Origin of the sequence: Bacillus sp. 16GRE42 (assembly GCF_019837435.1) — a bacterium.
Taxonomy (GTDB): domain Bacteria; phylum Bacillota; class Bacilli; order Bacillales; family Bacillaceae_G; genus Bacillus_A; species Bacillus_A wiedmannii.
The window spans coordinates 57,672-115,342 of record NZ_JADAXF010000007.1 but is presented as its reverse complement, the minus strand read 5'-3'; the positions used below and the strand labels follow the sequence as shown (position 1 = coordinate 115,342).

Sequence of the window (57,671 nt, the reverse complement as noted above, 5' to 3'; positions counted from 1 at the left end):
GTGGGGAAGCTACGGAATTAATTTTAAAAGAAATGTCATCAAGTGTTATGGAAGTAGCCGATGCAACGAAGCAAATTAGTGGCTATATGAACGAACAAGTGAGGCACATTCATCAAACAGGAGCACAAACAAAGGCTGTAGCAGCAATTGCTGAAGAAACATCAGCTGGTTCACAAGAAGTAGCACGTGTGACGTTGCAACAATCTAAAAATATGGTAGTAATCGATCAATTGTTAAAGGATTTAGAGAAGCAAGCAGCAGACTTGAAACAAACAATTGAACGATTTTCAATGTAAAAAGGAAGAACAGTATTCTGTTCTTCCTTTTTTACGTATGAAAAGGAGGGATACTTTGTTGAAAACGAAAAACATTGCAAGGATCATATATGGTTTTCACTTTACGCAATCTTTGAAAGTTAGAACCATAATAACTAGTTTGCCAATTTATAATATCGATATCGGGCCAATTGACATAGTCACCTAGTGTATAAGGATCTAAGCTTTCTCGTAAATCTTTAACCCAGCGTATAATGCGATTTTCTTCATCATCGCATTTCCAAGAGGTAATGTATTCTTGTGCAATAATTGCTTTACGATGGAAATAAGCTGTTTCAGTAGGGGTAATATTTTCAACAGCACCTACGAGCGATTGGTGCCAAATACTTGCATCTTTATTTGGTGCATGAGAAAGAAAATATTTCATGATTTGAAGGCCTTTAAGAGGGATAGGTTCATATACGTAGGAACCGGAGCGCTTAAAGTTTTCAGGGATATTCCCACTGTTAAAAAATTCAACAGCTTTTATATAAGGAACTTCATCTATAAAGAGAGAGGGGGTACCAGTTTCAAGAAGAGGAGATAATAAGGAATGGAGTTCAGAGGGAGAGCCAACAAATTCACCTTTTACTTCAATTTTATTTCGTTGCTTTGCGAATAATTCAATTGATGAAGTGAGACGTTTGTCTATATAAGGCGCCCAGTTTTGCCACGCTTGAAATGCAGCGATAAACTCTTCCCATTCCCATGTAATTGAGAAGATTGATACATTTTTTATAGGATGCATTCGAAAAGTTAAAGAAGTAACAATTCCGAAGTTTCCACCACCACCACCGCGGCACGCCCAAAACAAGTTATGGTTTTCATGTTCGTTTGCGCGAATGATTTTTGCTCCGAATTTACCGCATGCTTGTACCATTTCGACTTCTACTAATTGATCACATGTTAATCCAAATAAGCGTGAAAGCATACCGATGCCACCGCCAAGTGTTAATCCAACAATTCCAACGCTTGCGCTTGTACCAGCCGGTATTGTCACACCATAATTCCAAAGCTCTTTATAAACAGTGCCAAGGTTTGCACCAGCTTCAATTGTTGCTGTTAATTTATCTGTATTAACAGTAATGCGATGCATTTCACTCACATCAATAATAAGTCCTCTATTTAGAAGAGAAAAATTTTCATAGCTATGACGTCCGCTTCTTAAGCGAAATGGTATATGACGTTCACGTGCCCATTTTAAGGCGTTACACACATCATTTTTATTTTGGCAAAAAACAATAATACAAGGGAGTTTTGGAATACTTAAATTTAAATTCATTCGGGCTACGTCATAGTCAGGATCTGAAGGAACAACGATACGACCTGTTAATTTTGTTTGTTTCAATTGATCACTCCTTTCTAAAATAAGCAGTTCTTTTTATTAATATATGAAAATCGTATGTAACCTGTGTGGACAAGAATAGGTGAGGAATGAGATTTGCCTTTGTGAGAAATAAATAAAGCATAAGAATGAGGAATCTACATAGAGTTCAATGAAAACAGTTGCAAACTATTCATATTTTGTTATGATAGTGTTACGAAAACGTTTGCATAAAATTTCCGATGGGATGCAAAAGGAGAGAAGGACTATGAATAAGACATGGTGGAAAGAAGCAGTTGCTTATCAAATTTATCCACGTAGCTTTATGGATTCAAATGGTGATGGTATTGGAGATTTACAAGGTATTATTGCGAAACTGGATTATTTAAAAGATTTAGGTATAGATGTAATTTGGATTTGTCCAATGTATAAGTCACCTAATGATGATAATGGTTATGATATTAGTGATTATCAAGATATCATGGATGAGTTTGGTACGATGGAAGACTTTGATGCGTTACTAGATGAAGTTCATAAGCGTGATATGAAGCTTATTATTGATTTAGTTATTAATCATACAAGTGATGAACATCCATGGTTTATTGAGTCTCGTTCATCTAAAGACAATCCGAAGCGTGATTGGTATATTTGGCACGATGGTAAAGATGGTGCGGAACCAAACAACTGGGAAAGTATTTTTAATGGGTCGGCATGGGAATATGATGAAGTAACAGGACAATATTATTTACACTTATTCTCACGTAAACAACCAGATTTAAACTGGGAGAATAAAGAAGTTCGCGAAGTTTTATACGATACAGTTAATTGGTGGCTTGATAAAGGAATTGATGGTTTCCGAGTGGATGCGATTAGCCATATTAAAAAAGAAGATGGCTTCAAAGATATGCCAAATCCAAAAGAATTAAAGTATGTACCATCTTTTGATAAACATATGAATGTGGATGGTATTCAGCCTTTATTAGAAGAGTTAAAAGAGAATACGTTTTCTAAGTACGATATTATGACTGTTGGTGAAGCGAATGGCGTTAAGATTGAAGATGCTGAGCTTTGGGTTGGAGAAGAGCAAGGCAAGTTCAATATGGTATTCCAATTTGAACATTTAAGTTTATGGGATGCAGAAAAGAAGAAAGATCTTGATGTTGTAGGGCTGAAAAAGGTATTAACGAAATGGCAAAAAGGGTTAGAAAATAAAGGATGGAATGCTTTATATATTGAGAATCACGATAAGCCACGTATCGTTTCAACTTGGGGAGATGATAAACAATATTGGCGTGAAAGTGCAACAGCTCTTGGAGCAATGTACTTCTTTATGCACGGTACACCGTTTATTTATCAAGGACAAGAAATTGGGATGACGAACGTTCAATTATTAAATATTGAAGATTATGATGATGTAGCAATTAAAAATTTATATCGAGAGAAAATTGCAGAGGGCGTACCACATCAAGATATGATGGAAATTATATGGGCTTCTTGCCGCGATAATTCTCGTACACCTATGCAGTGGAACGATGAGATGAATGCTGGCTTTACAGCAGGTGCGCCTTGGTTTAGTATGAATCCAAACTACAAAGAAATTAATGTTGAAAAGCAAAAGAATGAAGAAAACTCTATTTTCAATTTCTATAAGAAAATGATTGCCTTGAAAAAAGAGCACGATGTACTGAATTACGGTACGTACGATTTACTTCTAGAAGACGATCCGCAAATTTATGCATATACACGTACATTAAACGATGAAAAAGTCGTTGTAATTAGCAATATCTCAAAAGAGGAAGCTGTGTATAATGAGGGTTCATTCGCACTAGAACGCAAACGTTTGCTTTTAAATAACTATAAAGTTGCGGAAAATGAACAAGTAACTTCAATCACGTTAAAGCCTTATGAAACAAGGGTTTATCGTATTTCATAATAAAAAAGGATGCTCTTAGAGCATCTTTTTTTATGAAAAAAAATAAATTTCTATTGCAAAGTGAAAACGCTTTTATTAAAATAGATTTATGAAAACGGTTGCGTAAAGATAAAAATAAAGTAACATAAGGAATCGTTTTCATAAGAGAAACAGAAATTATAATTTAAATCATTATGTTGTTATAAATAAAGGGGAGGAAGAACAGATGAAAATTACGTCTTTTGATTTTTGGCAAAAGTTCGGAAAAGCATTATTAGTTGTTGTAGCTGTAATGCCAGCAGCTGGTTTAATGATTTCTATCGGTAAGTTAATTGGGATGTCTGCTGGGGATATTAACGCAGTTCATACAATCGCTCGCGTAATGGAAGACATAGGTTGGGCAATTATTACAAATCTACACATCTTATTTGCAGTAGCAATTGGGGGATCTTGGGCGAAGGATCGCGCAGGTGGTGCATTTGCAGCGCTATTAGCATTCGTCTTAACAAACAGAATTACAGGAGCTATATTTGGCGTAAACGCTGAAATGTTAGCGGATTCAAAAGCGAAAGTTTCTTCAGTATTAGCAGGAGATTTAGTTGTAAAAGATTACTTTACTTCTGTACTTGGTGCACCAGCATTAAACATGGGAGTTTTCGTAGGGATTATCACAGGTTTCTTAGGAGCTACTTTATATAACAAATATTATAACTATAATAAACTGCCACAGGCATTAGCATTCTTTAACGGAAAACGATTTGTACCATTCGTTGTAATTGTTTGGTCTACAGTCACTGCAATTGTATTATCACTTTTATGGCCGTTCATCCAAAGTGGATTAAATGAATTCGGTCGCTGGATTGCAGCATCTAAAGATAGTGCACCAGTTGTTGCACCGTTTGTATATGGAACGTTAGAGCGTTTACTATTACCATTCGGTTTACATCATATGTTAACGATTCCGATGAACTACACAGAGCTAGGCGGAACATATACGATGTTAACTGGCTCAAAAGTTGGACAAATTGTAGCAGGACAAGATCCATTATGGCTTGCATGGATTACAGACTTAAATAATTTACTAGCAAATGGAGATACGAAAGCATATAACGATTTATTAAATAACGTTGTACCAGCTCGTTTCAAAGCTGGACAAGTTATTGGTTCAACAGCAGCGTTAATGGGTATTGCTTTCGCGATGTTCCGTAATGTTGATAAAGAAAAACGTGCAAAGTATAAACCAATGTTCTTATCGGCTGCATTAGCAGTATTCTTAACAGGTGTAACAGAACCAATTGAATTCATGTTCATGTTTATTGCTCCAGTATTATATGTTGTATATGCAATTACAACAGGACTTGCATTCGCATTAGCAGATTTAATTAACTTACGTGTTCACGCATTTGGATTTATTGAATTAATTACTCGTACACCGATGATGGTTAATGCAGGACTAACTAGAGATTTAATCAATTTCGTTATCGTTTCATTAGTATTCTTTGGTCTGAACTTTACATTATTCAATTTCTTAATTAAAAAATTCAATTTACCAACACCAGGACGTGCAGGTAACTATATTGATAATGAAGATGAGTCATCAGAAGGAACAGGAAATGTACAGGATGGTTCATTAGCAACAAAAGTTATTGATTTATTAGGTGGTAAAGAAAATATTGCTGACGTAGATGCTTGTATGACGCGTTTACGTGTAACAGTAAAAGATTTAGATGTTGTTGCACCAGAAGCACAGTGGAAACAAAATGGTGCTTTAGGACTTATCGTAAAAGATAAAGGTGTACAAGCAGTATATGGTCCGAAAGCTGACGTATTAAAGTCAGACATTCAAGATATGTTAGGTGCGTAATAAGATGAAATTGCTAACTTTAAACTGTCACTCTTGGCAAGAAGAGAATCAAATGGAAAAGATAAAATATCTTGCTAAAGTCATTCAAGAAGAAGAGTACGATGTCATCGCATTGCAAGAAGTAAGTCAGTCGATACAAGCTGAAAATGTATGCGGTAACAAGAAAGAAGATAATTTTGGACTTTTACTATTAGAAGAGTTAAAAGCGTTACATGTAAAAGATTACAATATTACTTGGGATTTCTCTCATATTGGTTATGATGTGTATGAAGAAGGATTAGCGATTATAACGAAGCATAATGTTGTAAAAGAAGATACGTTCTTTATTTCAGAAAATAAGGATACAACGTATTGGAAAACACGCAAAATTGTAAGTGCGACAATTGCTTATAATGATAAGAACATCACGTTTTACTCTTGCCACCTCGGTTGGTGGAATGATGAAGAAGAATCATTCAAAGATCAAGTTAATCGTTTGATGGGGCGTGTAGACAGTAATGAACTTTCCTTCTTAATGGGTGATTTTAATAATAACGCTCGTTTACAAGGTGAAGGCTATGAATATATGATGCAAAAAGGTTTGTATGACACATATGAGCTAGCAATAGAGAAGGATGAAGGAACAACTGTCCAAGGTGAGATTGCTGGTTGGGATGAAAATAAACATAACTTACGAATCGATCTAATATTGTGTAACCAAAGTGAAAAAGTTCGTTTTTCAAAAGTCATTTTTAATGGTACGAACAGAAATGTAATTTCAGATCATTTCGGTGTAGAAGTACAAGTAGATATATAATAGAAGAAATCCTCACAGATGATGAAAAGCTGTGAGGATTTTTTTGAGGAATACAAGTATTTCCAAGAGAAAATACTTGTATTTTTTATGACATTTCCTATATATTTGTTATTATTGAATGTAAAACTAATTTGGTCATTTTGTATGCATACTTTTTTTACTTCGTTATATAATGAAGTAAGTGAAATATTTAATGGGAAAAATAGTGTATTTTCGTTTAATCCACGATGTAGAAAGTGATATAATTGCAAAATGTATGTATCATTTTCTAAAGAAGGAAAAATATATAATTAGGTGATAACTTCTATGAAACAAATTTGGCGTATTTATAAGACAGATTTACGGAATGTAGCTAAACATTGGGCTGCAATTGTTATTGTTTTAGGATTAATGATTTTACCATCTTTATATGCATGGTTTAACATTAAAGCTTCCTGGGATCCGTATGGAAATACAAAAGAGGTTCCCATTGCAGTTTCTAACCAAGATGCAGGATCTAATTTAAGAGGGAAAGATATTAATATCGGTGAAGAGATTGTAGATTCTCTTAAGAAAAACAAAAATCTTGGTTGGAAATTTGTAGATGAAAAACAAGCAATTCACGGAGTTGAGCGCGGAGATTACTATGCAAGTATTACAATTCCAAAAGATTTCTCTGAAAAGATTGCAACTGTTCTGGATGAAAATCCGCAGAAACCAGAACTTGATTACTATGTAAATGAAAAGGTAAATGCGATTGCACCGAAAATTACAGCAAAAGGTGCATCAGGTATTACAGAAGAAATTAGTAAAAACTTTGTTAAAACAGCAAACGGTGAGATTTTTAAAGTTTTTAATGATCTTGGAATCGATTTAGAAACAAACTTACCAAGTATCGAGAAAGTAAAAGATCTTGTATTTAAGTTAGAAGCGCAGTTCCCAGAAATGAATACACTGATGGATAAGGCGTTAGATGATGCGACTCGAGCAGAGGATATTGTGAAAGTAGCACAAAAAGAGTTACCGGTTGTAGAAAGTGTTATTAATGATGGGCAAGAAGCGTTAGGGAATTTAGATAAATTCTTTGCAAACAATGATCAAACATTGCAAAATGCACCTGGGACGATACGAAATCATTTGACAGCAGCTAAAAATGTAATGGATAAAGCTAATGCTTTTACAGATTTTTTAATGCACCCGGGAATAGACTTTTCTGGTATGAAAGGGTTGCCTGAGTTTCCAGCACGTCCGGATCTTTCAAAGTTGAACGATGAAGGGTATAAAAATATTGCAAGAAATATTAATCAAACAGTGAATAACGTTTTAAACTCGGCACGTGCAGGAACAACATACGGGAAAAGTGTTGTAAACGGATTGCAAAATGGTCAATTTGATCCAGAAAAGGCAAAAAAAGATCTTAATGCGGTTTCTGAAAATCTTCAAGGTCGTACAGATAGTATTGCATATCTTATTAATGTATTTACTGAGCTTCAAAAATCGGCGACGACTGATTTTGGTCAAAGCTTTTTCCAAGGGCGAGTGGATCGCTTAACTAAGCTTAAAGGTAGTATGGAAAATGCAAATAACGGCATTAAAGATATTGTAAATGTTATCGGTACAGGACAAGAAGTAAAGAAAGATGTAACAGATGTAGCAAATCAAAAATTAGATGCAGCAAATGGATTAATTGATCAAGCAGAAAAAGATTATAATGAAACGTTTGTAGCAGATTATAAAAAAGCAGTTAGCACAGTTGATCAAGCTAAAGTTGATGCAAATGAAGCATATGATAGTGTGAAAAATGAATATGATAAGTTTAAAAATGGTGTTGAAGATGCTAAGGCAAACATATCAAATAAAGGTGTTACTGATTTAGAGTGGGCAAAAGTATCTTTAAACGATTTAAATGGTCAATTACAAGCTACTAATAATCTAATTGGTGATGCGATTCCGGTTCTAGAAAGCACAAATAAGGTATTAGCAGATGTAAATAGCGGAAAAAACCTTAATGGTGGAATTGCAAAATTGAACAAAATACAAAATTCTGTTCAAAAAGGTATAGATGCAACGAATAAAGCAACTACACTAATTAACAATGGACAGAAGCCTACAAAAGAGGTTGTAGAAAGTATTAATGAAGCTACTAAAAATGCTTCAGCTCAATTAGGCGATTTCTTAGCAACGTATGATTCGGAAATCGTTCCAAACTTTAACACAGCAATTGAACGTACGAAACGTATGTCTAAAAACACATCTCAAATTTTAAAAGAAGCAGATAAAAAGCTTCCAGATGTTAAAAAGTTACTAGAAGATTCATCAAAAGGCTTAGTAGACGGTAAAAAGAAATTAACAGACATTAAAGCTGACATGCCGGAAACTGAGAAAAAGATTAAAGACTTAGCAAATAAAATTCGTGATTTTGAATCTGAAGAGGATATAAAAGACATCATACGCTTATTGAAAAATGATGTTGAAAAGCAAAGTGATTACTTCGCGAATCCAGTAAATTTAAAAGAGAATAAATTATTTGCGATGCCAAACTACGGGTCAGCGATGTCACCATTCTATACAGTGCTTGCATTATGGGTAGGCGCATTATTAATGGTTTCATTATTAACAGTAGAAGTACATGAAGAGGGCGCGAATTATAAGAGCCATGAAATTTACTTCGGACGTTTATTAACATTCTTAACGATAGGTCTTTCACAAGCGTTTATCGTATCAATGGGAGATATATTCTTACTCGGTACGTACGTAGTCGATAAGTTCTGGTTTGTGTTATTTAGTTTATTTATTGGTGGAGTCTTCGTTTGTATCGTATACTCACTCGTTTCTATTTTCGGAAACGTTGGGAAATCGATGGCGATCATTTTACTTGTACTGCAAGTAGCAGGATCGGGCGGAACATTCCCAATTCAAATGACACCAGCGTTCTTCCAAGCAATTTATCCGTTCTTACCGTTCACATACGCAATTAGTGCAATTCGTGAAACAGTAGGCGGAATGCTTTGGGATATCGTAACGCGAGATTTACTTGTGTTAAGTGCTTTCGTAGTAGTTATGATTGTCGCTGCGTTATTACTGAAAACACCAATTAACAAATCGAGTGAAAAGTTTGTTGAGAATGCAAAAGGAAGTAAAATCATTCACTAAAATAAAAGGTTCCTACCGAGAGAGGTAGGAACCTTTTTGTTTAATCAAATTTTAATTTTTTTAATGCCTCTGCGAACGGGTTGTTTAATGGTTCTTCTTCTTTGTTCTGTTGTTTCATATATTTTTGAACGTCGCGCTTATCAGCTTTGTTTCCAGATTCTTTTTTACGTCTCTCTTGGAACGTGGAAAGTTTTTCGCGATAGCCACATTTACATGCGAAGATTTGGCCTGCACCTTCACCACGTAATTCTAATTTCTTCTTACATTGCGGACAGCGAGCGTTTGTTGTACGAGATACGTTTTTACGATGACCACATTCACGATCTTGGCAAACGAGCATCTTTCCTTTTTTACCGTTTACCTCTAGCATTGGTTTCCCGCAGTCTGGACAAGACTTCGTTGAAATGTTGTCATGTTTATATTTTTTATCACTCGATTTAATTTCAGAAACAATTTCTTTCGTATAGTTCTTCATTTCTGAAATGAATACTTCTTTTTTTAGTTTACCCTTTGCAATTGCTTCGAGTTTTTGCTCCCATTCACCAGTTAGTGTAGGAGATTTCAGTTCTTCTGGCACTAAATCAAGTAACTGACGGCCTTTTGAAGTAATGTGAATATCTTTACCACGTTTTTCAAGTAAGAACGAATTGAATAACTTGTCGATAATATCAGCTCGTGTCGCTACAGTACCTAATCCACCAGTTGATTTTAACGTATCAGCAAGTTGTTTATTTTGCGTATCCATATATTTCGTAGGATTTTCCATTGCTGAAAGTAAAGTCGCTTCGTTAAATCGTGCAGGTGCTTTTGTTTGACCTGATGTTTGCATAATTAACTTTACAGTTAATGTATCGCCTTTTTCAATGTGAGGTAGAAGTTGTTCTTTTACGTCATCAGTTACATCATCATCTTCAAAGCGATTTTCATATACTTCTTTCCAACCGGCATGCAGAATAGTTTTTCCGCGTGCAATGAATGTTTCATTACCAACTTTTGTGCGTAACGTTAGTTGCTCGTATTCGAATGCTGGGAATAAAACAGCTAAGAAGCGTTTCACAACTAAATCATAAATTTTACGCTCTTTATCTGTAAAGGATGAGAAGTTAACGTATCCTTCTGTTGGAATAATTGCGTGATGATCGCTTACTTTACTATCATCAACAAATGACTTATTAGGCTTAATTGGTTTTTGTAGTACTTTATGTGCTAAAGGACGATATTCCCCGACACCGCACGCTTTTAGACGTTCTGGAAGTGTACCAACGATATCAGATGAAATGTAGCGTGAATCTGTACGAGGATACGTTAACACTTTATGTTGTTCATATAATTTCTGCATAATGTTTAATGTTTCTTTCGCAGAGTAACCGAACTTTTTATTTGCATCACGTTGTAATTCAGTTAAATCGTAAAGACCAGGAGAGAATGACTTCTTCTGTTTTTTATCAATTTCCACAACAGTAGCATTGTGTTTATCTAAACCTCTTACGATGCTATCAATTTTTTCTTTATTAAAACTGCGGCTATTACCATTTGCATCTTGCCAAGTTAGTTTTAACTGATTCGTTGTTTGTGCTTCGATGCCATAGTAAGTTTGAGATTTGAAGTTCTTTATTTCATCTTCACGATTAGCGATCATAGCGACAGTAGGTGTTTGTACACGGCCGCAATTCAGCTGGGCGTTAAAGCGAGTCGTTAATGCTCGAGTCGCGTTAAGGCCGATATACCAGTCAGCTTCTGAACGTGCAACTGCTGAAGCGTATAAATTGTCATATGCTTTACCTGGTTTTAAATTTGCAAAACCATCTTTAATTGCCTTATCAGTAACAGATGAAATCCATAAACGCTTAATAGGTTTCTGTATTTTAACTTTATCGATAATCCAACGAGCGACTAATTCTCCTTCACGCCCAGCATCTGTCGCTACAATAATTTCATTTACATCTTTTCTAAGTAGCTGACTTTTTACAGCATTAAATTGTTTACCGGTTTGTTTAATAACCGTTAATTTCAAGCGCTCTGGTAGCATCGGTAAATCTTCTAAATTCCACTGCTTATATTTCACATCATAGCTTTCTGGATCAGCTAATGTAACGAGATGGCCTAAAGCCCAAGTTACAATATATTTACTACCTTCAAGGTAGCCATTTCCTTTTTTATCGCACTTAAGTACACGCGCAATATCACGTGCAACGGAAGGCTTTTCAGCGATTATAACGCTTTTTGACATATTTAAAACATCCTTTCAAATTTCCATACGTTAACTATAGCATACATCTTCTTGAGATTCAGTTTCGCTCCAAATTTGAATGTTTCTTAGTGGAGTGAACGAAATCTGTTTGAAATCAAATGATGGCGATAGAACATAATATGCACAATGATGAGACTATGAAAAATAGATACTTATTTATTATGCGTATTGTTTTATCAGTTGCTTCTATATGAAATAGAAAAGTAAAGAACTTGTTATTTTAGTAGAATAAGAGTAGACTTTGAAGTAGATGAATACTAAACACATGGGAGTTTGTGGAGACAAACTGAGAGTATGACTAATCCGTCATTGACCATTTGAACCTGTTGGATAATGCCAGCGTAGGGAGAGTGTAAAAGCACATGTTCAGGCACTTTGCATACGCGCAAAGTGTCTTTTGGTGTATCTCCCATCACTATAGTTAGGGGATGAGAAGGATGAATATGAAAGAAATTAGTAAAGTAGTGGATTTGGTGAGAGAATCTAATCCGCTCGTTCATAATATTACAAATGTTGTTGTAACAAACTTTACAGCTAACGGTTTGTTAGCGTTAGGGGCATCGCCTGTAATGGCGTATGCAAAAGAAGAAGTAGCAGAAATGGCTAGCATTGCTGGAGCGCTAGTATTAAATATGGGGACACTTCGTCCTGAAGAAGTAGAAGCGATGTTACTTGCGGGTAAATCAGCAAATGTGAACGATGTACCAGTACTGTTTGATCCAGTTGGTGCAGGAGCAACATCGTATCGAACAGAAGTTGCGAGGCATATTCCGGCTGAAATTGATTTAGCGATTATCCGCGGAAATGCAGCTGAAATAGCGAACGTTATTAATGAGAGCTGGGAAATTAAAGGGGTAGACGCCGGTGCTGGAAATGGCAATGTCGTAAGTATTGCAAGGCAGGCAGCGGATGAATTAAATACAGTAGCGGTGATTACTGGAAAAGAAGATGTTGTTACAGATGGAGAGCGAACGATTCTTATTCGAAATGGTCACTCTATTTTAACGAAGGTTACGGGAACCGGTTGTTTACTAACTTCTGTAATAGGAGCATTTGTAGCAGTAGAAAAGGATTATGTAAAGGCAGCGGTAGCGGCATTAACGTTTTATGGTGTAGCTGCGGAACTGGCAGCTGCTAAGACAGTGGAAAAGGGACCTGGTAGTTTCCAAATTGAATTTTTAAACCAGTTAGCAAATACAAATTCAGATGATATTGAGAAGTATGGGAAGATTGAGCTTATATAGTAAGGAGGGGAACTAGATGTCACGTATTACAAAGGCTGAAATGTCTAGATTACTATCAGTATATTTTATTATGGGAAGTAACAATTGTGCGAAGGAGCCACTACAAGTATTGAGAGATGCACTTGAAGGCGGTATAACAATTTTTCAATTCCGTGAAAAGGGGGAAGACGCTTTAACGGGCGAGAAACGTATTTGTTTTGCAAAAGAACTACAAGCAATTTGTAAGGAGTACGGTGTACCATTCATCGTAAATGATGATGTGGAACTAGCTCTCGAGTTAGATGCAGATGGCGTGCATGTTGGCCAAGATGATGAAGGAATTACTTCTGTTCGTGAAAAAATGGGAGATAAAATTGTTGGTGTATCTACCCATACAATTGAAGAAGCACGCTGGGCAATTAAAAACGGAGCTGATTATTTAGGTGTTGGGCCTATTTTCCCAACGAGTACGAAAAAAGATACGAAAGCTGTGCAAGGAACGAAAGGTTTAGCTCATTTTAGAGAACAAGAAATTACAATACCAATCGTTGGGATTGGTGGCATTACAATTGAAAATACCGCTGGGGTTATAGAAGCCGGTGCGGACGGTGTTTCTGTTATTTCCGCGATTAGTTTAGCTGAATCTCCGTATGAAAGTACGAAGAAGCTAGTAGATGAAGTAAATAGGAGTTTGTAGGAAAAGGGAACTTCACAAAAATAGTAAAGAACATAATGGATGGTTAAAAATATTTAAACAAACGTTTGATTAAAAAAGCACAAACCCTTTAAAATTGTAGGTTTGTGCTTTTTCTTTAAAACATAATTGATATTAAAAGCATTCCAATTCCGATAGAAGTGAATGTTGCGATTAGGCCTGGAATCATAAAGCTATGATTTAAAACATATTTACCAATACCTGTTGTACCAGTGCGATCAAAGTTAATGGCAGCAACGATTGTTCCATAGTTTGGAATAAAGAAGTATCCATTTACTGCAGGGAACATCGCGATTAGTAGTGCTGGTGGAATACCGAGTGATAATCCTAGAGGCATTAAAGCACGTACTGTTGCTGCTTGGCTATATAGTAAAATAGATAGAATGAATAATGCGATGGCAAATAGCCATGGTGCACTTGTTACTAGGTGTTGAATTGATCCTTGAATCATATTTAAGTTTCCGTTAAAGAAAGTATCTCCCATCCAAGCGATACCGAAAATAGCAACAACTGCTGTTGCCCCCGCTTTAAAGACGTTACCAGACACGATGCTTTCTACATTTGGTTTGCAGAAAATAATAATAAGAGCTGCGATAGTTAACATAACCATTTCAATTGTGTTTGGCATGGAAAGACGAACTAACTTCCCGTCAACCATCCATCCTGGCCGAAGTGCTTCAAATGAACCGAGAAGGACGACAAGGAAAGTTCCTACTAAGAAAAGGATAACGGATAGTTTAGCGCCCTTTAAACCAACAAATTCTTTCTTCTCTTCAATTTTAGGAATCATTCCTTCTTTTAAACGTTTCAAGTATTCAGGGTCTTCATTTAATTCTTTCCCCATTTTGCTAGCAACAAATGCAGCTACCATACAAGCGATGAAGGTAGAAGGAATACTTACTTTTAAAATATCTAATAAGGTGATTTTATAGTCAGCTAGCATTGCTAAAAGTGCAACTGTTGCAGCTGATATAGGACTAGCTGTAATTGCTTGTTGGGAAGCGATTACGGCAATTGACATTGGTCGTTCCGGTCTAATCCCAGATTCGCGAGAGACTTCTGCGATAACAGGAAGTACAGAATAAGCAACGTGACCAGTTCCTGCGCACAGTGTAAATAAATAAGTAACAATTGGAGCAAAGAATGTAATGCGCTTTGGATTTTTTCGTAATGCTTTCTCAGCCAGATGAACAAGGTAGTCCATTCCTCCAGCGGCTTGCAGTGCACCGGCAGCTGTAATTACTGCTAAAATCATAAGCATTACATCAATAGGAGGAGCTGTAGGTTGTAAGTGAAAGACGAAAACAAGTATTGCCATACCAACGCCACCCATTACTCCTAGACCAACTCCGCCTAAGCGTGCGCCAATAAAAATGCAGAGTAGTAACGTAAGAAATTGTAGCCAAAACATGATAAACTACCTCCGAAATTCATTAGTTAAGATATATTAGAATAATTTAATTTGAATGAAAATTAAAATAAATACTCAAAATAATCCTTGTGTTAAATACATTTTTTATTATATAACACAAGAAATATAACATTCACGTACTTTGTTAAATTATTTCGAAAAAATAATCCATTGAAACTTTACATTTGCATCTCTAAATAGGTAGACATTTTAATTCTTATGTTGTAATCTTTGATAGAGAATAATTTAATTCTCATAGAACTCCCATATCGTTCAACTCGTTCAGCGAGAAAGGCAAACTGATGGAAACATTAGGACGCAAAACTAAAGGAGCTAAGGCCGAAAGGCTATGCTAGCCAGTTACCGGACGGATAGGGTTGGTCTTGACCAATGCTCTTTTCATTGGTCTTTTTTTTATTTATAAACAAATGAGAACTTTTATCGATTGTTAATGAGGTTTATATTTTAATAGTTTTACTTTATATTAAGTTAATTAAGAAAGGTGATGTTAATGAAAAAATATTGGCACAGGTTATCATTTCTTCAAAAAAATGTATTGTTAACTGTGTTAGTTATTTTAACGCTTGTTGGTACTATGGGAGCATTAAGTTTTAACATGTTTCAAAATAGCATGATGTCTATATTTGAAAGGCACTCTTTTGAAACAGGAGATACGGTATTACATAAATTAGATGAAGAAATATTAAGAGATGTTGCAAAAGACCCAACGGCAGAAAGAGAAAAGAGAGAGAAGTTAACAGAGAAATTAGATGAATCAACGGAAGAATTGAACAGTGTTGGACAAACGTATATTGTTGGAGCGAAAAAAAATGAAAAAGGTGAGCTGCAAATCATTGATTTGTCTACAGGTTTAGCAAATGTTGTTGAAGTAAGGCCGGGAGAATATTATAAACAACCAGATCTTTGGATGAAAGCATATGATAAAGTAATGAGCACGAAAAAAGCAAACATGACAGAAATATATGAAGACGCATTAGGAACATGGGTAACGATATTAGAGCCAATTAAAGATGGAGAAGGTAACATTGTGGCACTAGTTGCAGCAGATGTAGATGCCTCTATTGTTCCTAGTACAAAGGAAAAGTTCATTATACAAGGTTTAATGTTTATTTGTATTTCTGTTTTAATTGCAACTGTTGTTCAATTCTTAATTGTACGTAACGCGCTTGCTCCATTGCGGGATTTACGTGAAGGATTGCGCAGAGTTGGTAAAGGTGATTTAAGTATTAAATTAGAGGAAAGACCAGATGATATTGGTATTATTAATGCGTATTTTAATAATACCATCGAGAAGTTTAAAGGAATTATAGATAAAGTGAAACAGACAGCAGAACAGGTTTCCTCATCTTCACAAGAATTGTCAGTGAGTACGAAAGAGAATAGCATGGCAGTCCAAGGAATCGTAAGTTCTATAGTTGAGTTAAGGGCTGGCGTTCAATCACAAGAAACTTCAGTACCAAAATATTTAAGTATTGTATATGAAATGGAAGATAGGATGGAAGAGATAACTAATATTGCAAAACAAATGGCGAAAGAGTCTGAAGGTACGAAGCATCATTCAGTAAAAGGAAATGGTGTTATTGAACAGGCGATTAATCAGATGAACATAATACAAAATGCAGTACAAGATTTATCTTCTATCATTCATTCTTTGGAAACAAGATCAAAAGAAATTAGTGATATTGTAAACGTAATTACAGGTATTTCAAATCAAACGAATTCGCTAGCTTTCAATGCTTCTATTGAAGCTTCACGTGCTGAGGCAACCGGAAAGGGATTTGCCGTTGTTGCTGATGAAGTGCGTAAATTAGCAGAGCAGACGGAAGCATCAGCAAAAGATATAGCGAAATTAATAGGGGAAACACAAGTTGAAACGGAAGAAGCTGTTGTTTCAATACAAAAAGCTTCAAAAGAAGTAGAATCCGGAATTAAACTTTTTCAAAGTAGTGGTGCTTTCTTTGAAAAAATTTCAAAATCAGCACAATCTGTTACAAATCAAGTTAGAGTTGTTTCTAGCAATTCAAGTGATATATTGCAAAATAGCCAAAATATTGTTCGTGTTGTAAATGAACTATCACTTATTGCAAATACGTATGCAAATAGTAGTAATAATATTGAAGAAAGTATGAAAGAGCAGGAAATGTCTGTACAAGATATTGCTGAATTAGCTAGTTCTTTAAGCTGGCTTTCACAGGAGTTACAAGAGTTAATAGGGGAATTCAAAAGTTAAATGAAATGATTATACGTGCTTTTGTTTGTTCAATAAAATAAATCATGCTACAATGAAAACGAATTAAGGACCGGGGAGCCAATTGGCTGAGAGGATGTAAACAAACATCGACCCTCAACCTGATCTGGATAATGCCAGCGTAGGGAGTTACTTAAAGTGATGTAGCATATGTTATTCTATAATAACTTGCATACAAGGCTTTCCTACGCAGTAGGAAAGCCTTTTCTTGTTTTAACATTTCATTTTATAAGGGGGATTTTACTATGTCACAACAAGTTACGATTTCATTTTCAGTAGTACCACAAGCGAAGAACAAAGATGTGTATTCTGTTGTCGATAAAGCAATTGAAGTTGTACAACAATCGGGAGTTCGTTATGAAGTAGGGGCAATGGAAACAACGCTGGAAGGAGAATTAGATGTACTTCTTGATATCATTAAACGTGCGCAACAAGCTTGTGTGGATGCTGGAGCAGAAGAAGTGATTACTTCTATTAAAATCCATTATCGTCCAAGCACTGGTGTAACGATAGATGAAAAGGTTTGGAAGTACCGTGATGAATATGCAAAACCAGAAGCAATCTAAAATAATTACAACAATTTGGCTTATCCTTCTCATAGCGATATGGGAAGGATCTGTTTCATTATTTAAAATTGAACCGTGGATTTTACCGAAGCCTTCTGCCATTGTTCAAGAATTAATTGGAATGAAAGATTTACTATTACCGAATACGATGCAAACGTTACAAGAGGTTCTAATCGGACTGTTTTTTGCGATTTTAATTGGGACAAGTATTGCAATTATTATGGATGTTATCCCCTTATTTCGTATTTTAATAAATCCGTTGCTTGTTATTTCACAAACGATTCCAATCGTTGTACTTGCACCGTTATTTATTATTTGGTTTGGATATGGAATGCTACCGAAAGTAATGGTAGTAATACTTGTTTGTTTCTTCCCAATTGCGCTTAGCATTTTAGAAGGTTTTCAAACGGTAGATAAAAATATGTTGAAGTTGTTGCAAACGATGAAGGCAACGAAATGGCAAGTTTACCAGAAAGTAAAGTTTCCAGCAGTGCTGCCATACTTTTTCTCAGGTTTAAAAATTGCAGTTACATATAGCGTAATGGGAGCAATTATTGGGGAATGGCTCGGTGCAAGCGAAGGATTAGGAGTTATGCTTACAAGGGCTACAAAATCCTTTTTAACAGCCCGAGTATTTGGTGTGGCAGCAATTATTGTTATGGTGACATTATGTCTGTATTTTATCGTGGAGTTTATGGCAAGAATAACAGCACCATGGATATATAGAAAGGACGGCAGAAAATGAAAAAAGGTTTAAAAGTTATGTTGGCTGCCTTATTAGCAGTAGGTGTGGCTGGATGTAATCCGGCGAAGAAAGAAGAAAGTGCAAGTAAAGATCAAAAAGTAAAAGTAGTATTAGATTGGTTTCCGAATACGAATCATACTGGCCTATATGTAGCGCAAGCGAAAGATTATTATAAAAAGCAAGGCCTCGATGTAGAAATTATTCAGCCTGGTGATAATGTGACAGCGGAGCAAATGATAGCTTCTGGAAAAGCCGACTTCGCAATAAGCGCACAAGAAAATGTAACGTTGGCTCGTGTGGAAGGTATTCCTGTTGTATCTGTAGGAGCAATCATCCAACATAACACTTCAGCTTTTGCATCACTTAAAAAAGATAATATGACGTCACCAAAAGATTTTGAAGGTAAACGTTACGGTGGCTGGGGAGGACCAGCAGAAGAAGCAACGCTGAAGACAATCATGGAGAAGCATCAAGCTGATTTTAATAAAGTTGAAAAAATCATCTTAGGACAAACAGATTTCTTTAAATCAATCGGTCGTGATGCAGACTTTGAATGGATATATTACGGATGGGATGGAATTGAAGCGAAGCGCCAAGGAAAAGAGTTAAATACGATTATGGTGAAAGACTTAGACCCAGCGCTTGATTTCTATAGCCCTGTTATTATTACGAGTGAAAAACATACGAAGCAAGATAAAGACTTTGTGAAAAAGTTTATGAGTGCAACGACAGAAGGTTATAATTTTGCAATTAAAGAACCGAAAGAAGCTGCTGATATTTTAATTAAAGCAGTTCCAGATGTGAATAAAGAATTAGTACAAGAAAGTCAAAAATGGTTAAGTACGAAGTATCAAGATGATGCAAAAGCGTGGGGAGTACAGAAGGAAGAAGTTTGGACGAATTACATGAATTTCTTATATGATAACAAAGTTATTAAGAAGAAAATTGATGTGAAAGATGCCTTTACAAATGAGTTCCTTCCAAGTGAAAAATGAGTGGATTACAAATAAAAGAGATTGTAAAAGCTTTTGATGGAAAGAATGTATTGGCAAATATTAGTGCTTCTATACGAGAGGGAGAGTTCGTTTCCTTTGTAGGACCGAGTGGTTGCGGGAAAAGCACATTATTAAATATGATTGCAAATGTTGAAAGCCCAACAAGTGGGAATGTAACGTATAAGGATAGGCACGTACAAGAGCAAGATGTTGTAAGTTATATGCCGCAACAAGATTTATTATTACCTTGGCGATCAGCTTTGCAAAATATAGTTCTTCCATTGGAAATCGAAGGGAAACCGAAAAAACAAAGGCTGACAGAGGGAATGGAAGCATTAAAGCAATTTGAACTAGATGAATATGCAGACCATTATCCAGATGAATTGTCTGGTGGTATGCGTCAAAGAATTAGTTTTTTGCGCACATATTTATGTGAAAAGCCAATTATGCTACTTGATGAGCCTTTTGGAAAATTAGATGCCTTTACAAAAATGGAAGTACATAGCTGGCTTTTAAACTCTTGGCACCAAGAGAAGCAAACAATCGTTATGGTTACACACGACCTAGATGAGGCAATCTTGCTTTCAGATCGCGTATTTATTTTATCTCAAAGACCAGCCTCAATAGTTGGTGAGGTACAAGTGAAATTACCTAGACCGAGAACGATGGATATGTTAACATCACTTGAGTTAAAGAAGGATAAGGAAGAAATTCTGAGAGTATTAGCTCCTTATATGAAAAAATAGAAAAAGTATTTTAACAGTTTTTGGTATAATTACTGTTAAGAGGCTTTTTTATATAGGGGGAGAAAGATGAAATCTATAGAGAAAATAGTTGATTCATTAACGCCGGACAATCTTGAAGAAGGAAAGTCCTTATTAAAAAATCATATTTTATTAATGAAGTATGGTATGGAACATCATGAATTAAAAGAAGAAGAGATGTCAGAAGTTTTAAAGTGGGTTCAAGGCCGGAATCAATTGAGAGAAGATGTTCCAGAATTACGCGATTTACATTTAATTAAAAAGTTTCAAGTGGTATTAGATGAATTTATTCATTCTATAATTTCAAATGGTTATGTGGAAGATGCGGTAGAAGTTTTAGAGAGTGTATTAAAAAGTATGGGAGCAGTCGCTCATATTGTAAAAATTATGTTTGTTGGCAAAAGAAAAGTTAATAGAAATTCTTTAGAAATGGTAGAAGAGTTAAAACGAGAGTGCTACAACTTAATGGAACAGCGTGCTGCTGTCGGGTTGCATGCTCAAATCTTTCATGTTTTAGGTTTTGTTCATTCCATTCAGTTTGATTTAGAAGAAAGGTCGCAGGAACATGGACGAACTGTAATAGGCCTTTTAACGGATTTTAAGACGAAGGAATTGAAATCTGTACAACAATTTCAAAACGAAGAACATATTCCAGAAGTGAAAAATATGGTTAGTAAAGAGTATGGGGTAGAACTACAAAGAAGAATTTATATTTGGAAATCGTTAACGCTCATCTTTACAAGTCCATATGCATTAGAAAAGATGTATAAAGAAATTTACGCAGAAAATGAAAAAGCGGAGAAGGAACAAAAGAAAAAATAGAGAATAAAATATAACAGAGTAGTTTATACTCTTAATATAACAAATGTTAAAGGAGTGAAAGGATAAAATGACTTTATCAACTGTTCTTCAAATGGTTTTAGCTTGATGCGGGAGAAGTCTGCCCTTTTTTAACGATTAAGCTAAATTGAAGACAGCAGGTAAAGAACCTTAATCCTTTTTTACTATAATATGTAATGGGTAAGGTGTATTCACCTTACCCATTTTTTATATATACAATTAAATAAGGCTTTATACTGTTGCTCTCTCTATTTAGCTTATGAACTATAAGTAGAGGAGAGAAAAAAATGAGTATATTAACAGTAGAAAATGTAAGTCATTCGTATGGTGAGAAAACCATTTTATATAATGCGTGTTTTCGACTATTAAAGGGCGAGCATGTTGGGTTAGTTGGGAAAAATGGAATTGGAAAATCAACATTGTTAAGGATTTTAACAGGAGAACTTATACATGATGACGGAAACATTGAATGGTTTCCACATGTGAAGGTAGGTTTTTTACAGCAGCATATGGATTTACAAGAAGGAATAACAATTGAGGGATACTTACAAAGTGCATTTTCTAATTTGTATGCGGTTGAATGTGAAATGTTAAAAATTGCTGAAGAAATGAATGGAGCAGGAGAAATAGAAAAGTTGTTAGTAAAGTATGGAGAATTACAAACTATATTGGAAAGTTCTAATTTCTATCAAATTCATACAGAAATTGAGGAAGTAGCAATCGGTTTAGGTTTATTTGAAATGGGGCTTAAAAAGGATGTTTCAAAGTTAAGTGGAGGACAGCGAACAAAGTTATTACTTGGGAAGCTCCTTTTAGAAAAAGCTGATGTTTTATTGCTAGATGAGCCAACAAACTATTTAGATACAGCCCATATAGAATGGTTGCAATCGTATTTGAGACTGTATGAAAAAGCTTATGTAATCATTTCACATGACGAAGCATTTTTGAACAATATTACGAATGTTATTTATCATCTAGAAGAACGGAAAGTGAAGCGGTACGTAGGAAATTATGAAAAATTTGTGCAAAGTTATCAATTGCAAAGGAAACAATTACAATCGGCGCATGCGAAACAACAAAAAGAAATCTCTCAGTTAGAAACATTTATTCAAAAAAATAAAATTCGAAAAGCGAAACAGGCTAAAAGTCGAGAGAAAGTATTGGAGAAAATGCAAAGGATTGAAAAGGTTAATCATGTACCTCGATCCCGTTTTGATTTCAATGTTTATGAGGAGCCAGTTAGTCGCATATTACAGGCTGAAAAACTAAGGATAGGATATAGTTCTCCGTTATGTCCAGAATTGAATTTGCAAGTAAAAAAAGGAGAAAAGATAGCGATTGTTGGTCATAATGGGATTGGAAAAACGACAATGTTAAAAACGTTATTAGGTCAAATAAAGCCGCTAAGCGGTTCAATTTCTGTTGGAGAACGAGTAAATCCTGCTTATTTTGCGCAGGAGGAGTTTGCTTCAGAAACAACACCATTAGAAAAAGTTTGGGCAGAACGACCAGATATGACAAAGAAAGAAGTACGCCAAGTATTAGCAAAGTGTGGATTGAAAGAAGAACATGTATTAAAACCTATTCGTTTATTAAGCGGCGGGGAACAAACGAAAGTACGTTTATGTGAACTTATCGTAACGAAAAGCAATGTTTTAATTTTAGATGAACCGACTAATCATTTGGATATAGAAACAAAGAAGTCTTTGCAGGAAGCGTTACAACAATATAAAGGAACAGTTTTACTTGTCTCACATGAGCCTTCTTTCTATGAAGCATGGATAACAAAAGTATGGAATATAGAAGAATGGGACGCTGAACGATATGAATAAAGAAAAGGCATTAGCTTGTATAAGCTAATGCCTTTTCTTTGTGATTAACATGATTTTCGAGAACTCTTACATGAGAATTGTATGAAGAAGCACTCTTATGGTGCGCTTATAAGCGTGCTTTTTCTTATGTTATGTTTATATTTAGATGCCTTTCCCTAACAGGCGACTATCTTTCTTTATATATATAGATAGTTTGAAATGGAATGAAAATAATTCCTATATGTAAAGAATAATGTGATTAGTATAGGAAGACAATAGAACTTAAAGGAAATTCATGTAAAATTCAGATAAACTTCACATGAACTTCATATTAGAAACTAAATATGATTATAATAGGTTATTATAATATCAATTTGTGATTTTTCATAAAATTAAAAGTTTGAATTTAGGATAGAGCACTCAAACCTAAATTCAAACTTTAGTGAAATAATTAATGGAGGTTACGTTTAGTTTTCGCTAATAGATGCATTTAAAAGTTCGGCAGGATTGCCTGTTCCTGCCCCTCCGATTGTAATCGATCCACCAGGAGGAATTTCACCATTCCATCCTGCATTCGTAATTACGTAATGATTATTTGTTTTACTACTAATTTTAGAATCCCAAACTTGTGTTAAATTGCCGTTATAATCAAATTCTAATTTCCAGTTTTTAATAGAGGTCGTTCCACTATTTTTAATTACAATCGAGAAGTTGTAACCACTTCCCCAATTTGAAGTGACTGAAAAGGTAGCATTCCCATTTCCACCAGGAGGTGTTGTGTTAGTATCGTCTGTTTTTACAATAATAGAAGTAGGCTGTGATTTATTCCCAGCAGCATCCTTTGCTATTACTGAAAATGTGTATTCTGTATTAGATTTTAAATTTTTAATTGTAATGCTATTTGTTGTTGTACTCCATTTCTCTTCTCCGGCAGTAATTTCATATTCCGTAACTCCTACGTTATCAGTAGATGTAGTCCAGTTTAATTGAACGGAGTTTGAATTTTTATTTGTAACAGCAATATTTTTTACGTTTGTTGGTGGTTCAGTATCTTTTTGAGTAATAGGTCCACCAAGTAATTCTTTTACTAGCGTATCAAGTAATTTTGGCCCACTACAACTATATTTTGGACTTGTACGGCAATCCCCGCTTAGTTCCCAAAACATTGCGCCACTTAAACCCTTTGTCTTTATATAGTCTGTTTTATATTTCATAGATTCGTTGTCATCATAGCTAATAAACGTGCCTGTAGTCGCATTATATAAATAAGGTACTTTCGCTACATCGTTCCAGTGGCGAACAAAACCATTTTTATTAACATAATTAGCTGCTAAATCACCGTAATCGTACACACCTGTGTCACCGGTAGAGTAATCATCCCAAGTACCTTTAGAAGCTAGCTTTCCATCACTACCTGGTTTACAAGGTTGGTATTGCCCGTTATTTTCTTTTCCGCAATTTTTCCATCCACGTCCGTAAAAAGGTACACCTAATACGAGTTTATCCGCTGGAACCCCTTCATTTGTATAAATGTCTATTGCACCATCTACGTAAAATTTCGTATCTGCTGCTGGGTCATTTGGATCTTTGTATAGAGCTGCATTATGGTTAGAAGTAGCTTCCCATCCACCGTGGAAATCATATGTCATAATATTAATCCAATCCAGTATTTGAGAGATTTTCTTTAGCTCTGTATGATCAGCATAACGTTGGCTTGCACCTGATGCGATTGTTAGTAAGTATTGTTTACCATCTTCTGCACCAGCTTTCGTTAATGCATTTCGAACATCTTGAAGGAGTAGGGTGAAGTTTTGCTTATCTTCAGGACGATAACTACCACCAGGAATCGTTTCTACACCCGGATATTCCCAGTCTAAATCAACGCCGTCAAATCCATATTCGCGAAGAAAAGCTACTGTAGATTCAGCGAATACTTTTCTTGTTTTTTCATCAGCGGCCATATCAGAAAAACGGTTAGACCAAGTCCAGCCACCAACGGAAATAATTGTTTTTAAGTGAGGAAACTTAGCTTTTAATCGTTTCAGTTCTCCGAAATTTCCACAGCGGGCGTATTTATCACAATCTTCCCAAGTTGTACCTGATCCCGGATAAGATTTTGTGACATCAGCCCATGGTTCACCGAGTACGAGAGTACCATTAGGGACCTCTTTATTTTGCAGTGGTACACCAGACTCTTTACAGTTCCACGTTTGTTTATTCGGATTATCAGGGTGAGTAGAAGGGTTTCCATGTTTTCCATTCCAGCAAATATCAGCGAAAGCATAGTTTAAATGAGTTAGCTTGGATGCATCAATGTCTGCAACTTGATAATTGCGTCCGTAAATACCCCATGAAGGAAAATACCCAACAATTTTTTGACCTTGCTTTGGTGAATTTGCTAATGCAACATTTGGAGTAATAAAGTTTGTGAGAAAAAGAGGTAAGAAGAGTAGTAGAGATAGTAATAGCAATGTGAATTTTTTGGAGCTCATAGTCATTTCTCCTTTCAAAATAAAAGATATATTTAAAGGCGTACGCCAGTAAACCAAAGTGAATCTAGACGTATGAAACGTCTAGATAAAAATGATCAGACATCACGAAGTCTATACAAGGGAGCTGGGGGTGATTAAATCGTAGCAAATGTAAGATTTAGTGTAAACGCTTTATTTGATTCGGAAAGATTTTCTCAATATGAAATGGCTCTAACACAGACTACACATGAAAATAAAATATTGATTAGGGAGGAAAAGGCTCCTTGTAATTAAATTTGAGAAAAAATTGTATACAGTCAATTTGTAATAGCGTAGCAAGATGAGAAAATATCATGTAAAATAATAGTAAAAATATGTAAAGGAGCGAATGGTGTGGATGTCTTTTTGAACATTGCTGAAGAAAAAATTCGACAAGCAATACGGAATGGAGACCTTGATCATATTCCGGGAAAAGGAAAACCACTACAATTAGAAGACCTTTCAATGGTACCTCCAGAACTTAGAATGAGTTATAAAATCTTAAAAAATGCGGGTATGATTCCACCAGAAATGGAACTACAAAAAGATATATTAAAAATAGAAGACTTAATTGCATGCTGTTATGATGAAGTAGAGAGAAAAGAACTACAAGAAGAGTTAACAGCAAAAACGCTGCGTTTTCAGCAGGTAATGGAAAAGAGAAAGATTAAAGATAGTTCAGCTTTTCGTATGTATCAGGGTAAAGTATTTCGTAAATTACGCTAAGAGGGATAAGATGAATACATTTGAAACGATAGAAGAATTAGCGACATATATTGAAGGACAACAATTAGTACTGCTGTTTATTAAAACGGAAAATTGTGGTGTTTGTGATGTTATGTTAAGAAAAGTAAATTGCGTATTAGAGAATTATGATTACGTAGAGAAAGTAGAAATATTACTACAAGACATGCAAGAGATCGCAGGGCGATATGCAGTATTTACAGGACCAACAGTTTTATTATTTTATAATGGAAAAGAAATTCTTCGTGAATCGCGCTTCATTTCACTTGAAAATCTAGAAAGAACCATTCAATTATTCAAAGATTAAGGGAGGCTTTTATATGGAATTTATTATTGTCATATTATTATTTGTTGTAGTTGGAACGATCGTAACAGCAGTTCGATCAAACAAAAAGAAGGTAAATCTTACAAAACAAAATAACATTCATAATTCATCCAACAGCTCATCACCATTATTTTTCTTTGCTGGATCGGATAATGATGGCTCGCACGATGGAGGTTCACATGATTGCGGAGGTTCTTTTGGTGGAGATAGTGGAGGTAGCTGCGGTGGTGGAGGCGGCGGTGATTGATGAGAATACGCCCTATAGGGGGGCGTATTTCTTTTTAAACAAACGTTTGATTAGTTGGCTTACATATGCATAACAACAGTTAAACAAACGTTTGATTAATATTTTTAATGTAATAAGGGGAAAGTAATGTTATTTTTATTAGCTGCGGGAGGCGTATTTCTTGTTAAATTAGGATTTAAAATTGGAATAATACATATGATTCGAACGTGGTTTGAAAGTACGTTTTCTTAAATAAGGAATATAGCCTCTTGCGATAGAGGTTTTTTATTTGTTATTATTAGACTGAACGGTCGGTTTAAAGAGGTGTAAATATGAGAAGAAGTACAGAAGAGATAAAGAAAGAAATTGCTTATAAAGCAGAAAGTCTGTTTTCACAGAAGGGTTATGCAGCTACATCTATGGAAGAGATTTGTGAAATTACAGAGCGAAGTAAAGGAAGCATTTATTATCACTTTAAAAGTAAAGAAGAATTATTTTTATTTGTAGTAAAACAGCATACGTATGATTGGCTTGAAAAATGGAATGAAAAAGAGAAGTTGTATAGTACGAGTACTGCAAAACTATATGGTCTCGCGGAATATTATGTAGAGGACATACAGCAACCCATTTCAAATGCAATAGAGGAATTCTCTATGAGCCAAGTTGTAAGTAAAGAAATTCTGGATGAACTGTTAGCTTTAACTAGAGAATCATATGTTACGGTTGAGAAATTAGTTGAAGCAGGTATACAGTCTGGAGAGTTTCGAGAAGATGATACGCGTGATCTTATGTATATTGTGAATGGATTATTATCGGGGCTTGGAGTACTTTACTACGAGTTAGATTATAAAGAGCTGAAACGTATTTATAAAAAGGCAATAGATGTATTGTTAAAAGGAATGGCAGCTGAATAATAGGTCAGTTGCTTTTCTTACAAAAAAATAGACCGAACGGTCGGTTTATGAAAGAGGAATGAAAATGAACGCTTTATTTAAAAACCGAGCATTTATGCTCGTTATGGCATCTGATATTTTACAACAATTTGCAATTTGGATTAGAAATATGGCTCTTTTATATTTCATAATGGAGCGAACGAATAATGATCCAGTTTCAGTTTCTTTGTTATCGGTTATGGAATATGCACCTATTTTTATTTTCTCGTTTATCGGTGGGGCGCTAGCTGATCGCTGGAATCCGAAAAGAACGATGGTTGCTGGAGATGTATTAAGTGTACTGTCTATTGTAGGAATTGTCTTGTTGTTAAAGCTGGATTATTGGCAGGCTATATTTTTTGCAACACTCATTTCCGCGATTGTAGGTCAGTTTTCTCAGCCATCATCTTCGCGTATATTTAAACGCTATGTAAAAGAAGAACAGGTAGCAAATGCGATTGCATTTAATCAAACATTACAGTCATTATTTATGATTTTTGGACCAGTGGTAGGATCGCTTGTGTATACACAACTTGGTTTATTTACGTCACTATATAGCTTAATCATTTTATTTTTGTTATCTGCTATAGCCCTTTCATTTTTACCAAAATGGGTGGAACAAGAGCAAGTGGCGAGAGGTTCATTAAAAAATGATATAAAAGAAGGATGGAAATACGTTCTTCATACGAAAAATTTACGTATGATTACGATTACTTTCACCGTTATGGGCTTAGCTGTTGGACTAACGAATCCATTAGAGGTATTTCTTGTAATAGAGCGCCTTGGAATGGAAAAGGAAGCAGTTCAATATTTAGCCGCAGCTGATGGAATCGGTATGTTAATCGGTGGTATTGTTGCTGCAGTTTTCGCTTCAAAAGTGAACCCGAAAAAGATGTTTGTATTCGGTATGAGCATATTAGCAATGTCATTTTTAGTAGAAGGGCTATCTACATCATTTTGGATTACTAGTTTCATGAGGTTTGGAACAGGTATTTGTTTAGCTTGTGTTAATATAGTCGTCGGTACGCTTATGATTCAACTTGTACCAGAAAATATGATTGGAAGAGTAAATGGAACAATTTTACCACTGTTTATGGGGGCAATGTTAATCGGAACTTCACTAGCTGGAGGATTGAAGGAGATGACCTCACTAGTTACTGTATTTTGTATAGCAATGTCACTTATTTTGTTAGCAATAGGTCCGGTTTTACGTATGCAAATAAAGAAAGAAGATATTGTGAATCGAGAGGAAATGACGAATTGATTAGTTTCGAAATAGCTATTGTAAGGGAGCAGAATTGCTCCCTTTTCTTGCGGCAATCTTTTGACAATGATATGCCCCAACTATATACTGATGATGTAAAAACGATTTTACAGGTTAGGAGAAATGGTGTGAAAAATCAAATCTATGAATTACGCACTGAAAACAATATTTCACAAGGTGCATTGGCTGATAAGTGTAAAGTTTCTAGACAGACGATAAATGCAATTGAGAATAATAAATATGATCCAAGCTTAGCGTTAGCATTCCGTTTAGCTGAAGTATTAGGAACAACTGTTGATAAACTATTTTTGTACAAGCTGTAGGGGGAGTAGTTGTTGGGGAAAGAGAAAATAAGTCTTGTAGTTACGGCATTAGTAGCTATAAGTACGTTAGTGTTTGCACTTTATTATTGGTTAACTGAACTTCAAGTAAACTGGTATGCACTATTTATTTGTAGCATCGCATTACATTATATGTTTAAAAGTTTGGCATCGGTAGGTTTTAATAAATGGATTGATTTTCATAACATACCTCTTTTATTTGCGTTATGCGCTGCGGTAGTTGTAAAGCCGGCTGTAGAATTTTTAATTGTAAGACGTTATCGCTAAAACTAAAGAAAAGATCCTCTTCTCATGAGAAGAGGATCTTTTTTTTATAGCGTTTTAGTTTTTGGACTAGGTGGTGTAACCGATGTATCATTTTCGGGAACCCTAGTTAGTAAGAATCCACCGATAACGAACAGTACAATAATACTAAGGACACCAGCGTTGGTTTTTCCTGTTAATTGCGTTGTAACACCGACTAATACTGGCCCCATAATTGCCGCGAATTTACCAAAGATATTATAAAATCCGAAGAATTCATTTGCAGATTCTTTTGGTACCAGTTTTGCAAAATAGGAACGACTAAGTGCTTGAATACCACCTTGAGAAGTGGCAACTAACATTGCTAAAATCCAGAAATCGAGTGTCGTTTTTAAGAAATAAGCATATATGCAGATAATGATATAAATAATAATGCCGACGTATAGCATTTTTTTACCTGTAAATGTTTCTGATAACTTTCCGTATAATAAGGCGAATGGACAAGCTACAATTTGTGTGACAAATAAGATGATTAATAGATTCGTTGCACTAATACCGAGATCTGTTCCGTAAGCGGTAGACATAGTAATAATTGTATCGACCCCGTCAATGTAGAAGAAGTAAGCGATTAGGAACATAAATACAGTTTTATATTCTTTAATATTTTTAAAAGTATCAGCAAGGCGTTTAAAGCTCATTGCAATTGGTCTTGGATGACGTTCAATGTAATGTGTTTGCTCTACATTTTTTAACATTGGAATTGTAAATAATCCCCACCAAAGAGCTGTTATTGCGAACGAAATTTGACTAGCAATGCCGACTGATAAAGGGATAGTTCCTTTTTGAGCAAGAATAATAAGAGCGATACAACCGATAAAAGGAATTGTGCTCCCAATATAACCTAATGCAAAGCCCCTTGTAGAAATTCGGTCCATTCTATCTTTAGAGGTAACATCTACTAAAAATGCATCATAAAAAATGTTTGCTCCCGCAAAACCGACTAATGCGAGCATATAGCAGCCTAGTAATAAGTACCACTGAGATGTTGGGACGACTGCTAGCATACTTGTAAATACGATACCGAGTCCAAAGAAGAATGTGAAAAATCGTTTTTTAAATCCTTTATAATCAGCAACTGTGCCGAGAATAGGAGCAAGTATAGAAATTAAAAGTGTAGCGAAAGAGTTCGCATATCCCCAATATGCCGTTGAAGTTGCACCAGATAGTCCGGCTTCTTTTGCAGCTGCTTTAAAGTAAATTGGAAATAATGCAGTGGTAATGACGAGCGAATATACCGAATTCGCCCAATCGTATAATATCCAGCTTTTTTCTTGTCTGGACATTTTTTTCATATAATGTTCCCCCTTAAATTAGTTCTACTAACAGTGTACAAAAATAAAAATTATAAAAAGAGAAACAGTGATGATTTTTACATAACTTTTACATATATACACAGTTCTTTACAATTGAAGTAAATCCTCTACAATTGATCCGTCTGTTTCACCTAAGTGTAAACCGAGTAGTCTAGCGATAGTTGGACCTTCATCAATAAGTCTCATATACGGAATGGTAACGCCGCTTTTTATCCCTTTCCCAGCAGCGATAAAAATTGTTTCATAGTTAGGTTTTGTTGGAGAGTATCCATGCGTACCAAATGTATATTTTTTACTAGGCGTAACATCTTTTTCAGTAATTTCTTTTATAAAATCGCCTGTATAGTTTTCAGTGAAATAATATCCTTCTTGTGCTTCCAACATAAATAAACAATTACCATCTGCACCGCAGTCTTTTGCAGCTTCATCATGAAGCATAAATTCAATACCGTTTTGTTTATTTTGAAGTAACTCTTCAAGTAGTAGTTGTACTTTTTGAATTGTATCCGTATCATTTTTGTCCTTCACATATACATAGGCAGAGCCGTCGCAACTTTGGCAATAGACCTTCCAGTCTACTAATTTTCCTTTTGAATTTATAGATATAAGCCCTTTTTGATGAAATAGTACATTTAATTGAATGGCTTTGTTTTCACTTAAGGCGCTATGATCACCGAGAGCGATAATTGTACTTTCTTCGTATAGGTCACTGTCTTTTAAAGCTTGAATAATTTTTCCTAGCCGTTCATCATGTCTATAGATAGCAGCTATTGTTTCGTTAGATTCAAAGCCGTGATAGTGTCTTTGAGTGTCTAAATCGGTGAAATGTACAAACATGACATTAGGCTTCTTCGTCTGGATTGTATACACAGCAGAAGCAAGTACGAAATCATCGAGTTCAGGTTGTGACAGCCCATTTCGTATATGGCCGAAGCGCTGATTTAAATCTAATTGATATAGCGGGCTACCGCTAAATAATGAAACTAAGATTTGATTTTGCCACGGTCTATTTGGAAAGATTTCTGGTAAATTGTAATCAATATTTGCTCTGCCGGTAACAGGCCATAGAAGGGCAGCTGTCGTTAAATTTGCTTTACGTGCTTCATCGTATAACGTTGTTCCTTTAATGGATTTTCGGTACCAATGCCAATCTGGTGACTCGCGTCCAGGTTGAAGTAACGTATTGCTAACTACACCATGTTTATTAGGGTAGTTTCCAGTAACGATTGTTGAGTGACTTGGATATGTTACAGAAGGATAAATAGGTTCCACTTTTCTCGCCATCGCGCCCTTATTTATTAATGTTTGGAAATTAGGAAGCTTTTGTAATATAGGAAAATCTAAAGCTGATAAGCAATCGAAAGATAAAATAATGACGTGATTTGTTAATGCTTTATCCATAAAGTTCCCTCCTGATTATATAAAACCTATTCTTATATATTACTATTAATACCTAGTAATAAAAATATATTTCTAGGTAAAAATTTATTATTTATTTTCAGAAAAATTAAACATATAATTAAGTATAAGGGAATGAATGGAAGGAGGGAATACTATGGAGTGGCTAGATGGATTTAGTATCTTTTACATCATTGGCGGAATTACGATTATCCTTGTATTTGCTATTTCGTATTTACTAAAGAAACGGTTTCCAAACAAACAGTTCGATATTATATTTGCACTTAGTTTAATACTTCTGTGTTTAGCATCTTTTCCCGTTACAATGATGGTGATTGGTGGATGGGAAGGAATGGGATATGGATTTATTGGTTTCTTCGTTCTACTTGGTACACTTATCGGTATGATTGCACATCAACTTGTAAAAATCTCGCGAAAAAGCTACGTATAAAACTGCAGAAAATGAAAAGAATATATAAAGATGAGAAAATTAGCTATTGTTTTAAAAAAGAATTTATATTATGATAATCAACAAATTTATTTCGTTATAACGATGAAAAAGGACTAGTACATGTTCAATCTTTTTAGCAGAGAGAGAATCCGTCAGGCTGAAAGATTCTTAAAAAGGCGATATGGAACCTACCTTTGCGTTCTGCATATGCAGCGGGAATTTCCCGTTATCCAAAAGAGAGCATGCGCAATTTTTGTGCATGAATCAGGGTGGTAACGCCGGCAAAGCTCGGTCCCTATTTAGGGACACGGGCTTTTTTGTATTTTCAAAAGGAGGAAGACTGACTATGGCAAAAGAACAAGTACAAGCGATTACGAAGATGGAAGAGGACTTTGCACAGTGGTACACAGATATTGTAAAAAAAGCAGAACTTGTTGATTATTCAAGTGTAAAAGGATGTATGATTCTACGCCCGTACGGTTATGCCTTATGGGAAAATATGCAGAAAGTTATGGATGAGAAGTTAAAAGCAACTGGTCATGAAAATGTGTATATGCCAATGTTTATTCCAGAAAGTTTATTGCAAAAAGAGAAGGATCATGTAGAAGGATTTGCTCCTGAAGTAGCATGGGTGACACATGGTGGGGATGAAAAGTTAGCGGAGAGACTTTGTGTACGCCCTACATCTGAAACTTTATTTTGTGAGCATTTTTCAAAAATTGTGCAATCCTATAATGATTTGCCAAAGTTATATAATCAGTGGTGTTCAGTAGTTCGTTGGGAGAAAACAACGAGACCATTCCTTCGTACAACGGAATTCTTATGGCAAGAGGGTCATACAATTCATGAAACAGCAGAAGAATCGCAAGCTGAAACGTTACATATTTTAAATCTATATGCTTCTTTCTGTGAAGATTACTTAGCAATACCAGTAATTAAAGGGCAAAAAACAGAAAAAGAAAAGTTTGCAGGAGCAAAGGCAACTTATACGATCGAAAGTTTAATGCATGATGGGAAAGCACTTCAAACAGGAACATCCCATAACTTTGGAACGAATTTCTCTGAAGCATTTGATATTAAATTTTTAGATCGCAACGGTAAGTGGCAATATGTACACCAAACATCTTGGGGTGTATCAACAAGAATGATAGGTGGACTTATTATGGTTCATAGCGATAATAATGGTCTTGTAATGCCTCCTAAAGTCGCACCAGTACAAGTTGTTATTGTGCCGATTGCTCAGCATAAAGAAGGAGTTTTAGCGAAAGCAACAGAGTTACAAGAACATATTCAAAAGGTTGCACGAGTAAAAATAGATGCTAGTAATAAAACACCAGGCTGGAAATTTAATGAGTATGAAATGAAGGGCATTCCAATTCGATTAGAAGTTGGTCCTAAAGATATTGAAAAGAATCAAGTTGTACTTGTTAGAAGAGATACGAAAGAAAAAGAATTTATATCAATGGATCAATTGGAAAAACGTATTCCAGCACTACTTGAGGAAATTCATAATTCTTTATTTAATAAGGCAAAAGTATTCCGCGATGAGAATACGTATAGTGCGACGAATTTCGAAGAGATGAAAAAAGTAGCTGATGAAAAGCAAGGATTTATTAAGGCAATGTGGTGCGGAGAATTAGCTTGTGAAGAGAAGCTAAAAGAAGAAGTTGGAGTATCTTCTCGCTGTATGCCTTTTGAGCAAGAGCATTTAGCTGACCAATGTATTTATTGTGGTAAAGAAGCTAAACAAATGGTGTATTGGGGAAAAGCGTATTAATGCTTTTTTGATAGATGATAAAAAGGATTTTGGGCTGCATAATAAAATGCAATCCAAAGTCCTTTTTAGTTTTGCAATTTGTTTCATGTATGTTTTAGATGGAAGGATGTGTTTTTATTTTGCGTTTTTACGGCGAATAAATAGTAACATACCGATTAGGAATGTTGAAAGTCCCATTAAAATAGATGCAGGATAATGCGTTGCCGTATTAGGTAACTTATCGCCTTCTTTTTTCACATTATCTTTTACATTCCCACCTTGGGATCCGTTGCCACCTTGAGAACTGCTATCGCTTTTAACGCGGTTGCCGCCTTGTGAGCCATTCCCACCTTGAGAACTGCTATCGCCTTTAACACGGTTACCACCTTGAGAACCGTTGCCGCCAGAACCATTGCCACCAGAACCACTGCCACCGGAACCGTTGCCGCCGGAGCCATTGCCACCAGAACCACTGCCACCAGAGCCACTGCCGCCAGAACCGTTGCCACCAGAGCCACTGCCATCAGAACCGCTACCGCCGGAGCCATTGCCACCAGAACCACTGCCGCCAGAACCGTTGCCATCAGAACCGTTACCGCCAGAACCATTGCCGCCAGAGCCGTTACCACCAGAACCATTGCCGCCAGAACCGTTACCACCGGAACCATTGCCACCAGAACCATTGCCACCAGAACCGTTGCCACCAGAACCGTTGCCACCAGAACCGTTGCCATCAGAACTGTTACCGCCAGAACCGTTGCCACCAGAACCGTTACCACCGGAACCATTGCCATCAGAACCGTTACCACTAGAACCGTTACCGCCGGAGCCATTGCCACCAGAACCACTGCCATCAGAACCGTTGCCACCAGAACCATTACCACCGGAACCATTACCACCAGAACCACTGCCATCAGAACCGTTACCACCGGAACCATTGCCATCAGAACCACTATCGTCCTGAGAACCACTGTTTCCTGGTGGCTTATTATTATCTTTTGAGTTGCCTTCTGCTAAATGATCGTTATTTTGTACAATTGCGTTTGCTGCTGGAGAGAAGTTTTCCGTTGTTGCATTACCGATATTTAAACCGCTAAAAAAAGATAAAGAGAGTGTTGATGCTAAAATGAAGATTTTCGTCATTGTTTTCCTCCTAAGAAATTAATATTCCATCTAAAATACATCCCTTTGTAATATTTCTTAGGAAAAAGAGTTTTATGCAAAAAAAACTATATATAGAAAAAGGTGGTGTGTTTTTGAAGAGAGAAAAGAGTTAATGTAAACTCTTTATCCCGCTATTTGACGGGTAGTAAGATCCCCACCTGAAAATTCAGCGAAAGCAAAGAATTTAGGTGGGGGATGAACAAAACCCCACTGATTAAAGTTTCACTTTATAAATAGTGGAGCAGTGAGAATTTTACACTCATTACAGTAGAGGAAGTGACAGCAGATGAAAGAATATATTGCATTTGATATTGGTGGTACACAAATTAAATATGGAATTGTTTCAGAAACAGGGACAGTACTAAAGCATAAAACAGTTCCAACAGAAATTCATTTGGGTGGGGAACAAATCATTCAAAAACTTATTCTTCTATCCCGAAAATTAATGAATGAACATACGATTTCGGGAATTGGCATTAGTACTGCGGGAATTGTTAATATTCATAAAGGGGTTGTAACGGGAGGGGCGGAGCATATTCCGAACTACGCGACTATTCCTATTATTGATAGATTGCAAGGGGGATTACAAGTTCCTGTATCCGTTGAAAATGATGTGAATTGTGCAGCTTTGGGTGAGAAGTGGAAAGGTATTGGAAACGGAAAAAGAAATTTTATTATGCTTACTCTTGGAACTGGTATTGGAGGAGCGATATTTATAGATGGAGAGTTATACAGAGGACATTCTTTTAGTGCTGGTGAATGGGGAAATATGTTAATAGAAGGAAAGCAGTTTGAAGAGGTCGCTTCCATTTCAGGGTTAATTCGTCTTGTGCGAAAATATAAAGGTGAAAGTGATTGGAATGGAAAAACGATTTTCGAACTGTATGATAAAGGAGATAGAGAAGTTACGCAAGCAGTTGAGGTTTTCTTTAAACATTTAGCGATTGGAATTAGTAACCTTGCTTATATTTTTAATCCAGAAATGATTGTTATAGGTGGAGGAATTACTGGTAGGGGAAATCAGTTCTTAAAAGAAGTAAAAAGAGAAGTAGAAAAATATTTAAATAAAGAGATTTATAATAATTGTGAGATTGAACTTGCACAAAACGGAAATTGTGCAGGAATGGTTGGTGCTATTTACCACTTCTTACATTAGCATAAATAAGTTATATGAATGTTTTCATATAACTGAGAATTTATCCTTTTTATCACTAGGTAAATAATGCTACAATATAAGGGAAGAATACAATATTTTCCGATTTGGAAAATGCTTTGTAGAAAGGAAGAAACTTCATGCCTATTATTTTAGAAAAAGGTCAAAAGATCGATTTAACGAAAGGACAACCAAAAGTAGCAAAACTACAGGTTGGCTTAGGCTGGGATCCAATTGGACAATCAGGTGGGTTTCTGTCTTCATTATTTGGAAGTAAACCAAGTGTAGATTGTGATGCATCTGTTGTTATGTTAGAAGGGGATCGCTTTTTAAACAAAAACGATTTAGTTTACTTCGGAAACAAACTTTCTACTTGTGGTAGTATTATTCATTCAGGAGATAATTTAACAGGTGAAGGCGCTGGTGACGACGAAACAATTTTCGTAGAATTACATAAAGTTCCGAGCCGTATTAATCGTTTAGTATTCGTTGTAAATATTTATGACTGTGTAAATCGTCGTCAAGATTTCGGGATGATTCGTAATGCATATATTCGTATTCAAAACCCGCAAACTGGTGAAGAATTAGCACGCTATAATTTATCGGATAATTATGCTGGCAAAACGACTCTAATTGCAGGTGAAATGTATCGCCACGGAAGTGAATGGAAGTTTTCAGCTGTTGGAGAAGGCACACAAGATAAAAACTTAAGTGAGATTGTATCACGTTATCAATAAAATAAACCGAGGAGGAATTGAATATGGCATCAATTTCATTGAAAAAAGGACAAAAGGTAGACTTAACAAAAACAAATCCAGGTCTTTCAAAAGTTCTTGTAGGACTTGGTTGGGATACGAATCGTTATGACGGACAAAACGATTTCGATTTAGATGTTAGTATTTTCTTAGTAGGTGCTAACGGTAAAGTTTCAGGTGCAGAGGATTTCGTCTTCTATAATAATCCAAAAGGTGCGAATGGTGCTGTCGAGCATTTAGGAGATAACCGAACTGGCGAAGGTGAAGGCGATGACGAATCGATTAAAGTAGATTTAAAAAATGTACCTGCACATATCGAGCGTATTTGTTTCTCAATCACAATTTACGATGGAGAAGGTCGTAGCCAAAACTTCGGACAAGTTTCTAACTCTTTCGTACGTATTTTAGATGAAGAAAAGAATGCAGAGTTAATTCGTTACGATTTAGGAGAAGATTTCTCTATTGAAACAGCTGTTGTAGTAGGGGAATTATACCGTCATGCAGGTGACTGGAAGTTCAATGCAATCGGAAGTGGGTTCCAGGGCGGATTAGCGTCTCTATGTAATAATTTCGGTTTAGATGTAGAGTAATAGATTTTATATATCCATCGGTGAAACATATGTTTACTGATGGGTATATTTTTTAAGATATAAAATATAGAGGTGAATGTAAATGGTTATTCAATTGCAAAAAGGACAGAAGATTGATTTAGGTAAGACAAGCCCTGGCTTAACAAAAGCAGTAATTGGTCTTGGATGGGATATTAAATCTTATGACGGTGGATCAGATTTCGATTTAGATGCATCAGCATTCCTATTAGATGCGAATGGAAAATGTACGAAGGAAACTGATTTTATTTTCTATAATAATTTACAGTCTCCTTGTGAATCTGTTCTACATACAGGAGATAACCGCACAGGTGAAGGTGAAGGCGATGATGAACAACTTGTTGTAGACTTGAAGAAAGTTCCGGCAGATGTGCACAGAATTGCTATTACAGTTACAATTTATGATGGAGAAGGCCGTAATCAAAACTTTGGACAAGTTGGAAACGCATTCGTTCGTTTAGCAAATGAAGAAACGAATGAAGAAGTTCTTCGTTTTGATTTAGGGGAAGATTTCTCCATCGAAACAGCAGTTGTCTTTTGTGAATTATACCGTCATAATGGACAGTGGAAGTTTAATGCAGTAGGAAGCGGTTTCCAAGGTGGATTAGGTGCGCTTGTAAGAGCGTATGGCTTGGATGCATAAGAAGGGAAACGATATTCGTTTCCTTTTTTTGACCTTTCTATAAATCTAGCAAAGAATAGGGGATAAAGGTAAGATGAGTATTTTGCAAGGAATCCTTGATACGTATGCTCAGTTTTTCGACTTGGACATGTGGATTAGAGTGTTGCAAGATCCAGTATCTTGGGGATTAATAGGTACACTTGTTGTACTTGAAGGGTTGTTATCTGCTGATAACGCACTTGTATTAGCGGTAATGGTAAAACACCTTCCGGAAGAAAAGCGTAAAAAAGCATTATTCTATGGACTTATTGGAGCTTATGTATTCCGTTTTATTGCGATTGGAATTGGAATGTTCTTAATTAAATTAGCGTGGGTAAAAGTGTTAGGTGCACTTTACTTAGCTTGGCTTTCGGTTAAATACTTCATTGATAAAAGAAAAGGTAACGCAGAAGAAGAGGAAGCTCATGGTATGAACCAAAACAGTATTCTCTTCAGAATGTTTGGTGTCTTTTGGGGAACAGTTGCGATGGTGGAATTAATGGATATCGCGTTCTCTGTAGATAGCGTACTTGCTGCATTTGGTGTATCAAATCAAGTTTGGATTCTATTATTAGGCGGAATGCTTGGTATTTTAATGATGCGCGGTATCGCTGGCGTATTCTTAAAATTGTTAGAGCGTATTCCAGAACTTGAAACGACAGCATATATTTTAATCTTAATTATTGCAGCAAAAATGTTATTGTCTGTTATTCATATTGAAGTAAGCCATACGCTATTCTTTATTATTTTAGTTGTAGCATTTGGAGCAACGTTTATACTTCACTACATGAAGAATTCTGGACAAGCTAAAGAAGAAGTTGCAGCTACTAAAAATAATCATAAATAATTGAAATGGGTTTGCTCGTTATGCGAGCGCCCATTTTTTATAACTAAAAATAGTTTATAATAGAAGAGAGACTTTATAAAAAAAAGTAAATGTTTTTGGAGGTGAACTGTTGTGTTTTCACGTTTTACACTTCAACCATGTGCATTAAAAGACGAATCAGATTTAAAGCAATTTGAAGCGCTTTTAGAAAAACGCCCACAATATGAACTGACAGAGAATGAGATGAAGTTTAGTTATATAGCAACTCGTATTCTTGGTGTTCCTAATGATGTAGATGAATATTTCAATGAGCTATTTGATTATAGTGAAGTAAAAGGGATTGTGGTTTTGCATGAACAAAATTTAAATAAGGTGATTGATCCCGAAAAACTGCGCCATATCCAAGAGGTTTTTACATTACATCAAGAAGCACCGAATGGCCTTACAGTAAATAGGCTTGTCGCCCATCTGTCTGGAAAACAACTATTACCACAAGTAGACAATCCTGACTTACAGCATTATATACATACGACGTTTATTTCTGTATTGAAATTGTATGAAAAACAACATAACCAATCATTAAAAACAGAAGGATTCCGTCGTTTCTTAATCGATATGATTAAGTTAAGTGACAATTACGTAGCGAAGTGGTTCTCTACGATTAATTATAAGAAACAAATGCCACGCATCATTTGGTACGGTGATGCACAGGAAAGCCGTATATATTTCTTATACTTTCTTATTATGCTCGGTTGCGATGTACTTTATTATCACCCAGAAGGAAAAGATGGATTTGAGAATGTTGATGAGGAAGGAAGAAGTTTTGTTGTGTCTTATCCAAGTCGGATTTCTCTTGAACCATTTCCAGATCGCCGCCGTGAGCGAGTTGCGACAGTAGCGTATCAGGCTTCAAAAGAAATTGAACAAGTACTTCACCACGATAACTCACTGCTGTACAAGCCATGGCAATTTCGTTCCTATACGCCTGTAGCTCGTACGCTCAAAACAACGTATGATGAACTCTTTTTAATTACGAAAGAAAAGGCATTTGTGCGTCCAACATTCTTTGTTGAAAATAAACACATTTATATCCCTTCTTTATTTGCGAAAATATCAGGTGTCTCAAAAAATGATAAAGAATATTTTCAGCGATTAAAGGCTGTTACATCGTTTGATAACAGTTTATTAATTAATACATTCCCGTTTACGAAAGAACAAAAAGCGAATTTCCAATATCATTACCGAGATGCGTTAGACCGCGGGGGGAAATTACACCCTGATTTAATTATGAACAGTCATTGGTGGCCACATAAACGTTTGCCAGAAGGATTGCAACATGGTATTGCAGAGGCGATCATCCATACGTGCGAAAGTGAAATGTGTAAACCCATTGCGAAAGAGACGAAACAAGATGTAGCACTGTATGTTTTCGCACAGCTTTCTCAAATACCACCGAACATTTTAGAGCAACTTGAGAAATTTGATTACTCGCAAGAAGTACCTAAAATTGTTATATTTAATAATGAGAAGAGCGGAGAATTAAGCCGTTCGGATGCTGTTTTATTACTATTTTTAAATCAAATAGGAGTAGATGTATTCCACTTCAATCCAACGGGACGAAATGATATTGAACCGTATATTGATGCAGCAGCATTTGATTCGCATTGGCTTGAAGAAGTTAATTTCGATCTTGAGTTTCATAGTTCATCAGCCTATAAAAATTTATCACAAACAATAAAAGGACTATTTCGTCCATTTTTATAAGGAAAGGGAGAATACCATATGAATAACCCAGTCGTACTAGATTCGAAAACAGAATTAAATGAGCAAACAGCACAAGATGTTCGCTTACAACTTAGACAAGATGCAGATGTGCAACGTATTTATAATTCGGTAGATATTAAAGATCAATTAGAATTAATTGAACTTGGAAAAGAACCATCTATGGAAATTTCACGTTTCGCTGATCAAATTTTACATACAATGTCTTTATCAAAAATAGAAGACTCTGGAGAATTATTAAAACAGCTTGGTAAAATTATGGATAGATTCGATAGCAAAGACTTTGCGGAAGAGAAAAGCGGTTTCTTCTCACGTATGTTCAAAAAAGCTGATAAAATGATTGAACAAATCTTTAGTAAGTACCAAACAATGGGTCGCGAAATGGATAAAGTATACGTAGAAATTACAAAGTATCAAGATGAAATGAAAAAATCAATCGGTACGTTAGATGGTTTATATGAGCAAAATTTAAAATATTATTTAGACTTAGAAAAGTATGTAGTAGCAGGGGAAATGTTATTAGAGCGTTTAAATACAGAGTTGGTTCCAATGTACGAAGAACGTGTGCGTAACAATGACCAATTAGCAGGTATTGAATTAGAATCACTGAAAAACTCTGTTGAAATTTTAGAGCAGCGTATTGATGATTTAGAAAAAGCACGTATGGTTGCGCTACTTACAGCACCACAAATTCGTATGGTTCAACGTGGTAATAATAAATTAATTGGTAAAATCAATACAGCATTTATTACAACGATTCCTATCTTTAAAAATGGTATTATTCAAGCGGTAAATGCGAAACGTCAAAAGCTTGTTGCAGATTCTATGGCTGAACTTGATCGCCGCACAAATGAATTACTTAAGAAGAATGCACAAAATATCGCAACGCAAAGTGTGGAAGTAGCGAGATTATCAGGTTCTTCTAGTATTAAGATGGAAACACTTGAGGAAACTTGGAACATTATTTCAAGAGGTATGCAAGAAACACAACAAATTGAAGAGCAAAATAAACGTGAGCGTGAGGAAAGCCGCAAGCGTATGGCTACGTTAACAGAGAACATAAAAAAAGAATTACAAGGATAAAGTGAAACTTTAATCGGCGGGGACATCTCCCACAAATAGTGAAATAGGTGAAAAGGCAATGAGGAATAATCCTCATTGCCTTTTAGTTTCTCTTTACTAATTTAATGATCTCATTCACAACAAGTGGAATAATACTTAATAAGAGAACAAATCCCCAATCTCGCATCGTTAATGCATGTACACCGAATATATTTGCAAGAGGTGGGATGGAGATAATACAAACTTGCATAAGAACACCGATAAGAAGGGAGAAGACTAAATATTTATTTGTAAAAATCCCAATTGAAAAAATGGATTTCGTTCTTGAACGCAAGTTAAATGAATGAACGAGCTGAGAAAAACTAAGAACGACAAATGCCATTGTTTGAGCGTGTAATAGAGCATCTTCATCAATTTTCTCTGGGAAAAGAGGAAATAAATTTGTATCTCCGGTATAGAATTTTGCCCCGATGATAAAGGCTGTTAGCGTTAAAAGTCCAATGACAGCCCCATTGAAAATAAGAAAAGGAACGCTACCACTAAATAAGCTTTCTTTCGCATGTCGTGGTTTTTCTTTCATCACATCTGGATCTTCAGGATCAACCCCAAGTGATAATGCAGGTAGTGTATCTGTAATCAAATTGACCCACAAAATGTGAATAGGGCGTAGTGGTGTTGCCCAGCCGAGTAAAATCGCTAAAAATAAAGCGATAATTTCTCCAAAGTTACAAGAGAGTAGGAAGAGAATTGATTTTTTTATGTTACGATAAATATTTCTACCTTCCTCAACAGCTTTCACGATAGATGAGAAATTATCATCTGTTAACACTACATCCGCTGCTCCTTTTGCAACGTCTGTTCCTGTAATGCCCATCGCTACGCCAACATCAGCCTGCTTTAAAGATGGAGCATCATTGACACCATCACCAGTCATAGAAACGATATTTCCTTTTGCACGTAATGCTTTTACGATTTTTACTTTATGCTCTGGAGAGACTCTGGCGAATACATTTAAGTGATTAATTTTATTTGCTAGTTCTGTATCTGGAATGTTATCTAATTCAGTTCCAATCATAATTTCAGATATTTCTTTGGCAATACCAAGTTCTTTGGCAATTGCAAAGGCGGTATCTTTATGATCACCAGTAATCATAACTGTGCGAATACCTGCTTTTTTACATTCTGTAATGGAATCTTTTACTTCAGTTCGCGGTGGATCGATCATACCGATAAGACCAATAAAGATGAGGTTTTCTTCAAGATGATCTATATCCACATCGTTTGAATTGTATTGTTTAAATGCGAATGAAAGTACTCTTAAAGCCTCTTGAGACATTGACCCGGCAGTTTCTAATATTTGATTTTTATCAGCATCTGTTAGAACCTCGATCTTACCGTTTTTAAATATGTGGGTACATCGAGGTAAGAGTTTATCAATGGCACCTTTCGTCATGCTACAGTAGCTTTCATCGTATGTATGAACGGTTGACATCATTTTACGATCCGAATCGAAAGGCAGTTCGTTAACGCGTTCATGTATCTTTTCTAAATGATCTTTTTGCATATTAAAAGTGTTTCCGGCAACAAGAAGGGCGATTTCTGTAGGGTCCCCTGTTTGTGAGTCGGAACCGTAAGAAGCATCGTTGCATAGCACCATATTTTCTAACAATAGACGTTGTACATCATTATTTACATTTAAGTTTTCTAAGTGGTCGTATGTGTTATCACTATAAAAGTGAGTAACGGTCATTTTATTTTGCGTTAACGTACCTGTTTTATCTGAACAAATAATTGTGACAGAACCGAGAGCTTCAACAGCTGGTAGTTTACGAATGATAACATTTTGTTTAATCATTCGCTGCACACCAATTGCAAGAACGATGGAAACGATAGCTGGCAAGCCTTCTGGAATAGCTGCAACGGCTAAACTAATAGCAGTCATAAACATTTCTAACGTATCTCGTCCCTGTAAAAAACCGATGATAAACATAATGACGCAAATAGATACAGCGACAAAGCCTAAATACTTTCCGACTTGTGCTAAGCTCTTTTGAAGTGGTGTCATATCATCGTCTGCTTCATGTAAGAGGGTAGCGATCTTACCAATTTGTGAGTTCATTCCAGTTTCAACAGCGACACCGACTCCGCGTCCGTATGTTACTAGCGTTGACATAAAGGCCATGTTTTTTTGATCACCCAGTGGTACTTGCTCATCACTTTGCATAGAAGGATGGTAGATTGCATCTTTATCAACAGGGACAGATTCACCAGTTAGAGCAGATTCTTCAACTTTCAAATTTGCGGTTTCGATAAGCCGTAAATCACATGGGATATAACGTCCTGCATCCAGCATGACAATATCACCTGGAACGACTTGTTCAGATGGGATTTCTTTTAGTTCACCATTTCGCTTGACGATAGCTTTAGGTGTCGCCATCTTTTTCAATGCCTCTAAAGCTTGTTCTGCTTTTGATTCTTGGACGACACCGATAACAGCGTTTAAAACTACAACGAGCGCGATAATACTTGCATCAGCCCATTCACCTACAAAGGCAGAAATAAGGGCAGCAATAATAAGGACATATACGAGGACGTCATTAATTTGGGCGAAAATACGCTGCCATAACGTGCGTTTTTGTTTTGTAGCTAATTCATTGGAGCCGTATTGCTTTAAACGTTCACTTACAATTTCATCTGTTAAACCGTGTTGTTCGTTTGTTTCTAGGTCGATTAATGTTTGATCTTTCGTCTTACTGTACCAATTGCTCATAAGTAAGCACCTCCAGTAAAAACAGTTAGCAATGGTAGTGTTGCTATTATTTGTGAGTAGTATGTATGGAGAAAAAATCTAAGGTGAGGTTCTACTTCTATTGTACAATATTTTACAGTTAGTTGAAGGGAAGAGAAGAGTTGTCATGAATTTGTTGGAAATAAAAAGAAGCCTCATATAACGAGGCTTTTTTTACTTTTTAATTAATGTACCTAATTCTTCTGTAATAGCTTGCATTTCACTGATGCTGAATGTTTCACGTTTCATAACATGCTCATAAATGTCACGTAAGTCTTCGTACATTTCTTCATTAAAGCTAGCAGCTCTCATCGCTCCAGCATTAACCATACGTAATTTTTCTTTAATAGCTTCGACCATATATTCAACGTTTTCTTCTGACTTTACGGATAAATCCACCGAAGTGTCCCCCTTTAAAATAACATAAGGATATCTTAACATTTTTTATCATTTTCGTTAATGAATCTTTTCAATCCTATTAAATTAGTAGGGATTTCCTTTATAATTAATAATTGGTTGTTTATACTATAAGTATATATTAAGAAATACACCAAGAAGGGAAGAAACAAATATATGGTTCAAGTATTGTTTGTTTGTCTTGGGAACATTTGCCGTTCACCGATGGCAGAAGCGATTTTTCGAGATCTTGTCGTAAAAGAGGGACTCGAGGAGAAAATTGTCATTGATTCTGCAGGAACTGGAGATTGGCATGTTGGCCATCCGCCACATAAAGGAACACAAAAAATTTTAAAAGAAAATGCAGTCACTTTTGAAGGAATTAAAGCAAGGCAAGTAGAAAAAGAAGACTTAACAAAGTTTGATTATATTATTGCCATGGACAACAAGAATATAGCAGATTTAAAAAGTTTAGGTAAAACTGGAGGCTATATTGGTAGACTGTCCGATTTTGTTCCAGACGGTGGCTGGACAGACGTTCCCGACCCTTACTATACAGGGAATTTCCAAGAAGTATATGACCTTGTAACAGAAGGGTGTGCAAAGCTATTAGCTTTCATTCGAAATGAACAAGGAATATGAGGAAGCTTAGAAAGAAATACTTTCTAATATAAGAAATGAAAGGGTGAAGGAATATGGCAAAGAAAAATAATATTGCTCGAAACATTGCGATTGGTGTAGCTGCAGGTGTAGCTGTATCTATGTTGAAGAAGGAAAACCGTGAAAAAGTAAAAAATACTGCGGAAAAAGCAAAAACAAAGATGATTGAAATCGGTGAAAATGCGAAGATAAAAGAAAAAGTGCAAACTGTTACAGATAAAGGACGCGAACTCGCTGACTTCAATGTAGTAAAAGCGAAAGTAGCAGAAATTAAAAAATTGACGCCGTCTGTTGTAGAGACGTTAAAAGAAACGAAAGAAATTTTTAGTAAGAAAAAGGTTGAGCCAGCAGAGAAGCCAGAAACGATTGAAATTCAAGCTGTATCTTCAAAGGTAGATGAGCTGAAAGCAGAAGAAGAGCCAGTAGTTGCTGAAGATGGCGGTATGAAAGAAGCGCGTGAACTATTTATGAAAGACTCAAATGTAGAGGAAAAAAAAACTGAAGCGTACATTGAGTTGAAGCAAGATAAAGAAGAGAAGAAAAGCGTTTAAACATATATGAGAAAAATTTTAGAAAAGGTGAGGAGACATCGTACTTATTCGTTTGGTAAAGACTTATATGACCGAACGATGCGCGATGATGTAGCGGGCTTGGCAGCACAGCTCGCTTATTTCTTCTTGCTTGCAATTTTTCCTGGGCTCGTTTTCTTAATTACGCTTCTTGGATTTATTCCCATTCAAACAGAGGATGTGCTTAGTTTATTAGAGGTTTATGTACCAGATGATGCAATGAACTTAATTGAGGTAAATGTAGATAAAGTTGTAAATCAGCAAAATGGTGGTTTATTATCATTTGGTTTATTATCCATGTTATGGTTTGCCTCAAATGGTGTTAATGCGGTTATGAATGCTTTTAACCGCGCCTATGACGTGAAAGAAACACGTTCTTTTATTACAACAAGAGCGTTATCAATTGTGTTTACATTAGCTATCATTTTTATGATTGTCTTTGCTTTAATTGTCCCGGTATTCGGACAAGTTATTGGAGCAGCCGTGTTTAAAGCACTCGGTTTATCAGATAGTTTCTCTTTCGTATGGAGCATTACACGCTTAGTAGCGAGTTTCTTCGTACTATTTGCCTTGTTTAGTTTCTTATATACATTTGCACCAGATCGAAAGTTAAAAAGAAGAGAAGTCATTTCAGGAGCAACATTTGCTACTGTAGGATGGATTGTGGTATCGTACTCATTTGCTTATTATGTAGATAAGTTTGCGAATTACGCCAATACATATGGTGGTCTCGGTGGTATCATTATTTTAATGTTATGGTTTTACTTAACTGGATGGGTAATTTTACTTGGCGGTGAAATTAATGGTTTACTCCATCATTATAGGACGGGTGACAATAATTCCCGTAATGAAAAATGACCTCTTGTTCCATAATAATAGGGAACAGGGGGGATATTTCATGAGTAATAATAAAAAGAACCACAACAACAAAAATAACAATAAACAAAAGAGCAGTTCGCATCCAAAGCATAAAACGAGTAGTAGTGCGAACGGGCATAATAGCTACCATTAAAAAAACGGGTCCTCTATGAGGGGCCCGTTTTTATTTGTTTCCTTTTAATAATCGTAAGCCATTTAAAATGACAAGAATCGTACTTCCTTCATGCCCAATAACACCGAATGGAAGAGCTAAAAATTGTAAGAAGTTTGAACAAATCAGCATTGCAATTACAGCTAGTGAAAAGATTACGTTTTGTTTTACAATACGGTTCATTCGTTTTGATAAACGGATTGCTTGGGAAAGGCGAGATAATTCGTTCTTCATAAGTACAACGTCTGCAGTCTCTAAAGCTACGTCTGTTCCTTCACCCATTGCTACACCAATGCTGGCAGTAGCGAGTGCAGGAGCATCATTTATACCATCTCCGACCATTGCTACTGTCCCATATTTTTCTTTTAGCTTTTTAATCGTTTCAACTTTTGTTTCTGGTAAGCATGATGCGTAATATTCCTTTATATTACTTTCAGAGGCAATTGCTTTTGCCGTTTCTTCATTATCTCCAGTAATCATAATTGCTTCGACACCAATGCTTTGTAATTCACGAATAGCAGCTATTGTTTCTTGGCGAAGCGTATCTTTTAAAGCGATAAGTCCAAGAATGCCTTTCTCATCACTAATATAAACGACAGTTTTACCTTCTTTTTCAAGGGAGGCAGAAATACCATTATGAAATGTCTTTGTTTCTTCACCGATAAAATCAGCTTTACCTATTTTATAAGCTTTGTTTTCAAATATTCCTTTGAGTCCAAAACCAGTTACATCTTCAACATTTTCTGGTTTTGTTAATGCAATGTCATACGCATGTTGTGCATATTTAACGATAGATTCAGCTAAAGGGTGTGTAGAGTGACTTTCAATTGATGCTGTAATAGAAAGTACTTCTTTTTCTGTCATACTTTCTCGAACATATACATCTGTTACGGTAGGTTTTCCTTCTGTTAATGTTCCTGTTTTATCAAAGGCGATCGCTTTTACTGAAGCGAGGCGTTCTAAATGTATGCCACCTTTAAAGAGAATTCCATTTCTTGCTCCGTTAGAAATTGCAGATAACGTTGCTGGTGTAATGGCAGCAACGAGTGCACAAGGAGATGCGACTACAAGTAAGATCATAGCGCGATAAAACGTTTCATTCCAGCTCCAGTCCAGTAAAAAATGGGGAACGAACATCATAAGCGCAACAACGAGTAGTACACCTTTTACGTATGTTCCTTCGAATTTTTCGATGAATAGTTGTGATGGTGATTTTTCACTTTGTGCACTTTGGACGAGACGGATAATCTTTTGGAATAATGTTTGATCGCTCGGCTTCGTAATTTTAACTTCGATAGCACCGCGTAAATTTACAGTACCGGCAAATACTTCATCGCCATGTTTTTTTTCATTTGGAATAGGTTCTCCAGTAATTGCTGCTTCATCGATATTTGTTTCACCGTTATGAATCGTACCGTCAGCAGGAACGCGCTCACCTGGCTTAATTAAAATAATGTCTTTAATTTGTAATCGTCCAACAGGAACACGTTCTTCGATTCCATTTGAAATACGTAATGCTTCTTCAGGTTGTAAATCAAGAAGCGCTGAAATTTCTTTTTGACTTTTACTCAATGTATAGGATTCCATCGCACCGCTTAGTGCGAAGATAAAGATTAAAATTGCACCTTCTGCCCAGTAGCCAATGATTGCAGCACCGATAGCAGCAAAGAGCATGAGCATTTCGACATTTAGCTCTTTCTCTTCAATGGTATCTTCAATACCTTCTTTCGCTTTTGCATATCCACCAACTATATAAGCAAGGATATAGCAAGTAATGCCTACATTCATTGCATCGTTCTTTGTGAATAACCAACCAGCTAAAATGAAAATACCAGATGCGATTGCAAATATAAGTTCATGATGTTTCTTTAATGTATCCCATAAAGAGGGATGAGAAATAGATTTTTGTACTTGTAATGTTTTTACTTCTGAGTTCATTACTACTCGCTCCTTCCAAATTCTTATTGAGAAAAAGAATCAAAATCGAAACCCCTATAAAACGACGAAAGCTGCCATCCATAATGGATAGCAGCATTTCTGTTGAACCTGATTTTAATAGTTATTATATTGTAATTATTCTATAGTATAGCATATTTTTTCGTTAGATGATATGTTTTGTTTGCGTATAAACTGAAAACTTGTGTTTTCACACTTCCTTTGGTATATATGAATATTGTTCATAAAAAGATCGGAAAGGAAGACAACAAGTGAAGACAGAGAAATTTTTTACCCATCCGATTGGCGTACTAATTGCTGCAATAGTAGCGACTTTTTTGTGGGGGAGCGCATTCCCATTTATTAAATTAAGTTACGCTGAACTTGGAATTCAGCCACAAGAAGTTGGGGAGCAAATATTATTTGCTGGTTATCGTTTCTTTTTATCTGGAGTCATGCTCTTATTATTCTTTAAAGTGTTAGGAAAAGATATGAGCTTCAAAAAAGGAACGGGGAAGCAGTTAGTACAAATTGGTTTATTTCAAACATTTCTTCAATATATATGTTTTTATATTGGAATGAGTTATAGTTCTGGCATTGAAGGAGCTATCATTTCAGGAACATCATCATTCTTTCAAATTTTACTTGCGCACTTTTTATATAAAGATGATGCGCTCAATATGAGAAAAATAATTGGGGTCTCTATCGGCTTTTGTGGTGTCATTTTAGTAAATGTACCGAGTGATGGTAGTTTTTCATTCCATTTCGGAATTGGTAGCTTATTACTTCTTAGTGCAGCAATGTTGTATTCATATGGAAACATATTGGCGAAAGAAGGTAGCAAAACATTAGATGTTGGTTATATGACAGCATACCAAATGATTTTTGGTTCTATCGGGCTATTATGTATAGGAGCTCTGCAAGTTGGAGTAATGCCATTTACATTTAGTGTACATGCAATATTTATGCTTATCTATTTATCTTTCTTATCCGCAGCAGGCTTTTGCATTTGGAATACAATTATGAAGTATAACAAGGTTGGAAAAGTATCAATGTACATGTTCTTTATACCTGTATTTGGTGTGTTATTATCGAGCATGATTTTAGGAGAAGCAATTCATTCATTTGTATTATTCGGTTTGGCATGTGTAGCCGCGGGAATTATCGTGGTGAATCGGACGACAGCTAAGCAGAAAAGGGCGAACGCAAAACAAGTAGCATAGATAACAGGAAAACGATTACAATGGAAGAACAGTACTGTTCTTCTTTTTTTATATAGAAAAAGGATAATAGACTAGGTGTAACGAAAAAAGATACAAAAAGCATTTATTGAGGAGAACATGTTATGAATCTACTTTACATGGTGTTAATTGGGCAAATCATTCTTTTTTTAATTGGTGCAATGTATGCAATAGGACAGACAAAAAAGACAAGAAATAATATGCCGTTACCTTTAGCAGTACGTCTTATTCTTAGCTTTTCTTTAACAGCAAGTGCAATTTGGATATGGTTACAAGATCCATCAGTAGCGTATAGTACGTGGGTTGCACTAGGTATGACGTTATCAACTGTAGGAGATTTATTTATGGCAGGTTTGATTCCAATTGGTCATCGATTAATTGGAGGGATGATTACTTTCGCGCTTGCGCATTGTTTTTATGTAAAAGCATTTTTGCAAACAGGCATCTCATGGAATGGTTTTTGGATTGGTTTACTCGTATACGGACTCTTTCTAATTATAGGATGGTTCTTTTTTATACGAAATGATAAACAAGATAAATTGTTTACGATAGGAGCTCTAATTTACGGATTGTGGGTTGGAGGAATGGCTTGCTTTGCATTCGCCCTATACTATGAGAATACAGGAATATGGTGGATACCGGCTTTTGGTGGTTTACTATTTGTGATTTCTGATTTTGTTATAGGCGTGACAGATATTGGAGGGCGCAAATTAAAGTATGAACCACTTTGGATTTGGTTTACATATGTAGCGGCTCAAATGTGTATTGTATATGTGGGAATATAAAAAGATACTCTCAAAAATAGTGGATAGACTATTTTGAGAGTATCTTTTTTTGTTACTATGCTACGATGCTACGATGTTTTTTTGTTGTAGAGCAGAAAGGCTATATTTATCAGCTGCTTTATAACCTTGAGCTAATAAATCATTGATGTAAAGCTTGTTGTAAATAAAGCAGAAGACTAGGTTAGAGAATCCGAACGTAAACATGCTAGCGATTAAAATAATTAAAAATCATTTCCAATCTCCATGGAATATAGCAGGGAAGAAACCAAAGAAAAATACAGTCCAACTAAAACCAATTTTTGCTTGTTTAATTTGGCCGGTATTTTCATTTTTAAGCATAACTTTCATAGAAAAAGTCCTCTTAAGTAAATATAAATATAAAATAATAAGTGTAAGATATATTATATGTAGATAATATATTTTTGAATATTATTATTTAAAAGTTTTTAATATTACGATTTTGCAATTCAGAATTTTGTGGAAATTATACAGTTGAAGTCCTTATAATAAAAGTAAAAAGATGATGAGATGGTGGAATGATGCAAAAGAAAAAACGTTTGCGTGAATTCTTTGGAACAATTGCAATTGCATGTTTGTTGGTGTTTTTGGCAAAAATCTTTTTGTTTTTTCCTACGACTGTAAAAGGAGCATCCATGAAGCCAACGTTACAAGATGGGGATAAGCTGATTGTTAATAAGTTAGCAAAGCAATTTGAAAGTTATGGGCGAGAAGATATTATTGTTGTGAAGACGGATAATTTTTATGTGAAAAGGGTTATTGGTTTGCCTGGTGATGTCATTGAGGTGAGAAATGATCAATTATATGTGAATCATGAAGTGATACAGGAAGCGTATTTGTATAGTAATAAAAAACAAGCTGAAAAAAAACTTATGAATTTAACAGAGGACTTTGGACCAATTACAATTCCTAAAAATAAGATTTTTGTTATGGGGGATAATCGCTTAATAAGCAGAGATAGTAGAAATGGTTTGGGACTTATTGATAGAGAAGATGTATTGGGAGAATTAGCGGCGATTTATTATCCATTTGAACATATGAAAATAATGAATTAAAGTAAAAAACCAAGCAAATTTCATTTGCTTGGTTTTTTATGTTAAATCGTAGGAGACTCATTAAATTCATAGATGTTTTCATTGTTTTTGTTCGTACTTAAAACGAATTTGTGCTGCAATAGTTGCAGTTTAAAGAATGCTAACGGATCGTGATAAGTTTCTGGGTTGCTTCTTAACGTTGCTAATGTTTGCTCGTCTTCCTGTATTTCAAGTTGAGCTGATTCTACATTTTGTTTCAGTATGCTAAGTGGATCTTTAAAGAACATCATGATATCTCGTTCTAATGCGCCTTCAAATACTTCAAATTGAAGGAAGAATTGTTTTGAGATTGTTTGAGCAATTTCCGTATAATCTTCCGTTTCAATGTATTGTTTATATTTGTTTGCGAGCATAGATTGATTTTTTTGCATGTTACCAAATAGTTTTCCCGCACTCTTTAAGAAAAATTGTGTCGGTGTAAAGCGTAATAAAATATTGATGTTCGATACTGTAATTCGATTTGTCATACGTACAACATCTCGATGCCAATCATCTAGTAATTTGAAATCGCAAGGAAGTTTCATGCGTTCTTCTTTATATAATTTATTAAACGTTTCACTCATTTCATCTAAATAAGATTGAGCTTGAATAAATTCATTATGAGCTGTTTCAATCCACTCTTGAATAGAACCAGTAAATTTAGGAAGAAGCACTTGTTGTACATGTTTTTGAACTCGTTCGTTCATCGCAGTATTTAATTCTTCATGAACTAATTTGAAGTCGCTATCTTCTTGAACAAGGTCAGAACAACTCTGTAATAATTCAGGGATTTGAGAATGGATATCTCGTGTGATTTCTTCTTTCGTTAAAAGATAAGATTCTGTAATAGAACGAATTTTATCTTTTTCAAGAGCAGTAAGGTTGTTAATAAATCCATTTAATTTAACTGAGATATGTTTATTCCAGCGTACTGATTTCACTAATGTATTTTCTAACTCCACACGTTCATTTACAAGGTATGCGATTGTCTTTTGAGTAAACCATATTAGTTTTTCTATACGTTCTTGTTCCATGTTACGTTCTGCCAAATTAGAAAGAATAGACTCTGTCACGTCCCCAAGTTGTTGGCTACTCTCTTGTGAAGGAGAGTATGGGAAGAACTGTGCATTTGGGAAATGGACTTTAATCTTACTCATTAGTTTTTCATTATTGGTCGTATTATTTGTGTGTAATACGAAATGAATTTGTAAATTTGGCACTTGTTCCCGTAAATAAAGTAATGTATCAAGTTCTTCACCATGTAATGGTGAAGCAGAATTTAATACGTAAATAAGGCTATCTGCTGCTTGTAAGTATTCAAAATATGAGCTGTTTTTATCCACTTGCCCTTGAATGGATGGTGTAACAAGAAATGCAAACTTATTTTTTCTTAAAAATCTACTCGGTAACTTAATTTCTATACATTTTTTCTCAAGTTCTGACTGGGAAGATGTAGCCATTATTTGATGGAATTCATCAAAGTTCGGTATATTGTGTACATCTAGCGCAGTGAATTCTGTTATTTCAGTTTGGCTATCATCTTTAAATAGAATAGGAGTTGTTAAGGTCTTAGTTAAGATGTTCTCTCCTAATATTGAATTGATGAATGATGATTTATCATGGTCACTAGTTCCCGCTATTAGTAATTGTGTAACATTTAAATCACACAGTTCGTGAACGAGTAACGTAAATTGATGACTTAAATCCACATCATTTTTTTCAGCCCATACAGCAATCGTTTCGAATAAATGAGAAACTGTTTCCATATTTACATTTGTTTCAGCTGTTGAATTAGAAAGTAGGGCTCCAGCACTTTTTACGAGTAATGACTCTAAAGTTGTAGGTGAAACTTCATTCCATGCTAACACTGCAGCAGAGACAAATAGGGCATCTTTTGCTTTCGTTAAACTAAACCAATTTGTTAATAAATCTGGTACAAGTCCCTGCATTTCATGCATGAAATGCTCACCAGTAATTAACTCAAAGTACGTATTTTGATAGCGTTCAACAATTTCATGCCAATCGTCATTGTTGTCTGTTTCAATATGTAAGAATAAATGATTTATTGTTTGAACCCAAGGTAGATGCAAGTTTTCATTTTGATAGCTGTTCCAAAGCGCAATAACAAGTTCTTTAAATTGGACTTGATCAATGGCATATAAAGCTTTTAAAGATTCATAGAAATATTCTGGTTTGATTTGTTTCGTGAATCCTTGATTCACATAATTGATTAAAGTATCGAACCAGTGTAACGATTTTGTTCGAATTCCTTCTTGAACGGCAAGCTCGATAGCATTATTCCAATCTTTTTGTTTTTCATAGAATGAGCGAGCGATTGCAGTAATATTTGGATAGTCAGGTTGAAATGCAACAGCCTCACTAATCGTCTTAAATGCTAGACCTAAACGATCTTGTTCGATGTAAAGAGAAAGAAGTTGTAAGGAAACTTCCATTGTAAGAGCTGTATCTTCCGTTTGAATAGATTGATAAATTTCTTCTGCTTTTGGCAAGAATCCTAGTTCAAAATAAGAATCTGCAATATTTTTGGTTGCCCAAAGTGCAAGTTCGTTATTTACTTTCTCCCATTTAAATATCGCTGCTTCAAAGTCTTTATTTTGGTAATAAAATTCACCTTGAGCAAAGCGGATATTAGAAATGTTGGAGAATTCATTTGTGGATTCATTTATATATGCTTCACCGAGTACTTCTGATACTGGAGTAGAAGTTTCTTCTGTTAAAAATGTTTTATAGTAAACCTTTTGGATAAATTGATTTTCAATGGTCATGTTCGTTCCCCCTGTATAATTTAGAAAAATGATGTTGTATGTAAAGGGTGTATGTTCTTTTAATAGGTAGAAGTTGCATTATATCGACCAAACTATGTTTTTGCTGGATATATCATTTTTCCTGAGAGTTAAACCGTTGCGAAAAGTAACTTTCCTTTATTGTAACAAAAAAACAAGCATATGAATTTTTATTTTTTAATCCCGCCATTTGTGGGTAGTAAGACTAGCGCTTCAAAAATCGGTGAATATAAGGGAAGTAGGAGGGAGTTCGGCGCACAATTAATGGTTCACTTTCTTCCTGCTAAAGGAATGGATAGAAGTAGAGTTCATTATAAAAACAATGTATAGTGAATATGTATACCATGTTTGTCTGGAAGATAGAAAGGGCACAATGTGGAATAACGATCGTGCATAGGATGTGTTTTCCGAATGGAACAACATATTGGCGAGTTAATCGCGCATTATGGGTATTTTGGAATTATTATAGCGTTGGCCGGTGGAATTGTTGGATTACCGATACCAGACGAGTTTTTATTGACTTTCGTTGGTTATAATGTTTCTAAAGGAGTTATGTCAGGAACTGCTGCTTTTTTAAGCGGGATGGCTGGTGCGATGTTAGGTATTACATTAAGCTACATATTAGGTTTAAAACTTGGACTCCCTGTTTTAAAAAAATATGGACCGAAGATTAGAATTAAAGAACATCACATTGAAAAAACGCATATTTTATTTGAAAAGTATGGCCCCTTTCTTTTAATGATTGGTTACTTTATCCCGGGAGTACGTCATTTAACAGCCTATTTTGCTGGGATGTCGAATTTAACACTTTGGCGTTTTTGTTTGTACGCTTACGGTGGTGCGCTTATTTGGATAAGTGTTTTTATTGGACTTGGCTGGAAGTTAGGAGAGAAGTGGCGTTTCGTTGAGTATAGTCTACATCATTACGGAATATGGATTTTATGCATTTCAGTAGTTGTTACATGTATTGTATGGTTTTATATAAAGAAAAAGAAAAACCGCTAATAGCGGTTTTTTTAGCTGAAAGCAATAAATAATACACCAGCTGTAATAAAGACTACACCAACGCCAGTCATAAAGTTTAACTTTTCACCGAGTATAATCATCGCGAGAATGATAGAAAATACGACGCTTAATTTATCGACAGGAGCCACTTGTGAAACTTTCCCTGTTTTGAGGGCAAGAAAATAAAATAGCCATGACGAAGCACCTGCAACCCCACTTAATGTGATAAAGAGCAGTGCTTTTTTATTTAGCAGTACATCGCCGATATTTTGAAATTTACCTTGGATAATAATAACGCCCACCATAAATAATGCCATAATAATAGAACGAACCGTTGTTGCAACATTGGCATCGATTCCATCTAAACCAATCTTTCCAAAAATAGATACAAGGGCAGCAGCAATTGCTGATAATAGTGCGAATAAGAGCCATGAACTCATAGTAAAATTCCTCCAATCTTACATTATTATACATGAAAACCATTCTCACGTATAAAATGAAACTTTAATCAGTGGGATTTTACCGCCCCGTAAATAGCGGAATAAATAACGAAATAATCCCCACCTTATGTTGCTAATAAGGTGGGGACTATTATACTACTCTGCAATTTCCTCATAGAAAAAGTACGTTACATTATAAATATGTTCTACTTCATCGTCTGTCATAAACAATAATTCATCACGCTCAATCCCTTTTTTCTTTTCAATAAACTCAATCATGTTTTTGCGTTCTTCTCTTTTCATCAATTTTATTTCTCCCCTCAATCTGTTTTAATACAGTTTATTTAAGTTACTGCTATTATATAACAGAATCTTTAGAAAGTTCCACCTATTTTATTGTTTTTTTTAGAAGAACTTTTCG

The 57,671-nt window shown here is 35.5% G+C and carries 49 protein-coding genes, 3 pseudogenes, 3 riboswitches and 1 other annotated feature (1 of these 56 only partly in view); of the genes and pseudogenes, 38 read left to right on the top strand and 14 right to left on the bottom strand.

Translation table 11 applies throughout. The features are described 5' to 3' along the window. Positions 1-296, top strand: a pseudogene (locus ILS93_RS29225) (methyl-accepting chemotaxis protein) (its annotated part extends 277 nt beyond the left edge of the window); the annotation flags it as partial. Between the two features lie 31 nt (positions 297-327). Here the strand turns inward: ILS93_RS29225 and ILS93_RS25790 are convergent. After that, positions 328-1,662: an FAD-binding oxidoreductase gene (locus ILS93_RS25790; RefSeq protein WP_222661594.1), complete on the bottom strand. Its 1,335-nt coding sequence runs from the start codon at positions 1,660-1,662 to the stop codon at positions 328-330. Positions 1,663-1,906: 244 nt separating this feature from the next. On the opposite strand from ILS93_RS25790, the gene ILS93_RS25785 reads away from it, so the two are divergent. The 4 genes from ILS93_RS25785 to ILS93_RS25770 all read left to right on the top strand — a co-directional run bounded on the left by ILS93_RS25785 (position 1,907) and on the right by ILS93_RS25770 (position 9,342). Next, complete coding sequence (locus tag ILS93_RS25785; RefSeq protein WP_141537826.1) at positions 1,907-3,571, top strand: glycoside hydrolase family 13 protein; 1,665 nt, start codon at positions 1,907-1,909, stop codon at positions 3,569-3,571. 205 nt (positions 3,572-3,776) lie between these two features. Further along, positions 3,777-5,414 carry a PTS transporter subunit IIBC gene (locus ILS93_RS25780; protein WP_064477217.1) on the top strand — a complete coding sequence of 546 codons (1,638 nt, stop codon included), beginning with the start codon at positions 3,777-3,779 and terminating at the stop codon, positions 5,412-5,414. A 4-nt stretch (positions 5,415-5,418) separates the two neighbouring features. Further along, positions 5,419-6,210: an endonuclease/exonuclease/phosphatase family protein gene (locus tag ILS93_RS25775; RefSeq protein ID WP_064477218.1), complete on the top strand. Its 792-nt coding sequence runs from the start codon at positions 5,419-5,421 to the stop codon at positions 6,208-6,210. A gap of 306 nt (positions 6,211-6,516) precedes the next feature. Next, positions 6,517-9,342 carry a YhgE/Pip domain-containing protein gene (locus ILS93_RS25770; protein ID WP_222661593.1) on the top strand — a complete coding sequence of 942 codons (2,826 nt, stop codon included), beginning with the start codon at positions 6,517-6,519 and terminating at the stop codon, positions 9,340-9,342. A 40-nt stretch (positions 9,343-9,382) separates the two neighbouring features. Here the strand turns inward: ILS93_RS25770 and topB are convergent, their stop codons facing one another. After that, entirely contained in the window at positions 9,383-11,572 is a 2,190-nt protein-coding gene (gene topB / locus ILS93_RS25765; protein ID WP_222661592.1) for a DNA topoisomerase III, read from the bottom strand. 276 nt (positions 11,573-11,848) lie between these two features. Further along, positions 11,849-11,958: riboswitch (TPP riboswitch) on the top strand. Between the two features lie 63 nt (positions 11,959-12,021). Between topB and thiM the strand changes: the two genes are divergently transcribed. Both thiM and thiE read left to right on the top strand, forming a co-directional pair. Next, positions 12,022-12,837 carry a hydroxyethylthiazole kinase gene (gene thiM, locus ILS93_RS25760; RefSeq protein WP_396021601.1) on the top strand — a complete coding sequence of 272 codons (816 nt, stop codon included), beginning with the start codon at positions 12,022-12,024 and terminating at the stop codon, positions 12,835-12,837. A gap of 16 nt (positions 12,838-12,853) precedes the next feature. Beyond that, a complete protein-coding gene (thiE, locus tag ILS93_RS25755) occupies positions 12,854-13,513 on the top strand; it encodes a thiamine phosphate synthase (protein WP_064477222.1) in 660 nt (219 codons plus the stop codon). 115 nt (positions 13,514-13,628) lie between these two features. On the opposite strand, the gene ILS93_RS25750 is transcribed toward thiE, so the two are convergent. Further along, entirely contained in the window at positions 13,629-14,942 is a 1,314-nt protein-coding gene (locus tag ILS93_RS25750) for an anaerobic C4-dicarboxylate transporter family protein (RefSeq protein ID WP_000498713.1), read from the bottom strand. 283 nt (positions 14,943-15,225) lie between these two features. After that, positions 15,226-15,310: riboswitch (cyclic di-GMP riboswitch) on the top strand. A gap of 143 nt (positions 15,311-15,453) precedes the next feature. On the opposite strand from ILS93_RS25750, the gene ILS93_RS25745 reads away from it, so the two are divergent. The 7 genes from ILS93_RS25745 (at position 15,454) to ILS93_RS25715 (ending at position 22,953) form a co-directional block, all read left to right on the top strand. Next, a complete protein-coding gene (locus tag ILS93_RS25745; protein WP_064477223.1) occupies positions 15,454-17,193 on the top strand; it encodes a methyl-accepting chemotaxis protein in 1,740 nt (579 codons plus the stop codon). Between the two features lie 61 nt (positions 17,194-17,254). Further along, positions 17,255-17,356, top strand: a riboswitch (TPP riboswitch). 100 nt (positions 17,357-17,456) lie between these two features. Then, on the top strand, positions 17,457-17,777 hold the full coding sequence (locus ILS93_RS25740; protein ID WP_000082897.1) for an MTH1187 family thiamine-binding protein: 321 nt from the start codon (positions 17,457-17,459) through the stop codon (positions 17,775-17,777). After that, positions 17,749-18,522 carry an ABC transporter permease gene (locus ILS93_RS25735; RefSeq protein WP_001057159.1) on the top strand — a complete coding sequence of 258 codons (774 nt, stop codon included), beginning with the start codon at positions 17,749-17,751 and terminating at the stop codon, positions 18,520-18,522. Before ILS93_RS25740 ends, ILS93_RS25735 begins: the two co-directional genes overlap by 29 nt. Further along, positions 18,519-19,517, top strand: a complete 999-nt coding sequence (locus tag ILS93_RS25730; RefSeq protein ID WP_046958852.1) for an ABC transporter substrate-binding protein — start codon at positions 18,519-18,521, stop codon at positions 19,515-19,517. Before ILS93_RS25735 ends, ILS93_RS25730 begins: the two co-directional genes overlap by 4 nt. Continuing rightward, a complete protein-coding gene (locus ILS93_RS25725) occupies positions 19,514-20,263 on the top strand; it encodes an ABC transporter ATP-binding protein (RefSeq protein ID WP_000016075.1) in 750 nt (249 codons plus the stop codon). Before ILS93_RS25730 ends, ILS93_RS25725 begins: the two co-directional genes overlap by 4 nt. Before the next feature lie 66 nt (positions 20,264-20,329). Then, positions 20,330-21,103: a hypothetical protein gene (locus ILS93_RS25720; RefSeq protein WP_000835390.1), complete on the top strand. Its 774-nt coding sequence runs from the start codon at positions 20,330-20,332 to the stop codon at positions 21,101-21,103. Positions 21,104-21,408: 305 nt separating this feature from the next. After that, entirely contained in the window at positions 21,409-22,953 is a 1,545-nt protein-coding gene (locus ILS93_RS25715; RefSeq protein WP_098110762.1) for an ABC-F family ATP-binding cassette domain-containing protein, read from the top strand. Between the two features lie 446 nt (positions 22,954-23,399). Here the strand turns inward: ILS93_RS25715 and ILS93_RS25710 are convergent, their stop codons facing one another. Then, entirely contained in the window at positions 23,400-25,424 is a 2,025-nt protein-coding gene (locus tag ILS93_RS25710; RefSeq protein ID WP_088046930.1) for a glycosyl hydrolase family 18 protein, read from the bottom strand. Positions 25,425-25,796: 372 nt separating this feature from the next. On the opposite strand from ILS93_RS25710, the gene ILS93_RS25705 reads away from it, so the two are divergent. The 8 genes and pseudogenes from ILS93_RS25705 to ILS93_RS25670 all read left to right on the top strand — a co-directional run bounded on the left by ILS93_RS25705 (position 25,797) and on the right by ILS93_RS25670 (position 29,541). After that, positions 25,797-26,168: a DnaJ family domain-containing protein gene (locus tag ILS93_RS25705; protein WP_002010200.1), complete on the top strand. Its 372-nt coding sequence runs from the start codon at positions 25,797-25,799 to the stop codon at positions 26,166-26,168. Between the two features lie 10 nt (positions 26,169-26,178). Continuing rightward, positions 26,179-26,493: a thioredoxin family protein gene (locus ILS93_RS25700; protein ID WP_064477227.1), complete on the top strand. Its 315-nt coding sequence runs from the start codon at positions 26,179-26,181 to the stop codon at positions 26,491-26,493. Positions 26,494-26,506: 13 nt separating this feature from the next. Beyond that, a complete protein-coding gene (locus ILS93_RS25695; protein WP_064477228.1) occupies positions 26,507-26,758 on the top strand; it encodes a hypothetical protein in 252 nt (83 codons plus the stop codon). 111 nt (positions 26,759-26,869) lie between these two features. Beyond that, a pseudogene (locus ILS93_RS25690) lies at positions 26,870-26,989 on the top strand (histidine kinase); the annotation flags it as partial. 80 nt (positions 26,990-27,069) lie between these two features. Beyond that, entirely contained in the window at positions 27,070-27,651 is a 582-nt protein-coding gene (locus ILS93_RS25685; RefSeq protein WP_222661590.1) for a TetR/AcrR family transcriptional regulator, read from the top strand. 64 nt (positions 27,652-27,715) lie between these two features. Next, complete coding sequence (locus ILS93_RS25680) at positions 27,716-28,933, top strand: MFS transporter (RefSeq protein WP_098102458.1); 1,218 nt, start codon at positions 27,716-27,718, stop codon at positions 28,931-28,933. Positions 28,934-29,004: 71 nt separating this feature from the next. After that, positions 29,005-29,256 carry a helix-turn-helix transcriptional regulator gene (locus ILS93_RS25675; RefSeq protein ID WP_002070345.1) on the top strand — a complete coding sequence of 84 codons (252 nt, stop codon included), beginning with the start codon at positions 29,005-29,007 and terminating at the stop codon, positions 29,254-29,256. A 12-nt stretch (positions 29,257-29,268) separates the two neighbouring features. Next, positions 29,269-29,541 carry a hypothetical protein gene (locus ILS93_RS25670; protein WP_088046934.1) on the top strand — a complete coding sequence of 91 codons (273 nt, stop codon included), beginning with the start codon at positions 29,269-29,271 and terminating at the stop codon, positions 29,539-29,541. Between the two features lie 44 nt (positions 29,542-29,585). Here ILS93_RS25670 and ILS93_RS25665 read toward each other — a convergent pair whose 3' ends face one another. Then, entirely contained in the window at positions 29,586-30,869 is a 1,284-nt protein-coding gene (locus ILS93_RS25665) for an MFS transporter (protein WP_000738835.1), read from the bottom strand. A 108-nt stretch (positions 30,870-30,977) separates the two neighbouring features. Beyond that, positions 30,978-32,291 carry an alkaline phosphatase family protein gene (locus ILS93_RS25660; RefSeq protein WP_088046935.1) on the bottom strand — a complete coding sequence of 438 codons (1,314 nt, stop codon included), beginning with the start codon at positions 32,289-32,291 and terminating at the stop codon, positions 30,978-30,980. A gap of 154 nt (positions 32,292-32,445) precedes the next feature. Here ILS93_RS25660 and ILS93_RS25655 point away from each other — a divergent pair, with 154 nt between their 5' ends. Further along, complete coding sequence (locus tag ILS93_RS25655; RefSeq protein WP_064477233.1) at positions 32,446-32,739, top strand: YesK-like family protein; 294 nt, start codon at positions 32,446-32,448, stop codon at positions 32,737-32,739. Between the two features lie 93 nt (positions 32,740-32,832). Beyond that, positions 32,833-33,039 (top strand) — a binding site (T-box leader). Positions 33,040-33,085: 46 nt separating this feature from the next. Further along, positions 33,086-34,516: a proline--tRNA ligase gene (proS, locus tag ILS93_RS25650; protein ID WP_064477234.1), complete on the top strand. Its 1,431-nt coding sequence runs from the start codon at positions 33,086-33,088 to the stop codon at positions 34,514-34,516. A gap of 114 nt (positions 34,517-34,630) precedes the next feature. On the opposite strand, the gene ILS93_RS25645 is transcribed toward proS, so the two are convergent. Beyond that, entirely contained in the window at positions 34,631-35,638 is a 1,008-nt protein-coding gene (locus ILS93_RS25645; protein ID WP_222661589.1) for an LPXTG cell wall anchor domain-containing protein, read from the bottom strand. Between the two features lie 307 nt (positions 35,639-35,945). On the opposite strand from ILS93_RS25645, the gene ILS93_RS25640 reads away from it, so the two are divergent. The 7 genes from ILS93_RS25640 (at position 35,946) to ILS93_RS25610 (ending at position 42,527) form a co-directional block, all read left to right on the top strand. After that, entirely contained in the window at positions 35,946-36,815 is an 870-nt protein-coding gene (locus ILS93_RS25640; RefSeq protein ID WP_064477236.1) for an ROK family protein, read from the top strand. 137 nt (positions 36,816-36,952) lie between these two features. Further along, positions 36,953-37,549: a TerD family protein gene (locus ILS93_RS25635; RefSeq protein ID WP_064477237.1), complete on the top strand. Its 597-nt coding sequence runs from the start codon at positions 36,953-36,955 to the stop codon at positions 37,547-37,549. A gap of 23 nt (positions 37,550-37,572) precedes the next feature. Beyond that, positions 37,573-38,157 carry a TerD family protein gene (locus ILS93_RS25630; RefSeq protein ID WP_000146727.1) on the top strand — a complete coding sequence of 195 codons (585 nt, stop codon included), beginning with the start codon at positions 37,573-37,575 and terminating at the stop codon, positions 38,155-38,157. 82 nt (positions 38,158-38,239) lie between these two features. Then, on the top strand, positions 38,240-38,818 hold the full coding sequence (locus ILS93_RS25625; RefSeq protein WP_048559725.1) for a TerD family protein: 579 nt from the start codon (positions 38,240-38,242) through the stop codon (positions 38,816-38,818). A 73-nt stretch (positions 38,819-38,891) separates the two neighbouring features. Continuing rightward, positions 38,892-39,683, top strand: coding sequence for a TerC family protein (locus tag ILS93_RS25620; protein WP_064477238.1), 792 nt, complete (start codon positions 38,892-38,894; stop codon positions 39,681-39,683). Between the two features lie 111 nt (positions 39,684-39,794). Beyond that, entirely contained in the window at positions 39,795-41,426 is a 1,632-nt protein-coding gene (locus ILS93_RS25615) for a YceG family protein (RefSeq protein WP_064477239.1), read from the top strand. 18 nt (positions 41,427-41,444) lie between these two features. Continuing rightward, positions 41,445-42,527, top strand: coding sequence for a toxic anion resistance protein (locus tag ILS93_RS25610; RefSeq protein ID WP_001064414.1), 1,083 nt, complete (start codon positions 41,445-41,447; stop codon positions 42,525-42,527). Positions 42,528-42,609: 82 nt separating this feature from the next. Here ILS93_RS25610 and ILS93_RS25605 read toward each other — a convergent pair whose 3' ends face one another. Together ILS93_RS25605 and ILS93_RS25600 are read right to left on the bottom strand one after the other, a co-directional pair. Further along, positions 42,610-45,276, bottom strand: a complete 2,667-nt coding sequence (locus ILS93_RS25605) for a cation-translocating P-type ATPase (protein WP_222661588.1) — start codon at positions 45,274-45,276, stop codon at positions 42,610-42,612. A gap of 192 nt (positions 45,277-45,468) precedes the next feature. Continuing rightward, on the bottom strand, positions 45,469-45,693 hold the full coding sequence (locus ILS93_RS25600) for a DUF1128 domain-containing protein (RefSeq protein WP_000366197.1): 225 nt from the start codon (positions 45,691-45,693) through the stop codon (positions 45,469-45,471). Between the two features lie 174 nt (positions 45,694-45,867). Here ILS93_RS25600 and ILS93_RS25595 point away from each other — a divergent pair, with 174 nt between their 5' ends. From ILS93_RS25595 to ILS93_RS25585, 3 genes are read left to right on the top strand one after another with little or no spacing between them, the layout of a single operon-like run. Continuing rightward, entirely contained in the window at positions 45,868-46,332 is a 465-nt protein-coding gene (locus tag ILS93_RS25595) for a low molecular weight protein-tyrosine-phosphatase (RefSeq protein WP_000250910.1), read from the top strand. 53 nt (positions 46,333-46,385) lie between these two features. Then, the gene (locus ILS93_RS25590; RefSeq protein ID WP_016133535.1) at positions 46,386-46,901 is read left to right on the top strand and encodes a DUF4075 domain-containing protein; all 516 of its coding nucleotides are present in this window, start codon (positions 46,386-46,388) and stop codon (positions 46,899-46,901) included. Between the two features lie 6 nt (positions 46,902-46,907). Beyond that, a complete protein-coding gene (locus ILS93_RS25585) occupies positions 46,908-47,777 on the top strand; it encodes a YihY/virulence factor BrkB family protein (RefSeq protein ID WP_001226522.1) in 870 nt (289 codons plus the stop codon). Between the two features lie 184 nt (positions 47,778-47,961). On the opposite strand, the gene ILS93_RS25580 is transcribed toward ILS93_RS25585, so the two are convergent. Continuing rightward, positions 47,962-49,887 (bottom strand): heavy metal translocating P-type ATPase, encoded by a 1,926-nt coding sequence (locus ILS93_RS25580; RefSeq protein WP_088046939.1) that lies wholly within the window; start codon positions 49,885-49,887, stop codon positions 47,962-47,964. Positions 49,888-50,156: 269 nt separating this feature from the next. On the opposite strand from ILS93_RS25580, the gene ILS93_RS25575 reads away from it, so the two are divergent. Both ILS93_RS25575 and ILS93_RS25570 read left to right on the top strand, forming a co-directional pair. Then, the gene (locus tag ILS93_RS25575; protein ID WP_222661587.1) at positions 50,157-51,107 is read left to right on the top strand and encodes a DMT family transporter; all 951 of its coding nucleotides are present in this window, start codon (positions 50,157-50,159) and stop codon (positions 51,105-51,107) included. Between the two features lie 122 nt (positions 51,108-51,229). After that, positions 51,230-51,910 carry a lysoplasmalogenase gene (locus ILS93_RS25570; RefSeq protein ID WP_064477243.1) on the top strand — a complete coding sequence of 227 codons (681 nt, stop codon included), beginning with the start codon at positions 51,230-51,232 and terminating at the stop codon, positions 51,908-51,910. A 60-nt stretch (positions 51,911-51,970) separates the two neighbouring features. Here ILS93_RS25570 and ILS93_RS25565 read toward each other — a convergent pair. Beyond that, positions 51,971-52,258: pseudogene (locus tag ILS93_RS25565) on the bottom strand (hypothetical protein). A gap of 188 nt (positions 52,259-52,446) precedes the next feature. Here ILS93_RS25565 and lepB point away from each other — a divergent pair. After that, positions 52,447-52,983 carry a signal peptidase I gene (lepB, locus tag ILS93_RS25560; RefSeq protein ID WP_064477244.1) on the top strand — a complete coding sequence of 179 codons (537 nt, stop codon included), beginning with the start codon at positions 52,447-52,449 and terminating at the stop codon, positions 52,981-52,983. Between the two features lie 41 nt (positions 52,984-53,024). Here lepB and ILS93_RS25555 read toward each other — a convergent pair whose 3' ends face one another. Next, positions 53,025-55,787, bottom strand: coding sequence for a tetratricopeptide repeat protein (locus ILS93_RS25555; RefSeq protein ID WP_064477245.1), 2,763 nt, complete (start codon positions 55,785-55,787; stop codon positions 53,025-53,027). A 429-nt stretch (positions 55,788-56,216) separates the two neighbouring features. On the opposite strand from ILS93_RS25555, the gene ILS93_RS25550 reads away from it, so the two are divergent. Further along, positions 56,217-56,810, top strand: a complete 594-nt coding sequence (locus ILS93_RS25550; RefSeq protein WP_048559737.1) for a DedA family protein — start codon at positions 56,217-56,219, stop codon at positions 56,808-56,810. Between the two features lie 11 nt (positions 56,811-56,821). Here ILS93_RS25550 and ILS93_RS25545 read toward each other — a convergent pair whose 3' ends face one another. Together ILS93_RS25545 and ILS93_RS25540 are read right to left on the bottom strand one after the other, a co-directional pair. Next, complete coding sequence (locus tag ILS93_RS25545) at positions 56,822-57,250, bottom strand: EamA family transporter (RefSeq protein WP_000100307.1); 429 nt, start codon at positions 57,248-57,250, stop codon at positions 56,822-56,824. A 156-nt stretch (positions 57,251-57,406) separates the two neighbouring features. Then, positions 57,407-57,553: a BH0509 family protein gene (locus tag ILS93_RS25540; RefSeq protein WP_064477246.1), complete on the bottom strand. Its 147-nt coding sequence runs from the start codon at positions 57,551-57,553 to the stop codon at positions 57,407-57,409. Positions 57,554-57,671 lie beyond the last annotated feature (118 nt).

Coding starts and splice junctions, on each gene's coding strand:
- ILS93_RS25785 (WP_141537826.1), top strand. CDS start 1,907: ATGAATAAGACATGGTGGAAAGAAGCAGTTGCTTATCAAATTTATCCA.
- ILS93_RS25780 (WP_064477217.1), top strand. CDS start 3,777: ATGAAAATTACGTCTTTTGATTTTTGGCAAAAGTTCGGAAAAGCATTA.
- ILS93_RS25775 (WP_064477218.1), top strand. CDS start 5,419: ATGAAATTGCTAACTTTAAACTGTCACTCTTGGCAAGAAGAGAATCAA.
- ILS93_RS25770 (WP_222661593.1), top strand. CDS start 6,517: ATGAAACAAATTTGGCGTATTTATAAGACAGATTTACGGAATGTAGCT.
- topB (WP_222661592.1), bottom strand. CDS start 11,572: ATGTCAAAAAGCGTTATAATCGCTGAAAAGCCTTCCGTTGCACGTGAT.
- thiM (WP_396021601.1), top strand. CDS start 12,022: ATGAGAAGGATGAATATGAAAGAAATTAGTAAAGTAGTGGATTTGGTG.
- thiE (WP_064477222.1), top strand. CDS start 12,854: ATGTCACGTATTACAAAGGCTGAAATGTCTAGATTACTATCAGTATAT.
- ILS93_RS25750 (WP_000498713.1), bottom strand. CDS start 14,942: ATGTTTTGGCTACAATTTCTTACGTTACTACTCTGCATTTTTATTGGC.
- ILS93_RS25745 (WP_064477223.1), top strand. CDS start 15,454: ATGAAAAAATATTGGCACAGGTTATCATTTCTTCAAAAAAATGTATTG.
- ILS93_RS25740 (WP_000082897.1), top strand. CDS start 17,457: ATGTCACAACAAGTTACGATTTCATTTTCAGTAGTACCACAAGCGAAG.
- ILS93_RS25735 (WP_001057159.1), top strand. CDS start 17,749: ATGAATATGCAAAACCAGAAGCAATCTAAAATAATTACAACAATTTGG.
- ILS93_RS25730 (WP_046958852.1), top strand. CDS start 18,519: ATGAAAAAAGGTTTAAAAGTTATGTTGGCTGCCTTATTAGCAGTAGGT.
- ILS93_RS25725 (WP_000016075.1), top strand. CDS start 19,514: ATGAGTGGATTACAAATAAAAGAGATTGTAAAAGCTTTTGATGGAAAG.
- ILS93_RS25720 (WP_000835390.1), top strand. CDS start 20,330: ATGAAATCTATAGAGAAAATAGTTGATTCATTAACGCCGGACAATCTT.
- ILS93_RS25715 (WP_098110762.1), top strand. CDS start 21,409: ATGAGTATATTAACAGTAGAAAATGTAAGTCATTCGTATGGTGAGAAA.
- ILS93_RS25710 (WP_088046930.1), bottom strand. CDS start 25,424: ATGAGCTCCAAAAAATTCACATTGCTATTACTATCTCTACTACTCTTC.
- ILS93_RS25700 (WP_064477227.1), top strand. CDS start 26,179: ATGAATACATTTGAAACGATAGAAGAATTAGCGACATATATTGAAGGA.
- ILS93_RS25695 (WP_064477228.1), top strand. CDS start 26,507: ATGGAATTTATTATTGTCATATTATTATTTGTTGTAGTTGGAACGATC.
- ILS93_RS25685 (WP_222661590.1), top strand. CDS start 27,070: ATGAGAAGAAGTACAGAAGAGATAAAGAAAGAAATTGCTTATAAAGCA.
- ILS93_RS25680 (WP_098102458.1), top strand. CDS start 27,716: ATGAACGCTTTATTTAAAAACCGAGCATTTATGCTCGTTATGGCATCT.
- ILS93_RS25675 (WP_002070345.1), top strand. CDS start 29,005: ATGCCCCAACTATATACTGATGATGTAAAAACGATTTTACAGGTTAGG.
- ILS93_RS25665 (WP_000738835.1), bottom strand. CDS start 30,869: ATGAAAAAAATGTCCAGACAAGAAAAAAGCTGGATATTATACGATTGG.
- ILS93_RS25660 (WP_088046935.1), bottom strand. CDS start 32,291: ATGGATAAAGCATTAACAAATCACGTCATTATTTTATCTTTCGATTGC.
- ILS93_RS25655 (WP_064477233.1), top strand. CDS start 32,446: ATGGAGTGGCTAGATGGATTTAGTATCTTTTACATCATTGGCGGAATT.
- proS (WP_064477234.1), top strand. CDS start 33,086: ATGGCAAAAGAACAAGTACAAGCGATTACGAAGATGGAAGAGGACTTT.
- ILS93_RS25645 (WP_222661589.1), bottom strand. CDS start 35,638: ATGACGAAAATCTTCATTTTAGCATCAACACTCTCTTTATCTTTTTTT.
- ILS93_RS25640 (WP_064477236.1), top strand. CDS start 35,946: ATGAAAGAATATATTGCATTTGATATTGGTGGTACACAAATTAAATAT.
- ILS93_RS25635 (WP_064477237.1), top strand. CDS start 36,953: ATGCCTATTATTTTAGAAAAAGGTCAAAAGATCGATTTAACGAAAGGA.
- ILS93_RS25630 (WP_000146727.1), top strand. CDS start 37,573: ATGGCATCAATTTCATTGAAAAAAGGACAAAAGGTAGACTTAACAAAA.
- ILS93_RS25625 (WP_048559725.1), top strand. CDS start 38,240: ATGGTTATTCAATTGCAAAAAGGACAGAAGATTGATTTAGGTAAGACA.
- ILS93_RS25620 (WP_064477238.1), top strand. CDS start 38,892: ATGAGTATTTTGCAAGGAATCCTTGATACGTATGCTCAGTTTTTCGAC.
- ILS93_RS25610 (WP_001064414.1), top strand. CDS start 41,445: ATGAATAACCCAGTCGTACTAGATTCGAAAACAGAATTAAATGAGCAA.
- ILS93_RS25605 (WP_222661588.1), bottom strand. CDS start 45,276: ATGAGCAATTGGTACAGTAAGACGAAAGATCAAACATTAATCGACCTA.
- ILS93_RS25595 (WP_000250910.1), top strand. CDS start 45,868: ATGGTTCAAGTATTGTTTGTTTGTCTTGGGAACATTTGCCGTTCACCG.
- ILS93_RS25590 (WP_016133535.1), top strand. CDS start 46,386: ATGGCAAAGAAAAATAATATTGCTCGAAACATTGCGATTGGTGTAGCT.
- ILS93_RS25585 (WP_001226522.1), top strand. CDS start 46,908: ATGAGAAAAATTTTAGAAAAGGTGAGGAGACATCGTACTTATTCGTTT.
- ILS93_RS25580 (WP_088046939.1), bottom strand. CDS start 49,887: ATGAACTCAGAAGTAAAAACATTACAAGTACAAAAATCTATTTCTCAT.
- ILS93_RS25570 (WP_064477243.1), top strand. CDS start 51,230: ATGAATCTACTTTACATGGTGTTAATTGGGCAAATCATTCTTTTTTTA.
- lepB (WP_064477244.1), top strand. CDS start 52,447: ATGATGCAAAAGAAAAAACGTTTGCGTGAATTCTTTGGAACAATTGCA.
- ILS93_RS25555 (WP_064477245.1), bottom strand. CDS start 55,787: ATGACCATTGAAAATCAATTTATCCAAAAGGTTTACTATAAAACATTT.
- ILS93_RS25550 (WP_048559737.1), top strand. CDS start 56,217: ATGGAACAACATATTGGCGAGTTAATCGCGCATTATGGGTATTTTGGA.
- ILS93_RS25545 (WP_000100307.1), bottom strand. CDS start 57,250: ATGAGTTCATGGCTCTTATTCGCACTATTATCAGCAATTGCTGCTGCC.
- ILS93_RS25540 (WP_064477246.1), bottom strand. CDS start 57,553: ATGAAAAGAGAAGAACGCAAAAACATGATTGAGTTTATTGAAAAGAAA.